Raw genomic sequence first — 55,827 nt, forward strand, 5'->3', positions numbered from 1 at the left:
GTATCGACGGCGACCGCATCGTGGTTGACGCCGCGCTTCAGCGGTTCGAGCTGCAGAAGCGGCTGGAGCATGAAGGCATATTGCTCCTCCAGCTCGACGCGCGGAACGGTGGCGCCCGCCTCCAGCGTCGCGACCCAGTCGAGGCCGATGCGCAGCGCATCGACATCCGTCAGGCGGCGGATATCGGAGGCGAACTGCTCCGGCGTCATGTCGAACTCGGCGGCAAGCTGCTCGAAGTTCAGCTCGTCCTCGTACTTGTCGGCGAAGTAGGTGAATATCTCCGCCCCGCCGGGCGCCTTGAGGCTGGTCTTGCCGCCGCCGGCCGTCGCCTCGGTGATGCCGAGACGGTCGAGCGCCGAGACGAAGCGATCGGTATCGCGCTTGTAGACCTCGTTCAGCTCCTCCTGCGGCACATAAAGGGCGAGCAGCTCGTCCTGCTGGTCCTTGGAGAACAGCGTGGAGGTCTCGATATGCTCGCGCAACTGATCGCGCTTCGACAGGATGCCGTCGAAATGGCAATCGAAGCACGAGCGGGCATTGACGATCTCGACGCCCTTGCCGATCGGCCGCTTGCGGAAGGACACGATCTTCGTCGGGCCGACATCGAGCTGGTCGCCCTTGTTGGTCGACAGGTAATATCCCTGCATGCCGTTCGGCAGCGAGAAGATCATTTCACCGCCATCGTGCTCGAAGGGCAGCAGGCCGGCTTTCAGGCGGATACCGTCCGGACCGGCCGGGAAACGCTTGAGCACCTGCCGGCCGACGTCGCCGGCAAAATCGTAGGATTTCCAGTAATAGCCGCCGAAGGGCATGTCGTGCCGCTCCAGCATGCGATTGTGGTCGGAAACCCCGGAGGAACCGTCGGCGAAGCCGGCGCGGACGACGCGGCGGCGCTCGATGTTCTGCGCGACATTGACGCCGAAGCGATGCTCCAGCTCGATGATGTTGGTCGGCAGCTTCATGAGGCGGTTATAGACCTTCGGCCGGGCGCCGTTGCTCATGAACCAGTCGATCCGCATGATGGGAAGCTGCGTCTCCGTCGCCTTTGCCAGCGCATGCAACGAGGCGTTGCTGGCCGGATCGACGCCGTAGAAATATTCGTTGACCAGGAAATCGTAATCTTCCTGGCTCCATTCGAGATCGCGCAGGTCGATGCGCACCAGAAGGCCGTCGGAGCCTTCCACCTCCTCGGGAACGACGAGTTCCGGCCCGTAGGACAGCGAATTGAGAAGCTTCTTGAAGCCGCCGGCGAGCACCTTCATGCGCTTGAGGAAGGTCTCGTGCGTTTCGCAGCTCATCATGCCGTTATACTGGTCGCGATAGCTGAAATAACGCATGAACGGCTGGTCGTGCGCATCGACCTTGGAAATGTCGCGCAGCGCCAGGTCGACGAAATCGAGATATTTCAGCATCGGCCGTGAGCGCTCGGTCTTCGTCGCTGAAACCGCGGTGGGGATCGCCGACTTGTTCAGCGAATTGATCCAGTCGGCAAGGCCCTGCACCTCGGCATCCGAGGGGCGCTTGCCGAGCGGCATGCGGCCGCTGGTGACGCTGGTATAAAGCAGGGACTTGGAGGCGTCACCGGGCGTGACGAAGGCCGGGTTCGCGGCAATCGAGCCCAGCTCGCCCGAGGGGAACGAGCCCTGCGAGCTTTCGCCCGGCCCATGGCAGTTGCGGCAATATTTGCCGATGAAGGCATCGGCCGCCGATGCGAATTCCGTGCTGCCCCCGCCGGCGCCGAGCGCGCTTTCCGCCGTCGCCTCGCTGCAGACCGGTGTCGGGCTCGTCTCGACCGGCGTCACCTTGACCTCGCGGTCGGCGAGGAAGGCGTACATCGCCTGCCTGTCTTCATCGGAAAGGGTGGAAAGGCCCTCAGCGATGCGGCGCATGACCGGGTCGGAAAGCGGCGAGCCCGAGAGCTTCTTGCCCTCCTCGATCAGCCCCTTGGTGAAGACCTCGTGCGAGGCAAGGCCGGCCATGCGCGCCTTGGTGATGTCCGGCGCAACGGCGCCGGTCAGGCCTTTCTCGCCCTCATAGGCGCGGGCGAGATCGAGGCCATAGGTGGTCGTGCGCGGCGTATGGCAATCGCCGCAGCCGCCGACATTCTCGACGAGGTAGCGGCCGCGCTCCATCTGCGTCTCTTCGCGCTTCTGGTAGGCCTGCACGACGAAGTGGCTGCGCTTCCAGAGCGTGATCGTCGTCTGGCGGCTGAAGGGGAAGGCGATCTCGTGCTCCTTCGAGGCGGCGTCCGACTGCGGCAGCGTCTCGATATAGGCCTTGATGTCCAGAACGTCCTCGGGCTTCATGCCGCCATAGGAAGTGTAGGGCATGACCGGATAGAGGTTGTCGCCGTCCTTCTTGAGGCCGACCATCACGGCGTTGAGGAAGTCCGCATTCGACCAGCCGCCGATGCCGTTCGGATGGGCGGAGATGTTCGGCGCAAAGAACTTGCCGATCGCCGTCTGCATCTCCATGCCGCCGGAAAGCAGCCCGGTATTGTCGCCGGAGCCGTGGCAGGCGCCGCAGCCGGCGGCGCTGAACATGATCTTGCCGTTCTCGACATTCGCCTGGTGGCTGCCGTAGGCGTCCGGCGCGAACTGGTCGATGGCAAAGGCCCCGGCCGGACAGAGAACCGCCACGGCAAGGCCGAGCGCCGCGGCAAGCCGCGCGCCGGGCCTGATGAATGACTTGCTGAACACGCGCATGGCTTGTTCCCTTCGCTCCAGAAAGCCGGCTCGCCGGCTGGAAATCCTCAACGGAATTCGAAACGTTCGAACTCGACGCGGCGCGGCGGCTTGCCGAGTTCCCTCAATCCCTTCTCGATGGCCATGCGCAGGGGCGGCGGGCCGCAGAACCAGAGGTCCGCCTCCGCCGGGTCCATGCTGGTGCCGGCGACGAGCTTGGAAGCGTCGAAGCGGCCGTCGGTCGTCGAGTTGTGCAGCACGAAGCTGAAATTGCCGAGCTTTTCCGCCTGCGCCTTGAAGGTCTCGACGCCGATGGCTTCGGCGCCGTCGCGCACGCAGTAGACCATGTGAATGTCCTGCCCCTCGTCGCCCTTCAGCCGGCTCGCCATGGCGAGGAACGGTGTGACGCCGATGCCGCCGGCAAGCCAGATCTGCTTCTTGCCGCCGCGCCTGTGGTTGAAATGGCCGTATCCGCCCTCCAGCGTCAGCGGATCCCCCACCGCCACCGCCTCCCGCAGCGCCTTGGTATAATCGCCGAGCGGCTTGATGGCGAAGCGGACGGTACCGTCGTCCTCGATGCCGGCGATGGTGAAGGGATGCGGCTCGCGAAGGCCGGACTTGTTGACCCGGAAGAAGCCGAACTGACCGGGCAAGGCCCGAAGCTTGCCGCCGGTCGGCCGCGCCGTGATGATCGTCGCGCCGTCGTGACGGTCGACGTCGACCACCTCGTATTTGCGCGTGCGGAGCCAGGGCAGCAGTTGCGTATAGGCATAGCTGACCACGCCGAGAACGGCGAAGAGGTTGAGATAGGTCGCCAGCAGCGCCGTGCCGTCATAGGGGCGCTTGATGAACATCTGGTGGAAGGCGACCAGCACGAAGAGCAGGCCGATGAACCGGTGCGTGAAGCGCCAGTACTGGTAGGGAATCTGGAAGCGCGTCTTCGGAACGACCTTTACGATGGAGAGGACGAGCAGGAAGACGAAACCGTAGAAGGCCCACTCGCCCGCCGTCTTGGCGAGCTTGTTGAGATCGCCAGTCAGCGAGAGCCCCTGGAAATCCGGCGCCACGAAATAGTGCACGAGGATAAGACAGAGCACCGCGATGCCGATCTTGCGGTGGAACTGGTAGATGCGGTCGAGGCCGCCGAAGAGCCGCTCGATGAAGGGCGGACGCGTCGCCATGAACTGCGCGATGCCCATGGCGACGAAGGCCATGGAGGAAGCCATCAGGGAGAAGGTGGTGCCCGCATTGGTGTGGCTGACGGCCGGCACGGCGAGAAGGCCGGCGAGAACGATCAGGATCGTCGCGATGATGGAACCCGCAGTCAACCTATGCCCCCACAATGCAACTGGACGGTCCGAGTGGCGGGCATGCTGGCAAGGCCCATGACATTCGTCAACCGCAATCCTCCTATCGACGGGCGGGCCGGCGGCTTTATTCGGGGGCTTTTGGGCTGGTCCGCGAAACGGCTGGGGAAAACCTAATATGACAACGGAACAAGGCACATAGAAATGGACTTGGCCGGTTTTCCTTTAAGCCGGCGGGCAAGCCATTTCGTACCCGGAGAGGTCTGGACGACAGGCGAATCCCGCCTCTACCCGGATCCTTCCGGACCTCGCGCCAACCCATCCCCTCAACGTTCGTGATATATCAGCCGCCTTGCCATTCATTTTGCGACATGCCACCATGTGATATATCAACCGGGACAACGGAATGACGGAAACCGCGACGTCGCAAGCCCACCTCGCCTATCTCGCCCTCGAAGGGCTCGTCGTCACGCTCAAGCTGAAGCCCGGCTCGCTCGTCACGGAAAGAGAGCTCATCGAGCTTGCCGGCCACGGCCGCACACCGGTGCGCGAGGCGATCCAGAAGCTGGAATGGCAGGGGCTGATCGCCGTGCGCCCCCGCGCCGGCCTGCAGATCACCGCGATCCGCCCCGAGGACCATGCGGAAGTGATGACGACGCGCCGGCAGCTAGAACCCCTTGCCGCCGACCTCGTAGCGCGCCATGCCGGCGAAGAGCACCGCGAGCAACTCGTCGCCTGCGCGCAGGAGATGACCGCCTGCTCCATCCGCTCCGACATGGAAGGCTTCCTGGCGGCAGACAAGGCGTTCGACGAGATCATGGAGGCGGCCTGCCCCAACCGCTTCCTGACGTCCGCCCTCGCCCCGCTCCAGACCCATTCGCGCCGCCTGTGGTTCGCCCGCGCCGATCATCGGCACATGGACCGGTCGGTAGATCTGCACGTCAAGGTCATCCGCGCCATCCGCAACGGCGACGGCCCGGCCGCGGCGTCCGCGATGACGGATTTGCTGGATCACCTGTCCGACTGACGGAAAACGTCCACAAAAAAGGCGTCCGAAGGCGCCTTTTCCGAAGAACCAGTCCTTCGCTCAGTCGACGAAGGCGCGCTCGATGACGAACTCGGCGGGCTTGCTGTTGGCGCCCTCGGTAAGGCCGGCCTGCTCCAGCAGCGCCTTGGTTTCCTTCAGCATCGCGGCGGAGCCGCAGATCATGCCGCGATCGATCGCCGGATCGAAACGCGGCACGCCGAGATCGGCGAACATCTTGCCGTTGGAAATGAGGTCCGTGATGCGGCCCTGGAACGGATAGTTCTCGCGCGTAACCGTCGCATAGTGGCGCAGCTTATCGCCAACGACTTCGGCGAGGAATTCGTGGTTGCGGATTTCCTCGACGAGGTCGAAGCCATATTTCAGCTCGGCGACCTCGCGGCAGGTATGCGTCAGGATGACCTCGTCGAACTTCTCGTAGGTTTCCGGATCGCGGATAAGGCTCGCGAAGGGCGCGATGCCGGTGCCGGTGGAGAACATGTAGAGCCGCTTGCCGGGCGTCAGCGCGTCGAGCACGAGCGTGCCCGTCGGCTTCTTGCGCATCAGCACGGTGTCGCCAAGCTTGATCTGCTGGAGATGCGAGGTCAACGGACCGTCCGGCACCTTGATCGAGAAGAATTCCAGCTCCTCGTCCCAGGCGGGGCTTGCAATGGAATAGGCGCGGTAGACCGGCTTGTCGCCGACCATCAGGCCGATCATCGCGAATTCGCCAGAGCGGAAGCGGAAGCTTTCCGGGCGCGTCATGCGGAAGCGGAACAGGCGATCCGTATAGTGCTGCACGCTCGTCACCGTCTCGGCGAATACGCCGGCGGGAATGGCGGGCACGAAATCTTCGGTCTTGGCAGGTGCGTTCATTTCGGGATCGATCCTGGCTTGCGTCGAAAAAAATTGACGATAGGCAGATATTACATCTTGAGCGGCAAAGGAAGGTATTCCGTTCCAATGCGCCGATTGGCCGCGCAATAGTTTGCCGCCTGCCTCTTTTCGCGCGGCGCGCGGCCGTTGTCCTTGATCTTGCTCAAGACTATACCACGATTGCGGCCATTCGCCGGCCCGGATGTCAGGCCCGGCGGCGCCAGCTATAGGAACCGACGTCCTGCGAGGGGCGCGCGGCCGGCTGATAATGGTTGTCGATGCCCGGCAGGCGGTTTTCCGCAAGCCGCTTCAGCGCCGTCGCGTTGCTGACGGCAAAGCTGTCGATGCCGCAGCGAAGCATCAGCGGGATCTGGTCGATCAGCACGTCGCCGACCGCCCTCACCTCGCCCGTGAAGCCGAGCCGCGAGCGCAGCAGCGAGGCATGGCTGAAGGCGCGCCCGTCGCTGAAGGCCGGGAATGCGACCGCGACCAGCGCCAGCCGGTCGAGATGCCCTTCTAGCCTGCGCACATCGTCGGCCGGATTGATCAGCACGCCGAGGCCCGTCTCGTCGCTCTCCGCGACCTTCGCGAGGAAGGCGTCGAGGCCGAGGATCGCCTTCTCGTTCGAACCGGCCTTGGTCTCCTCCGTTTCGACGATCCAGGGATCATCCGCCAGGAAACCGGCTTCGTTCCAGATTTTCGTCATGACCGTCCTCCTCAGGCCGCTTCGGCCGTCTTGCCGCCGTAGAGCGCATCCTTGAAAGGCTGCGGCCCGACGCGGCGATAGGCGGTCAGGAAAGTCTCGGACGGATCGAGGCGGAGGCCGAGATAGGTATCGACGATCACCTCGATGGCATCCGTCACCTTCTCCGGCTCGAAGCCGCGGCCGATGATCTCGCCGATCGACGTGTTCTCGTCACCCGAGCCGCCGAGCGTGATCTGATAGAGCTCCTCGCCCTTCTTTTCCACGCCCAGAAGGCCGATATGGCCGACATGGTGGTGGCCGCAGGCATTGATGCAGCCGGAGATCTTGATCTTCAGCTCGCCGATCTCGGCCTGCCGCTCCGGCGCACCGAAGCGGGTTGAAATCTCCTGCGCGACCGGGATCGAGCGGGCATTGGCCAGCGCGCAGTAGTCCAGCCCCGGACAGGCGATGATATCGGTGATAAGGCCCGCATTGGCGGTCGCAAGGCCCGCCGCGAAGAGGCCGCGATAGACCGCTTCGAGATCAGCCAGCGCCACATGCGGCAGGATGAGGTTCTGCTCGTGGCTGACGCGGATCTCGTCGAAGGCATATTCCGCGGCGATGTCGGCGACGGCCTCCATCTGCGCATCGGTCGCATCGCCCGGAATGCCGCCGATGGGCTTCAGCGAGATCGTCACCATGCCGTAGTCGGGATGCTTGTGCGGCTGCACGTTCTGATGCACCCAGCGGGCGAAGTCCGGGTCGGCCTTCTTCCACTGGGCAAGGCTTGCCCAGCCTTCGGCGCGGGGCGCAAGCTCCGGCGGCGCGAAATAGGCGGAAATGGCGGCAACGTCCTGCTCGGGCAGCTTCAGCTCGGTGTCCTTGAGCTCGGCGAACTCGACTTCCACCTGCCGCGCCAGTTCTTCCGCGCCGGTCTCGTGCACGAGGATCTTGATGCGCGCCTTGTACTTGTTGTCGCGCCGGCCGTGGAGGTTGTAAACGCGCATGATCGCGGTCGTATAGGACAGAAGGTCCTCTTCCGGCAGGAAGTCGCGGATCTTCTTGGCGACCAGCGGCGTGCGGCCCTGCCCGCCGCCGACATAGACGGCAAAGCCGATCTCGCCCTTCTCGTTCTTCTTCAGGTGCAGGCCGATGTCATGCACCTGGATGGCCGCGCGGTCGCGCTCGGCGCCGGTGACGGCGATCTTGAATTTGCGCGGCAGGAAGGAGAATTCCGGATGGACGGAGGACCACTGGCGCAGGATCTCCGCATAGGGTCGCGGATCGGCGACCTCGTCGGCCGCAGCGCCCGCGAAATGGTCTGCCGTGACGTTGCGGATGCAGTTGCCCGAGGTCTGGAGCGCATGCATCTCGACCATCGCGAGCTCGGCCAGCGCATCGGGCAGCTCGGAGAGCTTCGGCCAGTTGTACTGAATGTTCTGGCGCGTGGTGAAATGGCCGTAGCCGCGGTCGTATTTGCGGGCGATATGGGCCAGCATGCGCATCTGGCGCGAATTCAGCGTGCCGTAGGGAATGGCGACGCGCAGCATGTAGGCGTGAAGCTGGAGGTAGACGCCGTTCATCAGGCGCAGCGGCTTGAACGCGTCCTCGGCCAGTTCGCCGGAAAGACGGCGCGCGACCTGGTCGCGGAACTGTTCCACGCGGCCGGAGACAAAGGCGTGATCGAATTCGTCGTAACGGTACATGCAATATCCTCAGGCGGCCGTGGCGGCGAGGCCGACATAGCCGGCGGCATAGGCGATGGTCGGGCCCTGCGCGCGGATGCGCTCGCGCATGCGCAGCGGGCGCAGCACGCCGTCGACCTCCTCGACGTCGACCACGTTCACGTCGACCACCTTGTTGTCGGCGAAAGCCTGCTTGCCGGTGGCTTCCAGCGCCTCGACGGCCTCCTTGTGACGCGCGACGAAGGCGGCCTGGAGGTGTTCGTTCCAGGTGCCGGCGGCGTCGAGCCAGACGGAGATGCCGTCGGAAAGGCGATTGGCTGTCAGAACCTTGTCGGCCATGTCATGCTCCCAATGCTGCTGTGGCGCGAACCGGGTCGCGGGCGGCGAGCGGTTCGGAATGTTCGAAATTGGCGCCGGCGACGGCTTCGCCGATAATCACCATGACCGGGCCGGAAAGCTCGTCGCGGTGTTCCAGGCCCGGAAGATCCTTCAGCGTGCCGTGCAGCAGCCGCTTCTCGCGGCGGCTGGCATTCTCCACGACGGCGACGGTCGTGTCGGCCGGAAGGCCCGCATCCATCAGCCGCGCGGCGACGGAAGCGGCGACCGTGCGGCCCATATAGACGGCGACGGTGGCGCCGGAAATGGCAAGCCGTGCCCAGTCCGGCAGCACGGCGCCCGTCAGGTCGTGGCCGGTGGTGAAGACGAGCGAGGAGGCAACGCCGCGCAGCGTCAGCGGCAGCTCGAAATCGGCGGCGGCGGCGAAGGCCGAGGTGATGCCCGGCACGACCTCGTAAGTGACGCCAGCCTGGCGGAGCGCGGCCATTTCCTCGCCGGCGCGGCCATAGACGAGCGGATCGCCGGACTTCAGGCGCACGACGCGCTTGCCCGCCTTGCCGAGCTCGACCAGGAGGTCGTTGATCTCTTCCTGCGACTTGGAATGGCAGCCCTTGCGCTTGCCGACTGACAGGCGCTCGGCATCGCGACGGCCCATGTCGACGATGGCCTGCGGCACGAGCGCATCGAAGACGATGACATCGGCATTCATCATCACGCGCTGGGCGCGCAGCGTCAGCAGGTCTTCCGCGCCCGGGCCGGCGCCGACGAGCCAGATATGGCCGGCGGCCCTGTCCTGCGAATTCAGCAGCGCGTTTGCGGAACGGCGGGCGAGCTCGATATCGCCATTGTCGACGGCATCGGCGACGGCGCCCTGGAAGAAGCGGCGCCAGAAGACGCGGCGAGTAACGCCGCGCGGCAGCACGCGGTCGACGGCCTCGCGGTAGCTGTTGGCAAGGTTGGCAAGGCGGCCGAGCGAGGGCGAAAGGATCTGGTCGACCTGCGCGCGGATCATCTGCGCGAGGACGGGACCAGCGCCCTCCGTGCCGATGGCGACGGCGACGGGCGCGCGGTTGACGAGCGCCGGCGTGAAGAAATCGCAATAGTCGGGCTGGTCCACGGCATTGACCGGGATGCGCAGTTCGCGGGCGGCCGTGGCGATAACACGGTCGGCGCCCGCATCGCCGGTCGCGGCGAAGACGAGCGTCGCATCCGCGATGGCGTCCTTCGAGAAGGGAGCACGGACGAGATCGAGGCCCTTCTCGGCGATGAAGCGGGTGAAATCGGCCTCCGGCGCCTCGGCCAGAACGAAGATCCGGGCATCCGTGTTGAAAAGCAGGCGGGTCTTGGCGAAAGCCTCGTCGCCCTCGCCCACGACGACGACCGTCCTGCCGCTGACGCGGAAGAACGCCGGGAATGTCGAGAGCTTGGCCTGTGCTTCGGTCATGGTCGGGTCCGGTTGAAGTGTGCGCAATATCGCGAAATTCCGCCAGCAACAAAAGAAACAGAAATTCCAATGGCCTTGGAGGGGCGTATTGTTTTGCTCAGAGGCCCCGCATTTTGAGCATAAGTCACCGGCCCCCCTTGCCTGCCCGCGCTCGCGGCCGCTAAGGATGCCGGGAAAAGCCAATCGGGATTCCCATCATGGATCAGGCTACGCTCGTAAAGCGCCTCCTCGACGTCATCGAATTCGACATCCTGCCGCTGACGCGCGAGGGCGTTCGCGCCGGCAACAAGGTGTTCGGCGCGGCGATCCTGCGCAAATCCGATCTCTCGCTGGTCATCGCCGAAACGAACAACGAGACGGAAAATCCTCTCTGGCACGGCGAGGTGCACACGCTGAAGCGCCTCTACGAGCGCGTCGAGAAGCCGGATACGAAGGACTACGTCTTCCTTTCGACGCACGAGCCCTGCTCCATGTGCCTTTCGGCCATCACCTGGGCCGGCTTCGACAATTTCTACTATTTCTTCAGCCACGAGGATTCGCGCGACAGCTTCGCGATCCCGCATGACCTGCGCATCCTCAAGGAGGTCTTCCGGCTCGATGCCGGCGGCTATGCGAAGACCAACGCCTTCTGGCATTCCGCCGCCATCGCCGACCTAGTCGCCACGTCCGACCAAGCGGCAAAAGCCGATCTCAAGAGGCAGGTCGGCGAGATCCGCGCCGCCTATGACGCGCTTTCCGAGAGCTACCAGTCCGGCAAGGCCGGCAACACCATTCCGCTGAACTGAGGGCCGCCATGCAGCCGAGCCGCGACATCGAACGCCTGATCGAAATCATGGCCGCCCTGCGCCAGCCGGAGACCGGTTGCCCCTGGGACGTCGTGCAGACCTTCGAGACGATCAAGCCCTATACGATCGAGGAGGCCTACGAGGTCGCCGACGCCATCGAGCGGAACGACATGGACGACCTCTGCGAGGAGCTGGGCGACCTCCTGCTACAGGTCGTCTTCCATGCGCGCATGGCCGAGGAGCGCGGCGAATTCGATTTCGGCAGCGTGGTCGAGGCCGTGACCCGCAAGATGATCCGCCGCCATCCGCATGTCTTCGCCCGCTCGGATGCCGGCACGCCCGAAGCGGTGAAGCTGCAATGGGACGAGATCAAGCAGGCGGAGAAGCGCGAGCGCAAGGAGCGCCGCGCCAAGCGTGGCCTGCCGGAGGATCCGCTGCGCGGCCATCTCGGCTCGGTGCAGCGCTCGTTCCCGGCGCTCGTCGAGGCGCTGAAGCTCCAGGAGCTCGCGGCAAAGGTCGGCTTCGACTGGTCGGAGCCCGCGCCGATCCTCGACAAGATCGAGGAGGAGATCGGCGAATTGCGCGAGGCCCTTCACGACGACGACAAGAAAGCCGTTGCCGACGAACTCGGCGACCTGATCTTCGCCCTGGTCAATATCGGCCGCCATGTCGGCGCCGACCCGGAAATGGCGCTGCGTGGCACCAACACCAAGTTCCGCAACCGGTTCTCGCATATCGAGGACAGCCTTGCGGCCAATGGCGAAAACCTCGAAGAAGCGACGCTGGAGCGGATGGAAGAGCTGTGGCAGGCGGCGAAGGGGATCGAGCGGCAGTTGGCGAAGTAGGCCTGGGCTATTTCACGACCGGACGCGCCGGCGTCAGCGCTCCCAATCCTCTCGCACTGGCTTGCCGCCGATACCGAGCCGGCGGTCGAGCTCCGCGGCTTCCGTTTCCGTCAGCCGCAGTTCCAGCCGCACATTGCCGTCCTCAAGGTCCTCGCGGGCATCGACGATCGAATGGTCGTAGATCCACGGCAGAAGCTGCAACTGCATCACGGGTACGACGACATCGCGGTCGACCAGCACGCCGGAAAGGCGCTGGTTGATCTCGGCCAGCAGCCTGTCGACGCCCTCGCCGGAAATCGCCGAAACGGCGATGATATTGGACTGGCTTTCCGCCTTCTGCACCAGCGCCTCGCGCGCCTCCGGCTCCAGCCGGTCGATCTTGTTCCAGACTTCGAGGATGCGCTCGGCGCCGTCCTTCTCGTCGATGCCGAGATCGGCGAGGATGCGCAGCACGTCCGACGACTGCGCGCCGTTGTCCGGATCGGACATGTCGCGCACATGCAGGATCAGGTCCGCCTCCAGTACCTCTTCCAGCGTCGCGCGGAAGGCGGCGACGAGGTGGGTCGGCAGGTCGGAGATGAAGCCCACCGTATCGGAGAGGATGACGGTGCGGCCCTGCGGCAGCTTCATGCGGCGCAAGGTCGGGTCGAGCGTGGCGAAGAGCATGTCCTCGGCCAGCACCCCTGCCCCGGTGATGCGGTTGAACAGCGTCGACTTGCCGGCATTGGTATAGCCGACGAGCGCGACGATGGGATGCGGCACCTTCTTGCGCTTGGAGCGGTGAAGCTGGCGGGTGCGGCGCACCTGCTCCAGCTCGCGCTCCAGCTTGACGATCTTGTCCTGCAAGAGGCGGCGGTCGGCCTCGATCTGCGTTTCGCCGGGGCCACCCATGAAGCCCGCGCCGCCGCGCTGGCGCTCGAGGTGGGTCCAGCTGCGCACGAGGCGGCCGCGCTGGTAGTTGAGATGGGCAAGCTCGACCTGAAGCGTGCCTTCCTTGGTGGAAGCCCGGCGACCGAAGATTTCGAGAATGAGGCCGGTTCGGTCGATGACCTTGGCGTTCCATTCCTTCTCGAGATTGCGCTGCTGCACGGGCGTCAGGGGATGGTCGACGATGACGAGGCCGGCATCGTGCTCGTCGAGCGCCGCCTTGATCTCCTCGATCTTGCCGCTGCCGAGCAGCGTGCCGGGCTTCGGCTGGCTGACGGGCACGATGGCCGAGAAGGCGACGGTGAGGTCGATGGCGCGGGCAAGGCCGATCGCCTCTTCCAGACGCGCCTCGTCGGACCGCGGCGCGGGGGCTGCCGGATCGGGCTTGGCGCGCGCGGCCTTCAGCACCGGCACGATGACCACGGCACGCATGTCGTCCCGGTGCTTTTCGGCTTCCGGGACGATGGAGTCCTTGCTTGTATCGGATTTGCTAATGTTCTTGGGTCCTGTCAGGAGCCGCTTTCCTCGGTCTCGAACATCTGCAGCGGCTGGCCGGGCATGATGGTGGAGATCGCGTGCTTGTAGACGAGCTGCGAGTGGCCGTCGCGACGAAGCAGCACACAGAAGTTGTCGAAGGAGGTGACAACCCCGGTCAGCTTGACCCCGTTGATGAGGAAGATCGTCAGGGAAATCTTTTGCTTGCGAACGGTGTTAAGGAAAAGATCCTGAAGGTTCTGAGAACGTTCCGCCATGGCGCCGCTTCTTTCTGATTGCCGGCCCTCAAGACCGGATTGACTGAAAATAAATGTCCCCAGGCCCGGAAGAAACTCCCGGACCGTCGGGTTTGGTATCAAATCGCGGTCTTCTCCGCAACGGCGAAAAAAGCGTCCCGAAGTTTCTGCGCGGTCAGGCCGGGATGGCCGTTGGCGATCGCGTGTCCGTCGATAGCGACGACCGGCAGGCAGATCGTCGTCGCGCCGGTGACGAAGACTTCCCGCGCTTCCAGCATTTCCACGACGGAAAAGCGCCGCTCCTCCACCGCAATGCCGAGCTTTCCGGCGACGTCCATCAGCGTCGTGCGGGTGATGCCGCGCAGGATCGCGCGGTCGGCCGGGCGTGTCACGAGCCTGCCCGCCTTGTCGACGATCCACAGGTTCGTCGCGCCGCCCTCCGTCACATTGCCCTCGGCATCGACGAAGATCGCCTCCTGCGCGCCCGCCTCCTTCGCCTGCTGGCGGGCAAGCACGTTCGGCAGCAGGCCGACCGTCTTGATGTCCACCCGCTCCCAGCGATTGTCCGGAACGGTCACCGCCTTGATGCCGGCCGCATATTTCTCGGCGCCTGCCGCTGCGCTCAGGGCTTTCGCGGTGACAACGAGCGAGGCCCGCACCTCCGGCGACGGGAAGACATGGTCACGGCGGGCCGTGCCGCGCGTCACCTGGAGATAGACCATGCCGTCGGTCACGCGGTTGCGGCGAAGCACTTCCTTCATGATTCCGACCAGCGCGGCGCGGGGCATCGGCGGGCGGATGCGGATTTCACCCAGCGAGCGGTCGAGCCGGTCGAGATGGCGCGTCAGGTCCACGATGAAGCCATGCCGTATCTGGCAGACCTCGTAGACGGCATCGGCGAAGAGGAAGCCACGGTCGTCGATATGCACGGCGGCATCGGCATGGCGAACGTAGCGGCCGTTGACATAGGCGAAACGGGGCATGGGAAATCCTAGAAATACTGGATGCTGACGCGGAAGAGCTGCTCGACATGGCGCACGGCCGCCGCCGCGGCGAAGAGCACGACCCGGTCCTTCGCCTTGATCTTCGTGTTGCCGTCCGGACGGATTACCGTCTGGTCGCGATAGACCGCGCCGATGCGGATGCCGGGCGGCAGCTCGATCTCGCGCAGCGGGCGGCCGACCAGCGGCGAGGTCTCCAGCGCCTCGGCCTCGATCACCTCGGCGGAGCCCTTCTGCACGGCGTAGACGGCGCGGATGCGGCCCTTGCGGACATGTTGCAGGATGCCGGAGATCGTGACCGCGCGCGGGTTGATATGGGCGTCGATTCCGAGGGTCTTGGTGAAATCCTCATAGGCCGGATCGTTGATCAGGACGAGGTTCTGCTTGCAGCCGAGGCGCTTGGCCATGACGCTGCCGAGAATGTTGATCTGGTCGTTGTTGGTGAGCGCGACGATCAGGTCCGCATCCTGGATATCGGCCTGCAGCAGCATCCGCTGGTCGAGCGCAGAACCATGCAACACGACGGCATTGCGCAGCTTGTCGGCGACCGCCACGGCGCGCTCGCGGTCGCTCTCGATGATCTTGAGCCGCGTCTTCGGCTGGTAGTCCTCGATGGCCTTGGCGACGAAATAGCCGATATTGCCGCCGCCTGCGATGACGATGCGGGCCGCCTCCTGCTCCTCGTGGCCGAAGAGCGCGAGCGTGCGCCGCACATGCCCCTTGTCGCAGACGACATAGGCGAGATCGCCGGAATGGAGCTGGTCGGAGGAATTGGGAACGAAGAGCCTGCCGTTGGAATAGATGCCGGTGACGGTGGCGTTGAGGTCCGGGAAAAGCTCACTGAGCTGTTTCAGCGGCGTCTCGACGACCGGACAATCCTCCATGCACTCGATCGCCACCATGACGATGCGGTCGTCGGCAAAGCGCACGACATCCGTCGCGCCGGGGAAGGAGATGCGCCGCAGCACCATCTTGCCCACCTCCACCTCCGGCGAGATGGTGACGTCGATGGGCATGTTCTCGCGCGAGAAGAGGTCGGAATATTCCGGCGCCAGATAGTTCTGCGAGCGGATGCGGGCAATCTTGGTCGGCACGTTGAAGAGCGAATGCGCCACCTGGCACGCGACCATATTGATCTCGTCGAACAGCGTGACGGCGATGATCATGTCCGCCTGGTCGGCGCCGGCCTTTGCCAGCACCTCGGGATGCGCGCCGTGGCCGACGACGCCGCTGACGTCGAGAGTCTCGGTGATGGCCGCTATCAGCGAGGGCTGATTGTCGATCACCGAGACGTCGTTCCCCTCCTCGGACAAGCGTTCTGCGATACCGTAGCCGACGCGTCCGGCGCCGCAGATGATGACCTTCATGACGTCGAATCCCTCAAATCCCCGAGGGCCTTATACGCCAAGCGACTTCAGTTTGCGATGGAGCGCGGAGCGTTCCATGCCGACGAATTCGGCCGTGCGGGAGATGTTGCCGCCGAAGCGGTTGATCTGGGCGATGAGATAGTCCCGCTCGAACATCTCGCGCGCCTCGCGCAGCGGCAGCGTCATGATGTGCTGGTCGCCCTGGGTCGAGATCTTCGGCAGCATGTCGCCGACTTCCGTCGGCAGCATGTCGGCGGTGATCGGCGTATCGGGACCGTCGCTGCGGGCGAGGATCATCAGCCGCTCGATATTGTTGCGGAGTTGGCGGATGTTGCCCGGCCAGTCGTGCGCCTGGAGCACGGCGAGCGCATCGTCGCCGATCTTGCGTGCCCGGATGCCGGCCTGCTCGCTGACCTGGCGCATGAACATGTCGACGAGGAAGGGAATGTCCTCGCGCCGCTCGGCAAGCGGCGGCACGCGCACCGGCACCACCGCGAGGCGATGGTAGAGGTCTTCCCGGAAGCCGCCCTCGGCGATCAGGCTTTCGAGATTGTAGGCCGTGGAGGAGATGATGCGCACGTCCACCTTCACCCGCTTGGAGCCGCCGACGCGCTCGAATTGCTGGTCGACGAGCACGCGCAGGATCTTGTTCTGCGTCTCGCGCGGCATCTCGCCGATCTCGTCGAGATAGAGGATGCCGCCATGGGCCTCCTCTAGCGCGCCGGTGCGGCGCGGCTGGCCGGGCGTGCCCTCCGTGCCGAAGAGGGCAATCTCCATGCGCTCCGGCGTGATGGCCGCGGCATTCAGCACGACGAAGGGGCCGTTCGCGCGGCTCGACTTGCGGTGGATCATGCGCGCCACCAGTTCCTTGCCGGAGCCGGAGGGGCCGAGGATCATGATGCGGCTGTTGGTCGGGGAAACCTTCTCGATGTTCTGGCGAAGCTGCGAGACGGCGACGGACGTGCCGATCAGCTCGGCCGGATCGCCGGAGCGCTTCTTCAGCTCCGTCACCTCGCGGCGCAGCTTGGAATTTTCCAGCGCCCGCTCGGCGATCAGGATCAGCCGGTCAGCCTTGAAGGGTTTTTCGATGAAATCGTAGGCGCCGCGGCGGATCGCCGAGACGGCGGTCTCGATATTGCCGTGGCCGGAGATCATCACCACCGGCAGGTCCGGGTGGCGGCTCTTGATCTCGTCGAGCAGCGCGAGGCCGTCGAGCTTGCTGCCCTGCATCCAGATATCGAGGAAGACGAGGCGCGGCACGCGGTCGCTGATGGCGGCAAGCGCGCTGTCGCTGTCGAAGGCAGTGCGCGTCTCGTGCCCCTCGTCCGAAAGAATGCCGGAGACGATCTCGCGGATGTCCTCTTCGTCGTCCACTACGAGAATATCAGACGCCATGGCTCATTTCCTTGCTCTTATTATCCGCATCGGCGGCCACCGTTTCCTCGTAGGGCAGGATCACGCGGATCATTGCCCCGTGGCCGTGGTCGAAGTCCGCAGGCGCATCGTGCAGCTCGAGCTGCCCGCCATGGTCTTCGATGATCTTCTTGACGATTGCGAGGCCGAGCCCCGTGCCCTTGTCGCGCATCGTCATGTAGGGTTCGAGAATGCGGTGCCGGTTCTCGGTCGGAAGGCCCTTGCCGTTGTCGACGACGTCCACGACGAAGCGGCGGCCCGCATCGTCCGGCCGGGCGCGCACGAGGATCTTGCGCTCGTCGCGCGAGGCATCCGGCGGCAGCGCCTCGATGGCCTCCACCGCGTTCTTAATGAGATTGCCGAAGGCCTGGCCGAGCATGCGTGCGTCGAAGAGCCCCGTCAGCGGCACCTCGCCGAGGTCCTTGTGGAAGGCGACGTGGTTGTTGCCCATCTCGCGCAGGAACACCGCATCCTTGAGGATGCCGCGCAGGTCCGAGCGTTCCTTCGTCGGCTTCGGCATGCGCGCGAAGGCGGAGAACTCGTCCACCATGCGGCCGATGTCCTCGACCTGCCGCACGATGGTATCCGTACACTGGTCGAAGACCGCGCGATCCTCCTGGTCGATCTGCTTGCCGTAGCGGCGGCGGATGCGTTCGGCGGAAAGCTGGATCGGCGTCAGCGGGTTCTTGATCTCGTGGGCGATGCGGCGCGCGACGTCCGCCCAGGCGGTCGAGCGCTGGGCGATGACGAGGTCCGTGATGTCGTCGATAGTGACGACGTAGGATTCCTGCGCGTCCTTGGCCTCCTCGCGCGTCACCTGCACGTTCAGCGTCCGCTCCTTGCCGCCATGCATGATGTTGACCTGCCGACGGTAATCGTTGCGGTGGCGGTGCGACCCTTCCGCCAGCACGGCGGCGATCTCCGGCGCCACCTCGGCAAGCGGCTGGCCGATCAGGTCGTTCACCTGCCGGCCGAGCAGGATTTCCGCGGAAAGATTGGCGATGTTCACGCGGCCGTCGCCCTCGACGCCGATGACGGCGGCCGTCACACCCGACAGCACCGCCTCGATGAAGCGGCGGCGATGGTCGACCTCGTCCTTCGCGTCGAGGATCTGGTCCTGCTGCGCGCGGATTTCCGCGATCATCTTGTTGAAGGTGCGCGAGAGGTTGCCGACGTCGCCATCGGCGATGCGCACGGGCACGCTGACGTCGAGATTGCCCGACGCCACGCTGTCGGCCGCGCCGATCAACTGGCGGATCGGCCGCACGATGCGGTCGGCCACCGCGATGGCGGTCCAGATAGCGGCGAGAAGCACGATCAGCGCGAAGCCGATATAGAGCACGCCGAAGGCGATCTGCAGCGTCGTGCGCCCGGCTTCGAGCGCGCGGTACTCGGCCGTATTCTCCTCCATCAGCCGCATCGAGCGCATGACCTCGGGATCGACCGTGCGGACCGTATAGAGGAAGGCGTCCGGTATGTTTTCCAGCTTGATGATCGCGCCGACGAGATTCGTCGCACCCGGCGGGATGAGCGTCGGCTGGCCTGCGGCGGAGGCCCTCAGCGCGTCCTCGGGGATCGGCGGCAAAGGATTCTCGGTCGGGATATTGGCCTGCAGGATGGTCGATCCGTCGGCGCGCATCAGGAAGGCACCGAGCATCCCGCGTCCGCGCGCCTGCCGCGTCATCAGCTCGATGAAGCCGGTGCGGTCGAGGCTGTAGAGCTGGCGGTTGCGGTCGAGGTCGTTGGCCATGGAGACCGTCTGGCCCTGCAGATAGCTGGCATTTTCCAGCACATAGGCCTGCGCCACGTTCAGCGACGAGCTGACGATCGACTGGGTGCGGATGGAGAACCAGCGGTCGAGGCCGACATCGAGCGTGATGGACGCGAAGATGGCGACGAGCACGGCGGGCGTGATCGCCACGATCGAGAACAGCGCGACGATGCGCACGTGAAGCCGCGCGGCGGCGCGGCCGCGGCTGCGGGCGCGCAGCAGCCGCAGGATCTCGCGGCCGATCAGGAACATCAGGCCGACGACGAAGAGCGCATTGATCGACGCCGAGGCGATGACAACGTTGGCTTCCGGCTTGATCGGCGTCAGGCCGAGCAGGATGAACAGCGAGATGGTCGCGGCGACGAGCGCGCCGCCGGCCAGCAGAAGGCCCGGCAAGGCAAAGGAGGCGCGCCGGTCGGCAACCGCCGCCACGTTGTCCTGTCCATCCGAAAGCAGGCTCACGCCTTCCGTCATCTGCCGCATCGCTCCCCGGCCGTGCACTTTTGGGGCGCCGGCGTTCTATCTTGTTTTCCGGGATGGCGCCGGCCGCGTGGAACTGGGTGCCACGCGCCCATGTTTCCTACGGCCGGGCATGCGGACCTATTCGGCCGCAACCCCCTCTGTTACCCTCAAGCAACAGATTGTGGCCAAAATGCAACGCCCCCTGCCGGCAAGTCAAGCGGAACGGGAACTTCTATACACAGATACACCCAGTTCGCGAATTTTCTTGCGCAGCGTGTTGCGGTTGAGGCCGAGGAGGTCGGCGGCCTTGATCTGGTTGCCGCGCGTGGCGGTGAGCGCGGCGAGGATCAGCGGATATTCCATTTCGGCCAGCACGCGCTCATAGAGGCCCGAAGGCGGCAGGCTGTCGCCGAAGCTTGCGAAATACTGCCGCATGTTCTCTTCCACGGCCTGCGAGATCGACAGCGATCCGCTGCGCGGAACGGCCTTTTCGATGGGGCTGTCGGGAATGTCGGCGCGCAGCTCCGCCTCGATGATCTCGCGGGTGATGATGTCCTGCGGATAGAGCGCGGTCAGCCGGCGCACGACGTTTTCCAGTTCGCGCACGTTGCCCGGCCAGGGATGCGCCTTCATCAGCTCCAGCGCCTCCTGGTCGAAGCGCTTGGCATCCAGTCCCTCCTTCTCCGCCTGCTGCACGAAATGGCGAACGAGATCGGGAATGTCCTCCGCCCGGTCGCGCAGCGGCGGCAGGCGCAGCGGCACGACGTTGAGGCGATAGTAGAGGTCCTCGCGGAAGAGGCCCTGATTGATTGACTGCTTCAGGTCCTTGTTGGTCGCGGCGACGATGCGGACATCGGTGCGGATCGGTGTGCGCCCGCCGACGGTGGTGTATTCTCCCTGCTGGAGCACGCGCAGAAGCCGGGTCTGCGCGTCCATCGGCATGTCGCCGATCTCGTCGAGGAAGAGCGTGCCGCCTTCGGCCTGTTCGAAACGGCCGGTGGAGCGGGTCTGCGCGCCGGTGAAGGCACCCTTCTCGTGGCCGAAGAGTTCCGATTCGATGAGGTCGCGCGGGATCGCCGCCATGTTGATGGCGACGAAGGGGCCGTTGCGGCGCTTGCCGTAGTCGTGCAGCGCGCGGGCGACGAGCTCCTTGCCGGTGCCCGATTCGCCGGTGATCATCAGCGTCAGGTCCGTCTGCATCAGGCGGGCGAGCACGCGGTAGATTTCCTGCATGGCCGCCGAGCGGCCGACGAGCGGCATGCCGTCCTGCGCGTCGTCGTCGAGGCGGGCCGGCTTGCGCTTCGGCTCGGAGAGCGCCCGGCCGATGATGGCGATCAGTTCGGTGAGGTCGAAGGGTTTCGGCAGGTAGTCGTAGGCGCCCTTCTCCGAGGCCTTGATCGCCGTCATGAAGGTGTTCTGCGCGCTCATGACGAGCACCGGCAGGTCGGGCCGCGCCTTCTTGATGCGCGGCAGCAGGTCGAAGGCGTTCTCGTCCGGCATGACGACGTCGGTCACGACGATGTCGCCCTCGCCGGCGGCGATCCAGCGCCACAGGGTCGCTGCATTGGAGGTGATCCTCACGTCATAACCCGCGCGGCTCAAGGCCTGGTTGAGCACGGTGCGGATCGCGGCATCGTCATCGGCAACGAGGACTGTGGCGCCTGTCATCAATCATGTCCTTTGGTCTTGGGATAGTCGTCGTCTTCACTGACGCCGCGGGAGGCCGGCATCAGCACGCGGAAAGTGGTTCGGGTGCCCTGGCTGTCGCATTCGACGATGCCGCCATGGCCGCCGATGATCTTGGCGACCAGCGCAAGGCCGAGGCCGGAGCCGTTGGTCTTGGTGGTGATGAAGGGATCGAAGAGATGCGGCAGCAGGTCCGCCGGCACGCCAGGCCCGTTGTCGTGCACGCAGAACTCCAGCGGCAATGAGATCTTCTCCCGCGTGCCGGCGACGGAGAGCCGGATGCCCGGCCGGTAGGCGGTGGTGAGCAGTATCTCCCCGTCCGGCCGGTCGCCGACGGCTTCCGAAGCGTTCTTGATGAGGTTCAGGAAGACCTGCACGAGCTGGTCGCGATTGGCATAGACCGGCGGCAGCGAGGGGTCGTAAAGCTCGCTGATCTTGATATTGCGCGCAAAGCCGGCCTTCGCGACGGCCTTCACATGGTCGAGCACGGAATGGATGTTGACGGGCACGCGGTCGACCGGGCGCTCGTCGGAGAAGACCTCCATGCGGTCGACCAGCGAGACGATGCGGTCGGTCTCGTCGCAGATGAGCCGCGTCAGCGCCCGGTCCTCGTCGATGACGGAGGTTTCCAGAAGCTGCGCCGCGCCGCGAATGCCCGAGAGCGGGTTCTTGATCTCGTGCGCCAGCATGGAGGCAAGGCCCGTCACGGAGCGGGCGGCGGCGCGGTGGGTGAGCTGGCGGTCGATCTTGTCCGCCATTGAGCGCTCCTGGATCACCACGACCACGGAGCCCGGATCGGTGGTGACGGGCGCCACGTAGATATCGACCAGCTTTTCCGCGCCGAGACGCGGGGAGCTGAGGTCCACCCGGTATTCGCTGACCGGCGCCTTGCGCTCGCGCACCTGGTCGATCAGCGTCAGGAGCGGACTGCCGAAGGGGATGAAGGCCGAGATGTCGTGGCGCGCGAGATGGCTCGCGCTCGCCCCGAAGAAGGATTCGGCCTCCCAGTTGGCGAAGGCGATCAGCCCGCCTGCATCGACGAGGATCACCGGGTTCTGGATGGCGTTGAGCACGGCGAGCGCAAGCTCGGGCGCGCGTGCCGCATTGGGATCTGCCGGCTTGCCGGTCATGCGGCCTCTCCGAGCTTCGCTGTCCCGGCCGAAAGCAGGGCATCGCCCAGCCGTCCGGCGACGAGATCGCTGTCGCGCGCCGTCATGATCACGGCCTTCGCCGCGCCGGGCAGGCCGGGCGCGAAGCGCTCCAGATACCAGCCGACATGTTTTCGCGCATGGCGCAGGCCCGCCTCGACGCCGTAGAAATCGAGCATCATGCGGTAGTGCTCGACCGCGATCGCCGAAACCTCCTCCGCGGAGGGGTGACCGCATGCCCCCGCCAGCACCGCCGGATGCCAGGGCCGGCCCTGCGCGGAGCGGCCGACCATCACGGCATCCGCCCCCGAGCGGCGGAGGATTTCCAGCGCGTCCTCGGCCGTATCGACATCGCCATTGGCAATGAGCGGAATGGAGAGGACATCGCGCACCGCGCGGATCGCATCCCAGTCGGCCCTGCCTTCATAGAACTGCATGCGCGTGCGCCCGTGCACGGTGATCATCGCCGCGCCCGCCGCCTCGGCGCGCGCGGCAATATGCGGGGCATTCAGCGAATCATGGTCCCAGCCGAGCCGCATCTTCACCGTCACCGGCACCTTCACGGCATTGACGGTCGCCTCGATCAGGCCGAGCGCATGGTCGGGATCGCGCATCAGCGCGGAGCCGGAATAGCCGCCGATCACCTTCTTGGCCGGGCAGCCCATATTGATGTCGATAATGTCGGCGCCCTCGCCTTCCGCGATGCGCGCCGCCTCCGCCATCCAGTGCGCCTCGCGCCCGGCGAGCTGCACCATATGCGGGCGGATGCCGCAATTGCGGATGCGCGACCAGCTTTCCCGCGCGTTCAGCGCCAGCTCGCGGCTCGCCACCATCTCCGTAACCACCAGCCCCGCGCCAAAACGCCAGGCGAGATCGCGGAACGGCAGGTCCGTGACGCCGGACATCGGCGCCAGCACCACACGGTTGCGCAGGGTCTGCGGACCGATCGCCAGCGGTGCGGAAAGTTGGGGGATCGCCAATTGCTCATCTTTCAAGCAGGTCATGTCTTTGCACTATTTTTAGCCACTGTTCTCGTTCTTGCCAAGCCGCAATCACGCCCGGGCGCAATTTTCCGCACGGCGCTGGCATTGCCGCATCCTTCCGGCTAAACCACCCCGAACGCTTTGAAACGGAGGTGTGGAACCGAGATGCTGGCGGAAAATGCGCTATCCTGCGGTGTTGTGATCGTTGCCGCCGGGCGCGGCGAGCGGGCGGGCAGCCATGCCGAAGGCCCCAAGCAATACCGCCGCATCGGCGGAAGGCCGGTCATCTCCCATACGCTCGATCTCTTTGTCAATTGGCCGCATGCCAAGCGTATCGTCGTCGTGATTCATCCCGATGACGAGGCGCTGTTCGAAACCGCCCGCGCCGCCACCCTGCCCGCCGGCGAGCGCCTGACGGTCGTCCATGGTGGCCAGACACGCCAGCAATCGGTGCTTGCCGGTCTCGAAGTGCTGGCCGCGGACGAGGTCAGCCATGTGCTCATCCAGGATGCCGTGCGCCCCTTCGTCGAGCCGGCCATCCTGGAGCGCACGCTCACCGCCTTCCATCATGGCGCGCGCGCCGTCCTGCCCGCCGTCGCCGTCGCGGACACGCTGAAGCGCGCGGACGCCAACGGCAATGTCGCCGAAACGGTCTCCCGCTCCGGCCTTTTCGCGGCGCAGACGCCGCAGTCCTTCCACTTCCAGACCATCCTCGAAGCCCATCGCCGAGCGAGCGCCTCCGGCCGCACGGATTTCACCGACGATGCCTCGATTGCTGAATGGGCCGGAGTGCGCGTGCATCTCGTCGAGGGCAGCGCCGGTAACGTCAAGCTCACCCTGCAGAAGGATATCGCCATGGCCGACCAGCGCCTTTCCCACGGGCTACCGGATGTGCGCACCGGCAACGGCTATGACGTGCACCAGCTCGTCGAAGGCGACGGCGTGACGCTCTGCGGCCTCTTCATCCCGCACGACCAGAGGCTTTCCGGCCATTCCGACGCGGATGTCGCCCTGCACGCCCTGACGGACGCCCTGCTCGCCACCTGCGGCGCCGGCGATATCGGCGACCATTTCCCGCCGTCCGATCCGCAATGGAAGGGCGCCGCCTCGCGCATCTTCCTCGAACATGCGGCGGCCATCGTGCGCGCCAACGGCGGCACGATCATGAATGCCGACGTCTCGCTGATCGCCGAGGCGCCGAAGGTCGGCCCGCACCGCGAGGCGATGCGGCGGAACCTTGCGGAATTCCTCGGCATTTCGCAGGATCGCTGCTCGGTGAAGGCGACGACGAACGAGAAGATCGGTTTCGTCGGGCGGCGCGAGGGCATCGCCGCGATCGCCACGGCCACCGTGGTCTACAGGGGGAGCGAGGCATGAGCATCTGGCCGGAGGATATCGAGGAGACCGCGCGGCGCATCGTCACCGATTTTTCCACGCGCGGGCTGATGATCGCGACCGCCGAATCCTGCACGGCAGGCCTTATCGCCGGCGCGCTCACCGAGATCGCCGGCTCGTCCAACGCCTTCGACCGCGGCTTCGTCACCTATTCCAACGAGGCGAAGCAGCAGATGATCGGCGTGTCGGCCGAAACGCTGAAGGCGCACGGCGCCGTCTCGCGCCCCACGGCGCTGGAGATGGCGGAAGGCGCCATCCGGCATTCGAACGCGGATATCTCGGTCGCCGTCACCGGCATTGCCGGCCCCGGCGGCGGCACGGACGAAAAGCCGGTCGGCCTCGTCCATCTCGCCGCGGCGCGCAAGGGCCGCGAAACGCTGCACCGGGAAATGCGCTACGGCGATATCGGCCGCAGCGCTGTGCGGCTTGCGACGGTCCGCACCGCCCTTGAAATGCTGGTCGAACTTTCAGCCGATTGACGGGCCGCCATAGATCGCCGCCGCGCGCTTCTCGAAGGCGTCGGTGAACATGCGGAAGGCGCGGTCGAACATCGAGCCCATCAGCGCGCCGAGGATGCGGCTCTTGAACTCGTAGTCGATGAAGAAATGCACCGAGCAGCCGCCGTCCGGCGTCGCCTCGAAACGCCAGCGATTGTCGAGATAGCGGAACGGTCCGTCGATATATTTCACGTCGATGGCCCGCTCGGCCCGGTTCAGCAGCACCTGCGTCGTGAAGGTCTCGCGGATTGCCTTGTAGCCGACCGTCATGTCCGCGATCAGCAGCTCCTTGCCGTCCCGCTCCTTGCGCGAACGCACCGCCAGCCCCTCGCAGAGCGGCAGGAATTCCGGATAGCGTTCGACATCGGCGACGAGGTCGTACATCTGCTCGGGCGTATGGGGAACGGGTCTGCGGGTTTCGAACTGGGGCATGGCCGAGAGCTAATGAACCGCGGCAAGTCTTGCAAGTAGCCGGTTGTTCTCGCGCCGCGATTTCAACACGCAAACCGGCACTTCGGGTCCAAATGCCGCAAGATTCTCCTCGATCTCGGGGCTTTCCCTCTTCTCGAAATTCCAGACATAGGCGAGGAATTCGCGGTCGATCTTCTCCGGGCAATCGTCGGCCATTTCCGGCCGCGAGCGCCCGCGATAGCGCAGCCAGCGCGAAATCACGCCGTAAAGCGACATCAGGCGCGGTGGGCGAAGCCAGAGCACCAGATGGGTGCGTGGCAGGCGCAGCGGCAAGGTGCCCGGGCTGGTGCCGTCGATGATCCAGCGCTCGCCTGCGACGATCCCCTGAAGACGCGCCAGCGCCTCGGCGCGCGGCCGCGTCTGCCAGCCCGGCAGCCAGAAGATCTCCCGGTCCATCGAGACGTAAGGCAGACCGATCAGGCCGGCGAGGCTGCGCGCCAGCGTGCTCTTGCCGCTGCCCGAGCAGCCGATCACCAGCACGCGCTCCGCGGTTTTCAAACGCTCCGCCGCTTCCTCGATTGTGATCGTCATCGCCGCCTCCGAAATGAAAAGCCCCGCCGTCTGGCAGGACGGCGGGGCTTAAAGGAGGCCGGCGGAAAAGTCTATTCCGCGGCGGCGAGAAGCTTCTTCTCGCGCGCGGCGCGCAGGCGGGCGAAGTCGTCGCCGGCATGGTGCGAGGAGCGCGTGAGCGGGCTGGAGGAGACCATCAGGAAACCCTTGGTATAGGCAACGGTCTCGTAGGACTTGAATTCTTCCGGCGTCACGAAGCGGTCCACCTTGTGGTGCTTGCGCGTCGGCTGGAGATACTGGCCGATGGTCAGGAAGTCGACGTCGGCAGTGCGCAGGTCGTCCATCAGCTGGAGCACTTCGTTGCGCTCCTCGCCGAGGCCCACCATGATGCCCGACTTGGTGAACATGGTCGGGTCCAGTTCCTTCACGCGCTGCAGGAGGCGGACGGAATGGAAGTAGCGTGCGCCGGGGCGAACCGTGAGATAATTGCCCGGCACGGTCTCCATATTGTGGTTGAAGACATCCGGCTTGGCGGCGACGACGCGTTCCAGCGCGCCCGGCTTCTTCAGGAAGTCCGGCGTCAGGATCTCGATGGTCGTCGAGGGGGAAGCCGCGCGGATCGCCCAGATAACCTTCTCGAAGTGCTCGGCACCGCCATCCGCAAGGTCGTCGCGGTCGACGGAGGTGATGACTACGTGCGACAGGCCCATCTGCTTGACGGCCTTGGCGACATTCTCCGGCTCCGCCATGTCGAGCGCGTTCGGCTTGCCCGTCGCCACGTTGCAGAAGGCGCAGGCGCGGGTACAGATCTCGCCCATGATCATGAAGGTGGCGTGCTTCTTGTCCCAGCACTCGCCGATATTCGGGCAGCCCGCTTCCTCGCACACCGTCACCAGCTTGTGGGAGCGCACCAGATCGCGCGTCTCCTGGTAGCCCTTGGAGACCGGCGCCTTGACGCGGATCCATTCCGGCTTGCGCAGCACTTCCGTGTCCGGCCGGTGGGCTTTTTCCGGGTGGCGCACGCGCGGGGCGTTGGGGTCGAGATTGGTGCGGTCGAGAATGGTGACCATGTCTATCCACTTTCCTGCGGACGCTGTCGCCCGTCTTGCGGACCCGAATTTCGAAACGTCCGCCTCATCTGGAGGCAGGGCCCCGCTTTTGTCAAACCGCCCTTGCCTGTCGCTGACGCTTATGGATGGTCGGGTCCGGCCCGACCATGACGAAAGAGAAGTTTGCGGCAATTCTCCCGGCAAGCCGGGCCCGCCTCATGTGGAGGCGGGCTTTAGCACGTTCAAGCGTTCAGTGCACGTCCGTAGGCATCGAGCACGCTTTCCTTCATCGTCTCCGAGATGGTCGGATGCGGGAAGATCGTATGCATCAGCTCTTCCTCGGTCGTCTCCAGGTTCATGGCGACGACGAAGCCCTGGATCATCTCGGTCACTTCCGCGCCCACCATATGCGCGCCGAGAAGCTCGCCGGTCTTCTTGTCGAAGACCGTCTTGACCATGCCCTGGTCCTCGCCGAGCGCCACGGCCTTGCCGTTGCCGGCGAAGGTGAAGCGGCCGACGCGGATATCGCGGCCCTGTTCCTTGGCTTTCGCTTCCGTGAGGCCGACGGAGGCGACCTGCGGGTGGCAATAGGTGCAGCCCGGGATCTTGGACTTGTCCATCGGATGGACGTTCGGCAGGCCGGCGATCTTCTCGATGCAGATGACGGCCTCGTGCTCGGCCTTGTGGGCGAGCATCGGGGGACCTGCGACGTCGCCGATGGCATAGATGCCCGGAACGTTGGTCTTGCCGTAGCCGTCGATGGCGATGAAGCCGCGGTCGGTCTTCACGCCCAGCGCCTCAAGTCCGATATTCTCAATATTGGCCCGCACGCCCACGGCGGAGATCATGCGGTCGGCGGTGATCTTCTCGATCTTGCCGTCCTTCATCTCGACATGGGCGGTGATGGAGTTGGCGCCCTTCTCCACCTTGGCGACCTTGGCCTCCAGATGGATCTTCATGCCCTGCTTCTCGAACTGCTTCTTGGCGAGCGCCGAGATCTCGACGTCCTCGACCGGCATGACGCTCTTCATAACCTCGACCACCGTCACGTCGACGCCGAGCGTGCGGTAGAAGGAGGCGAATTCGATGCCGATGGCGCCCGAGCCCATGACGAGCAGCGACTTCGGCATCTCTTCCGGCTTCATCGCCTCGAAATAGGTCCAGATCAGCTTGCCGTCCGGCTCGATGCCCGGCAGGGCGCGCGGGCGCGCGCCGGTGGCGATGACGATGTGCTTGGCGGTGTAGGTGCCTTCGGGAAGGACGTTCTTCGGAACCGGCGCCTGGGGCTGCTGGATCGCCTTCGTCGTCTTGGAAACGACGATCTCACCCGGCTTGGTCAGCTTGGCCTCGCCCCAGATGACGTCGACCTTGTTCTTCTTCATCAGGAAGCCGACGCCGCCGTTCATGCGCTGGGCGATGCCGCGCGAGCGGGCGACGATGGCCTTGAGGTCCGGCGTCACCGAACCTTCGATCTTCACGCCGTAATCGCCCGGATGCTGGGCGTAGTGGAAGATTTCGGCCGAGCGCAGCAGCGCCTTGGTGGGAATGCAGCCCCAGTTGGAGCAGATGCCGGCGAGGTGCTCGCGCTCCACGATGGCCGTCTTCAGGCCCAATTGCGCGGCGCGGATCGCGGCGATGTAGCCGCCCGGACCCGAACCGATAACGATGACGTCGTAGGCATTCGACATGAGCGCTTCCACTCCTCTGTTGTTCGCATGCGCCGCGGCCGGAGGGTTGCCCCGGCGCGGCATGACGAGGAGCGGGAAGCCCGTTCCTCAGGGAATGTCCTCGACCTTCTCCGGCCGGATGAGCATCCCGTAGATTTCGTCCTTGAGCCGCATCCGCACCTTCCGCATGTCCGCCATGTGGAAGTCGTCAACCGGCTCGATGTCAGTCTCGGCGCGGTGAATGGCCAGATTCACCGTCTGGTATTCCTCGCAGATCCGGTGGAAGTGGCCGTCGATCTCGCGAAGATGGCGGATCGCAGCGACGTGCTCCGGAAATTCCTCTGCCAGTTGGTGCGGGGTGTTCGGCATGTCCATCTCCTTAACCGAGGTTGATGGTGACAGCCTAGCTCTCCCGCGCCTTCACTCCTTGATCCCGGTCAAATCCCGAGCATCATTCGCACGATCGGCTCGAGGCCCTTGCCGATCGCCCGCGTGTTCCGCGCATCGAGATGCACGCCGTCGAGCGGCGTCGTCCCGGCCACCGAACCCGCGTCGAAGAAGCCGCAGCCGAGCTCGTCCGCAAGGTCCGAATAGAGCGTCGCCAGCATGGCCGATTGCTCCACGCCGCCGGCGAACATCGCCGCGAAGGCGGTGTTCGCGGTCTCGCAGAGAGGCGGCGGCGAGACGATCAGCACTTCCGGCCCCTCCTCCGCATCGAACGACCAGGCATGGTGGCGCACCAGCGACACCAGCCGCTCCATGCCCTGCACCGCGCCGAACGCCGTTCCGCAGATGGTCGGCTTCATGTCGTTGGCGCCGAGCAGGATGATGACGAGGTCGATGGGATCGTGGCTGTGCAGGATCGTCGGCAGGATGCGCGCGCCGTTTCGGTCGCAATCCGCCAGATGGTCGTCATAGGCGGTGGTGCGGCCGTTGAGGCCTTCCGCGATCACGGTGACCTCGGACCCCAGGGCCTTGGCGAGCACGCTCGGCCAGCGATCCTCGAAGGAATGCCGGTCGAGCGTTTCAGCGTTGTAACCCCAGGTCAGGCTATCGCCGTAGCAGAGAACCGTCTTCATGGCCGCACCCCACTATCAGACGAGCATCCCCATCGGGTTCTCGATATAGCGCTTGAAGGCGCCGAGAAGTTCGGCCCCGAGCGCGCCGTCGACGCAGCGATGGTCGGTGGAGAGCGTGACGGTCATCGCGTTGACGATCACCATTTCGCCCTTCTTGACCACGACCCGCTCCTCGCCCGCGCCGACCGCCAGAATCGTCGCATGCGGCGGGTTCACGACGGCGGCGAAGTTCTTCACGCCCATCATGCCCATGTTGGAGACCGCGGTCGTGCCGCCCTGGTATTCCTCTGGCTTCAGCTTGCGTTCCTTGGCGCGCTTGCCGAGGTCCTTCATCTCGTTGGAGATGGCGGAGAGCGTCTTCAGCTCGGCGCTGCGGATGATCGGGGTGATCAGGCCGCCCGGGATGGAGACGGCGACGCCGACATCCGCATGCTTGTGCTTGACCATGTTCGTATCGGTCCAGGAGACGTTGGCGTCCGGCACGTCGCGCAGCGCGAGCGCCATGGCCTTGATCACCATGTCGTTGACCGAGAGCTTGTAGGCCGGCTTGTCTTCCTTGCGCGGGGCGCTGTCGTTGAGCTGGGCGCGCAGCGCGAGCAGCGCGTCGAGCTCCACGTCGACCGACACGTAGAAGTGCGGGATCGTCTGCTTGGATTCCTGCAGGCGCTTGGCGATGGTCTTGCGCATGCCGTCATGCGGCACGAGCTCGTAGGAGCCCGGCTCGAAGAGCTTGAGCACGGCATCCTCGGACATGCCCTTCGGCGCGGCGGCAGGGGCCGTGGAAGCGGCGGCGGCCGGAGCTGCTGCGGCAGCAGGCCTTGCGCCACCGGAAGCGACGGCCTTCTCGACGTCGCTCTTGACCACCCGGCCATGCGGGCCGGAGCCGGTGATCGCCTTGATGTCGATGCCGGAATCCTTGGCGATACGACGAGCGAGCGGCGAGGAGAACAAGCCGTTACCGACGCGTTCGCCATTGTCGCCAGCCGATGCGGGCTTGGATACCGAGGCGGCAGCGGCAGGAGCAGCAGCAGCAGCCGGCTTTTCCGCTTCCTTCGGCGTCTCGGCCTTGGCCTCGGCCTTCGGGGCGGAGCCGCCGCCGCTGGCTGCGGCCGCCACGTCCTCGCCGTCGGCGGCGAGGATGGCGATCAGGCTGTTGACCTTCACGCCTTCCGTGCCGGCCGGCACGACGATCTTGGCGACCGTGCCCTCGTCGACGGCTTCGACTTCCATCGTCGCCTTGTCGGTCTCGATCTCGGCGATGACGTCACCGGATTTCACGGTGTCGCCTTCCTTGACGAGCCACTTGGCGAGATTGCCCTCTTCCATGGTGGGCGAAAGGGCCGGCATCGTGATGTTGATCGGCATATCCCAGCCCTCCCCTTACTTGTAGCAGACGGCCTTCACCGCCTGGACGACTTCATCGACGTTTGGCAGCGCCAGCTTCTCGAGGTTCGCGGCATAGGGCATCGGGACGTCCTTGCCGGCGATCGTCAGGATCGGCGCGTCGAGATAGTCGAAGGCCTGCTGCATGACGCGGGTCGCGATCTCGGTGCCGACGGAAGACTGCGGATAGCCCTCTTCCACGGTGACGAGGCGGCCCGTCTTCTTGACCGATTCGATGACGGTCGGCAGGTCCATCGGGCGGATGGTGCGAAGGTCGATCAGCTCGACGTCGATGCCGTCCTTCTCAAGCTCGGCAATCGCCTTCAGCGCATAGGTCATGCCGATGCCGAAGGAGACGACGGTGACGTCACTGCCCTTCTTGTGGACGCGGGCCTTGCCGATCGGCAGCACGAAATCGTCCATCTTCGGCACTTCGAAGCTCTGGCCGTAGAGGATTTCGTTCTCAAGGAAGATGACCGGGTTCGGATCGCGGATGGCGGCCTTGAGCAGGCCCTTGGCGTCGGCTGCCGTGTAAGGCATGACGACCTTGAGGCCCGGGATGTGGCTGTACCAGGCCGCATAGCACTGCGAGTGCTGGGCGGCGACGCGGGCCGCCGCGCCGTTCGGGCCGCGAAAGACCATCGGCGCGCCCATCTGGCCGCCCGACATGTAGAGCGTCTTGGCCGCGGAGTTGATGATCTGGTCGATCGCCTGCATGGCGAAGTTGAAGGTCATGAACTCGACGACGGGCTTGAGGCCCGTCATGGCCGCGCCGACGCCGACGCCGGCAAAGCCGTGCTCGGTGATCGGCGTATCGATGACGCGGCGGGCGCCGAATTCCTGGAGCAGGCCCTGCGTGATCTTGTAGGCGCCCTGGTATTCGGCGACTTCCTCGCCCATGACGAAGACGTTCTCGTCGCGGCGCATTTCTTCCGCCATGGCGTCGCGCAGCGCTTCGCGCACCGTCGTCATCACCATCTCGGTGCCGGCCAGGATATCCGGATCGGCGGCGACCTCGCCCTTCGGCGCGGCCGGAACCGGCGCTGCGGCAGCGGAAGCAGCCGGCGCGGGTGCGGGCGCTTCGGCAGGCTTTTCGGCGGCGGCAGCCTTCGGCGCGGCAACGGCATCGGCGCTTTCGCCGTCCTGCAGCAGCACGGCAATGGCCGTATTGACCTTGACGCCCTCGGTGCCGGCGGCGATCAGGATCTTGCCGATCACGCCTTCGTCGACGGCCTCGACTTCCATCGTCGCCTTGTCGGTTTCGATCTCGGCGATGACGTCACCGGACTTGACGGTGTCGCCCTCGTTCTTGACCCACTTGGACAGCGTTCCCTCTTCCATCGTCGGAGACAGGGCGGGCATGAGAATTTCGATTGGCATAGGTATCCCTCCCCGGATTACAGCAGGATGTCGGTGTAGAGTTCGGATACATCCGGCTCCGGATCGGACTGCGCGAAATCGGCGCTGTCGGCGACGATGTCACGGACCTCCTTGTCGATCTGCTTGAGGTCGTCTTCGCTGGCCCAGCCCTTTTCGAGAAGACGCGCGCGCACCTGCTCGATCGGGTCGTGCTCCGAGCGCATCTTCTGCACCTCGTCCTTCGAGCGGTACTTCGCCGGGTCGGACATGGAGTGGCCGCGATAGCGGTAGGTCTGCATTTCGAGGATGACCGGGCCCTTGCCGGCGCGGCAATACTCGACCGCCTCGTCGGCGGCGGCCTTCACGGCGCGCACGTCCATGCCGTCCACCTGGAAGCCGGGAATGTTGAAGGAAGCGCCGCGATGCGAGAAGTCGGTCTGGGCGGAGGCGCGCGAAACGGCCGTGCCCATGGCGTAGCGGTTGTTCTCGATCACGTAGATCACCGGCAGCTTCCAGAGCGCCGCCATGTTGAAGCTTTCGTAGACCTGGCCCTGGTTGGCCGCGCCGTCACCGAAATAGGCGAGCGAGACATTGTCGTTGCCGCGGTAACGGTTGGCGAACGCAAGGCCCGTGCCGAGCGAGACCTGGGCGCCGACGATGCCGTGGCCGCCGTAGAAATGCTTCTCCTTGGAGAACATGTGCATGGAGCCGCCCTTGCCCTTGGAAAGGCCGCCGCGGCGTCCGGTCAGTTCCGCCATCACGCCGCGCGCACTCATGCCGCAGGCCAGCATGTGGCCATGGTCGCGATAGCCGGTGATGACCTGGTCGCCTTCCTTCAGCGCGAGCTGCATGCCGACGACGACGGCTTCCTGGCCGATATAAAGGTGACAGAAGCCGCCGATGAAGCCCATGCCGTAGAGCTGGCCGGCCTTTTCCTCAAAACGCCGGATCAGCAGCATCTCGCGGTAGGCCTTGAGGTCGTCTTCCTTGGAGAAGTCGGCGATGGTGCCGCCGATGAAATCTTTCTTCGCAGGCTTTGCCGCAGGCTTGCGGCTGGACGTGGACGCGTTTTTGCGCGGAGCCATTCGTTCCTCCCTATGTTTGCCTTCTTGGCGAAAACCATAGGGGAGAAATCCGGTCGCAGCAATGCCATAATTGCATGGCTTATATTCTGAACAAGCCCCTGAATAATAAGGCTGATTTACGATTAACCAGATTTCGGTTAATCGACACTTTCAGTGGAAAATCACGATTTCGTCCGCGCGCGACATGTTCAGGTACGAGCGCGCCTTTTCGTCGAGCATGTCCCGCTCGAGCGAGCCGTCGCTCATGAGGGCGACCTCTTTTTCCAGGATCTGGCGCTGGCGCACGAGCACGTCGAGACGCGCCTGGCGCTCCACTCTCTGCCGCTCAAACTCCTCCATTCCCCTGAGGCCGAGATCGCCATGGACGGAATGGTAACCGAAATAGGAAAGGAATGCGACCGTAATTACCGGCAGGGTAAGCCGGCCGAACTTCCGCTTCTTGTGATGTTTGGTCCACATGCAAGTGCCCCGATACGCAGTACGGATTGTACACTAGCACCAAGGGGTTAACCGATCATTGACCATGACGGGCGCGGCGGCGGGGAAGCATGTGACGGGTGCGCGCTCCCTCGCGGTGCCGTGATGAGGCATGGCTGGGCGCCGTGTGATCCCCGGCCGAGCCCGAGGATGACGACAGAAGAAAAGCCGCCGGCTGAAGCAGCGGCACGCCATGCCGCACCACCCGACGCGACATCATACATCGACTGATGGACCGGGGGCCCAATCCTTCGCCGCAGCCTCGCCCTTTGCCGCCGTCATTCTCGGGGCTCGACCCAAGGACAATGCCACACGCCACAGCCGGACAGGTCAAAGAAAGAAGGCTGACCGGAGAGAAAACCGCACGCCTCCCAGGCCCTTAAAAAACAAAACCCGCGTCTCGCGACGCGGGTTTCATCATTTCGGATAAACTGTTTTTCCAATCAGCCGCGCAGGATGCCGCGGCCTGCGAACCGTGCCTGCGCGCCAAGCTGCTCCTCGATGCGGATGAGCTGGTTATACTTGGCGGTACGGTCGGAGCGGGCGAGCGAGCCGGTCTTGATCTGGCCGCAGTTGGTGGCGACGGCGAGGTCGGCGATGGTGGAGTCTTCCGTCTCGCCCGAGCGGTGCGACATGACGGCGGTGTAGCTCGCCTTGTGCGCGGTCTCGACGGCGTCGAGCGTTTCGGAGAGCGAACCGATCTGGTTGACCTTGACGAGGATCGAGTTGGCGACGCCCATCTTGATGCCGTCGCGAAGGCGCGCGGAGTTGGTGACGAAGAGGTCATCGCCGACGAGCTGCACCTTCTTGCCGATCTTGTTGGTCAGGAGCTTCCAGCCGTCCCAGTCGTCTTCCGCCATGCCGTCCTCGACCGAGAAGATCGGGTACTTCTCGGTGAGTTCGGCAAGGTAGTCGGCCATGGCGCCCGGCTCCAGCGTGCGGCCTTCGCCTTCCAGGACATACTTGCCGTCCTTGAAGAACTCGGTCGAAGCGCAGTCGAGCGCGATGAACATGTCCTCGCCCGGACGGTAGCCGGCCTTCTCGATGGACTTCATGATGAAGTCGAGCGCGGCGGGCGCAGAAGCGAGACCCGGCGCGAAGCCGCCTTCGTCGCCGACATTGGTGTTGTGACCGTCGGCAGCGAGCTGCTTCTTCAGCGTGTGGAAGACTTCCGAGCCCATGCGCACGGCGTCACGGATCGTTTCGGCACCGACTGGCACGATCATGAATTCCTGGAAGTCGATCGGGTTGTCGGCATGGGCGCCGCCGTTGATGATGTTCATCATCGGCACCGGCAGGACACGGGCGTTCGGGCCGCCGACATAGCGGTAGAGCGGCAGGTTGGCGGCTTCGGCGGCGGCCTTGGCGACGGCGAGCGAGACGCCGAGGATGGCGTTGGCGCCGAGGCGCGCCTTGTTCGGCGTGCCGTCGAGCTCGATCATCGTCTGGTCGATCTGGATCTGGTCTTCCGCATCGAGGCCGCCGATAGCTTCGAAGATCTCGCCGTTGACGGCGGCGACGGCGTTCTCGACGCCCTTGCCGAGGTAGCGCTTGCCGCCGTCGCGCAGTTCGACGGCCTCATGCGCGCCCGTCGAGGCGCCCGAGGGAACGGCCGCGCGGCCGAAGCTGCCATCTTCGAGGTGCACGTCCACTTCGACGGTGGGATTGCCGCGGCTGTCGAGAATCTCGCGGCCGATGATGTCGATGATAGCAGTCATGGATATCGTCCTGGTTCGGGGTTCATAAATCGATTAAAATCCACTTTTAATCGACAACTCGGAAATTACAATGGCACGATGGCGCCGAAAACGGATGGCACGTCTTCGTGTCATCCGTTTGAAATCTCAGGCCTTGGCGATGGCGTCGAAGGCGAGCAGCTTTTCGAGCAGCCGCGGCATGTCCTTGAGGTGCACCATGTTCGGCCCGTCGGAGGGCGCATTGTCCGGGTCCTCGTGCGTCTCGACGAAGAGGCCGGCAATGCCGACGGCGACGGCAGCGCGCGCCAGCGTCTCGACGAATTCGCGCTGGCCGCCGGTCGAACCACCCTGCCCTCCCGGCTGCTGCACCGAATGGGTGGCATCGAACACGACGGGCGCGCCGAGCGCGGCCATGATCGGCAGCGAACGCATGTCGGAGACGAGCGTGTTATAGCCGAAGGACGCGCCGCGCTCGCACAGCAGCACGTTCGGATTGCCGCTCTCGGTGAACTTCGCCAGTACGTTCTTCATGTCCCAGGGCGCGAGGAACTGGCCCTTCTTGACGTTGATCGTGCGGCCCGTCCTGGCGGCGGCGACGAGAAGGTCCGTCTGGCGCGACAGGAAGGCGGGGATTTGCAGGATATCGACCGTTTTGGCGACGACGGCGCATTGCTCTTCCGTGTGGATATCGGTCAGGACCGGGAAGCCGAAATCCTTCTTGAGGTCGGCGAAGATTTCCATGGCCTTTTCAAGCCCGATGCCGCGCTTGCCGGAGAGCGAGGTGCGGTTCGCCTTGTCGAAGGACGACTTGTAGACGAGGCCGATGCCGAGCTTGTCGCAGAGTTCGACGAGCGTGCCGGCGATCATGTAGGCATGGTCGCGGCTTTCCATCTGGCAGGGGCCGGCGATCAGCGAGAAGCGCTTGTCCTGCGCGAAGGTGACCTTCCTGGCCCCTTCGCCGACGATGACGGTGGAATTGGTTTTCATCTCATTCTCCAAAGACGAAGAGGACGCCCTGACCCGGCGCCGGCGGCACCAGAACGCGGTTGTCCCGCTCGCGGAAGGCGACGCCGCGCTGCGCCAGCAGGCAGCGACAATCGGACAGGCTGGAAACCCTGAAGACGACCGCCTGCCCCTTGAGGCCACGGTCCGCGCCGGCGACCGGCGCAATGCCGTAGAAGCCTTCGAGGCCGGCATCGTTCAGCACGGTGATGCGGCCGCGCGGCGTCTCGACCGACATGCCGAAGGACATGGCCTCGATCTCGCGCTCATCGGCGGCTTCCTGCACGAGATACTGGAAGTCCGTCGGGTTCTGTTCGGACAGCACGACCTCGGCGAGCGCCACGACGCCGTTCCCGTGCGTCTCCAGCGCCTTGCGGTCGGAAGGCAGCGGCAGGATGCGCTGAGAGGCGAAGAAGAAGAAATCGGGGCTGCGCAGGTCGGCGGCGAAGGCAAGGCGGAAGCTGCCGGTCGCGGACGTGCCGTCCGGCAGCAGCATGTCGCGGGAAAACTCCAGGATCTCGCCGCCGGAAATCCCCGCCGACCGGTAGCGTCGGTCGTCGTCCCAGGCATCGCCTGTCGCCATGGCGATGCCGGAAAAGCCCTCCTGCCCGCGGCGGAAGCGGAAAGCCTGGTCGCGGGCGATGAACGTATTGCCGCTGCGCGCCGCTTCCTCGCATTCCTCGCGGTTGGCGATGCCGAGCGGCTCCAGATAGCTGCCGTCGGAAAGGAAGACGCAACAGTTTTCCGTGCCGAACGGATGGCGCGCGTCCTTGGCGACGGTGAAGCCGAGCTGCGTCAGGCGCTCGCGGGCAACTCCAAGCTCGGACACCGGCAGCACCAGATGGTCGATCGGGCGGGGCGTTCTCGAACTCACGGTCATGGCAAAATCCGGTCGTGTTTCAGGCGCCCCGTGCTTTGCATGCTTTCGGCCCGCAATGCAAGCACCACCACCTTGCGCTGCGGCCGGCCGGAACTTTTCCGCGCCTTGCCCGTTTGGGAAGACTTTTCGCATGGAGGGGCACCATTCCGAAATCCCGCGACATCACGCGCCAGCGCGACCTGCATGAATCCCATCCCCTCTGGGCCGACTCGCCGCGCATTACCCTGCGCGTGCGCGAAAGGCCGTCGCGGACGGACTACGACTGCATCGTCGTCGGCGCCGGCATTTCGGGCGCGCTCGCAGCCCATGCGCTCGCCGACGGCAAGCGGTCCGTGCTCGTCGTCGACCGCCGGCAGCCCGTCCATGGCAGCACGCTCGCCAGCACGGCGATGATCCAGCACGAGATCGACGTCCCCCTGCACAGGCTCGCCGGCATGATCGGCGAGGAAAAGGCCCGGCGCGCCTGGCGGCGCTCCGCCCGCGCCGTGGAACAGTTGACGCGGATCGTTGCGGACACAGGCATATCCTGCGGCTTCGAGCGCAAGAAGACACTCTTCCTTGCCGGCGATGCCTATGGCCGGCGGGCCTTGCAAAACGAACTGGACACCCGCAGCGCGGCAGGCATCGCAGCGGACTTCCTCGATGCCGCCACCCTCGCCGAGCGCTTCTCCATCCAGCGCACCGGCGCGCTTCTCAGCGATATCTCGGCCTCCGCCAATCCGGCGCAGATGGCGGCCGGCATCCTGCGGGCCGCCGCCGCGCGCGGCGTGGAGATCGTCAGCCCGCTGGAGATCACCGACATGCGCGCGACAATGGACGGCGTGTTCCTTGCCACGGAAGAGGGCAGGATCCTCTCAGCGCGGAACGCCGTCTTCTGCTCCGGTTACGAATTCCTCGAAGCGGTCGCCGACCGGGACCATGCCATCGTCTCCACCTGGGCACTCTCGACACCACCCGGCACGGCATTGCCCGACTGGCTGAAGGACTGCATCGTCTGGGAGGGCGCCGATCCGTATCTCTACCTGCGCAGCTCCCGCGACGGCCGGCTGATCGCGGGCGGCGAGGACGAGGAGAGCGAGAACGCCTATGCCTCGCCGCAAAAGCTTCGGCAGAAGGCGAAGACCATCCACCGCAAGGTCGAGGCGCTGCTCGGCCTTTCCCTGCCGCAGCCGGACCATGTCTGGGCCGCCCCCTTCGGCACCACCCGCACCGGCCTGCCGCTCATCGGCCGCGTTCCCGGCCTGCCGAACGTCTTCGCCGTGATGGGTTTCGGCGGCAACGGCATCACCTTCAGCCAGATCGCGGCCGAGATCGTCGCCGCCGATATTGCCGGCCATGGCGATGCGGATGCCGATCTTTTCGCCTTCCGCGCCCGCGATTCCTGACGAACGCCAGTCCGCGCGGGCGATATTCCCCTTCCGTCGAATGGTTGCGGCCGGCAAGGCGCGTTATGCTCGTCATCGACCTTGAAAGACCGGACCGCCATGCTGCTCGCCATCCTTTCCGATATCCACGCCAACCGCGAGGCCTTCGAGGCCGTGCTGGCGGCTGCTGAAGCGGCCGGGGCGGAGCGCTTCGTGCTGCTCGGCGATATCGTCGGCTATGGCGCGGATCCCGAATGGTGCGCGGAACAGGCGATGCGACTTGCCGCGGGCGGCGCCATCGTGCTGCGCGGCAACCACGACGACGCGGTCGGCAATCCTTCCGTCTCGATGAATGCCACGGCGACGCTGGCGCTCGAATGGACGCGCCGCCAGCTTGGCGGCGCCACCCGCGCCTTTCTCGCCGCCCTGCCCTTCAAGGCACGCGAGGGCGACTGTCTCTTCGTCCATGCCGATGCCAGCGCGCCGGCCGACTGGAACTATGTGCTCGACGCCAGCGATGCCGGCCAGCATCTCGCCGCCTGCGAGGCGCGCGTCAGCTTCTGCGGCCATGTTCACAAGCCGGCGCTCTACTGCACCGCGCCGGGCGGCAAGGTCACGCATTTTGCCCCCGTCGCCGCGACGCCGGTGCCGCTCCTGCCGCAGCGCCGCTGGCTTGCCGTCATGGGCTCGGTCGGCCAGCCGCGCGACGGCAACCCGGCCGCCGCCTTCGCACTCTACGATACCGAGAGCGCGGAGCTCAGCTTCATGCGCGCCGCCTACGACATGGAGAAGGCGGCCGACAAGATCCGCGCGGCGGGCCTTCCGGCCTCGCTCGCCGACCGCCTGCTGCGGGGACGCTAGATGGTCAAGGCAAGGCTGAAACCCGGCGACGTGATCGACGGCTTCGTCATCGAGGACATCGCCCATAATGGCGGCATGGCGCGCATCTGGAAGGTCAGCCGGCCGGATATCGACTTCCCGATCCTGATGAAGGTGCCGGTCATCGGCGAGGGTGACGATCCGGCGGCGATCGTCGGCTTCGAGATGGAGCAGATGATCCTGCCGCGCCTTTCCGGCCCGCATGTGCCGCGCTTCGTCGCCAACGGCGATTTCGCGACGCTCCCCTATATCGTCATGGAGCGCCTGCCCGGCACCTCGCTCTATCCGCTGCTCGAGCGCCTGCCGCTGCCGCCGGAAGAGGTGGCCGCCATCGGCGCCAAGGTGGCGGTGGCGCTCGATTCGCTGCATCGCCAGCATGTCGTCCATCTCGACCTGAAGCCCTCCAACGTCATGTTCCGCGAGACCGGCGAGGCCGTGCTCATCGACTACGGCCTCGCCCGCCACATCCACCTGCCGGACCTGATGGACGAGCAGTTCCGCCTGCCCTACGGCACGGCGCCCTACATGGCGCCCGAGCAGGTGCTCGGCACGCGCAGCGATTTCCGCAGCGATCTCTTCGCGCTCGGCGTCATGCTCTATTTCTTCGCGACCGGCGAGCGCCCCTTCGGCGATCCGCAGCGCCTGAAGGGCCTGAAGCGCCGGCTCTGGCGCGATCCGCTGCCGCCGCGCGCCCGCAACGCCGCGATCCCGCCCGCCTTGCAGGAAATCATCCTGCGATGCCTGGAGGTGAACCCCGCCTGGCGCTATCCGAGCGCCGCCCAGCTCGCTCTCGACCTTCAGGATCTTCCCGCCGTCAAGCTGACGGCGCGGGCGGCGAAGATGAAGCGCGACCCGCTCGGCATGGTGCTGCGCCGCCGCTTCAATCCCGTGCCCATCGAGGCCGCGAGGCCCCGGACGGCGGAGGCCCAGCTTGCGGGCGCCCCCATCGTCGCCGTCGCCATCGACCTTGCAGGCGAGACACCGGACCTTGCCGAAGCCATCCGCAAGACCGTCGCCCGCATCATCGAGAACACGCCGGATGCCCGCATCGCCTGCATCAACGTGCTGAAGATCAACCGCATCGCCATAGACACCTCGCTGGACGAGGAAGGCCGAAACAAGCATGTCCTGCGCCTCGTGCAGCTTCGCAACTGGTCGACCGGCCTGCCGGCCCCCGGCGGGGGAATCACCTTCCATGTGCTGGAGGCCGTCTCGCCCGCCGACGCCATCCTGGAATATGCCCGCGAAAACTATGTCGACCATATCGTCATGGGCGCGCGCGCCGAATCGGCCATGCGCTCCATGCTCGGCAGCGTTTCCGGCGGCGTCGCCGCCCATGCGCCCTGCACGGTGACCGTCGTGCGCAACCGCCTGCCGCCGGAATAGACGGGGCCGGACGCCCCGTCATTCGCCTGTCATGTGACAGTGCTGTCTCTTCCCGCGTGAATGCACCCCGGCAGCCGCCCGTTGAGGGCCGGCGCCCATCGGAGTTTGCGTGAATGGACATGGCTCAGGCCCTCGCCCTTGCCTCGGGCGCCCTCGTTGCGACCAACCTTGCGAGCATCCTCGTCGCCGGAAGACGGCTTGAACCGGCCGGCGCGCCGCCGCCCGAGGTTCGCAAGAAGCCCCCGGTCTCCATCGTCGTTCCCGTGCGCGGCATCGAGAATTTCTCGGCGGAGACGCTGGACCGCGCCTTCCGCCTCACCTGGCCGAAATACGAGCTTCTCTTCTGCGTCGCCCACGGCAACGATCCCATCGTTCCAGAAATCGAACGGACCGCAGCCGCCCACACGCATGTCGAGGCCCGCATCCTCATCGGCGACGACCGCATCGGCGCCAATCCCAAGCTCAACAATTGCGTCAAGGGCTGGCAGGCCGCGCGTCACGACTGGGTCATCCTTGCCGATTCGAACGTGCTGATGCCGCCGGACTATATCCAGCACCTCATGGCCGCCTGGCGCAGCGACACGGGCGTCGTCTGCTCCACGCCGCTCGGCTCACGCCCGGACGGCTTCTGGGCCGAGGTGGAATGCATGTTCCTCAACACCCAGCAGGCGCGCTGGCAATATGCCGGCGAGGCGCTCGGCTTCGGCTTCGCCCAGGGAAAAAGCATGCTCTGGTACAAGCCGATGCTGGACGAGAACGGCGGCATCCACGCGCTGAATGCCGAGATCGCAGAGGATGCCGCCTCGACGAAGCTGGTGAACCGGCTCGGCTTCAAGGTGCACCTCGTCTCCTCGCCCTTCGAGCAGCCGCTGGGGCACCGCACCGGCCGCGAGATTTGGTCGCGCCAGAGCCGCTGGTCGCGCCTTCGCCGCGTCACCTTCCCCGGCTTCTTCGCACCGGAGATCCTGCTCGGCATCCTGCCGCCGCTCCTTCTCGCACTCGCCGCCGCCCTCCTTGCCGGAGCCCCGCTGACGCCTGCCCTTCTGCTGGTACTCGCCGGCATCTACCTGCCGGAAGCCGGCCTCGCGCTCGCCAAGGGCTGGCGCCTCTCGCCCTGGTCGCTTCCCGCGATGATGCTGCGCGACATCATGATGCCCGCCATCTGGCTGCGCGCCTGGCTCGGCGGCAACGTCGACTGGCGCGGCAACACGATGACGATCGGCACCGCCGCCTGCGAACTCAAGGAAGCGCCGGCAGGACCATGAGTGCTGCCGGAATATACATTTGCCGGAAGGACCTTTCCGGGATGTCTTCCACAAGCGCTTGGGAACATCCATTTCCTGTTGCGACAGGAACAGGATACGTGTATCTCCCCATCGCCGGGACGGACGGAGTGTAGCGCAGTCTGGTAGCGCATCTGGTTTGGGACCAGAGGGTCGGGAGTTCGAATCTCTCCACTCCGACCATGTCCGGCGGGCGTTTCGATGCCAAATGCTCTCTCCAGTCATTTCCCCTTTATGGAATCTGGGTTATGCATTCTCGGACGCGCGCCGGCGGAACGGCGTGCCTATATGCGAGAATTCTGGAGCCGCTTCGATGACCGCGAAGATCTATCGCCCCGCCAAGACCGCCATGCAGTCCGGCAAAGCCAAGACTCACCTCTGGGTTTTGGAGTTCGATGCTGAAAAGCCGCGGACGATCGATCCGATCATGGGCTATACGAGCTCGGGCGACATGTACCAGCAGGTGAAGCTGACCTTCGAGACCAGCGAGGAAGCAATTGCCTATGCGGAGCGCAACGGCATCCAGTACCGGCTGATCGAACCCAAGGAATCGACCCGCAAGCGCGTCGCCTACCCGGATAATTTCCGCTTCAACCGCATGCAGCCCTGGACTCACTGAAGTCCTACAGGCCCCTTAGCTCAGCTGGATAGAGCATCTGCCTTCTAAGCAGAATGTCGCAGGTTCGAGTCCTGCAGGGGTCGCCAACCGTCTCTGACGATCGGCCAGCCATCTTCGTTGTTTGTATCGATTTCACCCGCTACTGCTTGCGCAGCTTTTCCATCAGCGCGTTCTGCACGCGGTTGCCGGTGCGGATGCCGAGGCGTTTGACGGTGCCGCCGTTCAGTTCCAGCACATAGTCGATCGGCCCCTTCGAATCGATGATCGACTCGTCGAGCGGCCTGGCGTTCTCCTTGATGGAGCGGATCTTGCCGTCCTTGCCGATGAACAGCATGTCGAGCGGCAGGTAGGTGTTCTTCATCCACATGAAGACCTGACGCGTCTCGCCGAAAGCGAAGAGCATTCCATGGTCCGGCGCCATTTCGCGGCGGTTCATCAGGCCCTGCTCGCGCTGGCGGGGCGTCACGGCCAGTTCCACCGTGAACGCATGGCTCTTGCCGTTCTTCGTGACGATGGTCAGCGGCTGGGTATCGAATTTCTCGCCCGCGCCCGCGACGGATGCCAGGCAAAGAAAAAGCGCCATGAAGGCGCTTGCCAGACGTGTGACGCCCAAAATCCGTGAAAAGACAGCCATCAATGTGCCCTGTTGCCCGGAACCGGAATGTCGGGATGGATCTCCGCGGCCATCAGGCCCTTCTCGCCGTCGCCGAAACGCACCAGCACGACCTGGCCGGGGCGCAGCTCGGTGAGGCCGAAGCGCCGCAGGGTCTCCATGTGGATGAAGATGTCTTCCGTGCCTTCGCCGCGCGTCAGGAAGCCGAAGCCCTTGGTGCGGTTGAACCACTTGACCAGCACGCGCTCCAGCCCGCTCGAAGGCGTAACCTGGACATGGGTCTTCACCGGCGGCAGCTGCGAGGGGTGCACGGCGGTGGTCTGGTCCATGGAAAGGATGCGGAAGGCCTGGTAGCCGCGGTCGCGCTTGTGGATGAGCGCCACGACGCGCGTGCCTTCGAGAACCGTCTGGTAGCCGTCGCGGCGCAGGCACGTGACGTGCAGCAGCACGTCCTGCGTGCCGTTGTCCGGCACGATGAAGCCGAAGCCCTTGGCGACGTCGAACCACTTGATGACGCCGGTGATCTCGATCAGCTCGACGGCGTCGCTGCCCTGGTCATCACGCATCGTGATTTCCTTTGAAGACACCCTGTCCGCCATGACCTGCCAGCCCCTCGTTTACGCGTCACATGAGTTACGGTTAACTGATTCTTGAGAACCAGAATAACATTGTCCCGATGCGAATGCGCAAGCCCCTTTGAAAGTTTTGCCGGCTCCCTTGATAGGCCGCAAGGCTTGCCCGAGGCTGACAAAAGCCTAACCTTTCAGCGATTCCAATTTGAAGGACATTGCAATGCGTTATCTTCACACGATGGTCCGCGTCAAAGATGTCGACAAGTCCCTGCACTTCTACTGCACGCTCTTCGGCCTTGAGGAAGTGCGCCGGATCGAGAACGAGAAGGGCCGCTTCACGCTGATCTTCCTGGCGGCGTCCGGCGATCTCGCCACGGCACGCGAGAACGCCGCGCCCTGCCTGGAGCTGACCTATAACTGGGACAGCGAGGATTATACGGGCGGCCGCAATTTCGGCCACCTCGCCTACGAGGTCGACGATATCTACGCCCTCTGCCAGAAACTTATGGACAACGGCGTCACCATCAACCGCCCGCCCCGCGACGGCCACATGGCCTTCGTGCGCTCGCCGGACGGCATTTCCATCGAGATCCTGCAGAAGGGCGCAAGCCTCGCCCCGGCAGAGCCCTGGGCCTCGATGGGCAATACCGGCGCCTGGTAATTCGTCCCGGACGCAAGCTCCGGGCAAAGCTTGCGTCCTAGACCTTCAGCGACGAACCATCGTTTTGCCGTATTTGACCGGAAGATTCTTGCCGTTCCGGTCGATCGCCAGCGTGAGGGGGCGTGTGGCCGTTTTCGGGCCGGATTGCTCCCGTTCTGCTTTCACGGCTTCATCGTTTCGGTCTTTCCTGCAATGGCCGGGCGATACATCGCGGCAGCCGCAGCGTGGCCCCCTGGCCTTTTCGATTGCGGTTGCGACTGTCTGAAGAAATGGCCCCACCGTCGGCAAGACCGGGGCATGAACGTCGAAAGCGGGGGAAAGCCTTTGCAGATCGTGCAAGGAAAGTGGCCGAGCCTGAAGACGCTGCGGTATGGATTGCTGCTGGCCGTCTCGGTTGCCACGCTCTCGGGCTGCGTTTCCGCAGTCTCCACCGATCTGCGCGCCGACAGCACGGCCGCGCAGGACAAGGAAGAAACAGCCGCCGCAGGCGGAGAAGAGACCACCACGCCGGTCATCGCCGCCGAAGGCGCGGCACAGGGGTCCCAGGCCACCACGGATGCCGCCGCTGCCCTCGATCAGCAGGGCCAGGGCGAAGCCGGCCGCGACATGGCGGGCGCCGTCATGCAGCCGGCCAATCTGGATGCGGGCAAGGCCAGCATCTATTCCAGTGGCGGCCAGGCGCCGGTCGGCACGGCCTATGCGGCGCAGGCCACGAACACCTCCAACGGCGGCCTCTTTGCAAGCTCCGGCGCGGCGCAGGGCGCCGGCAAGACAGGGCGCCTGCCCGTCGAGGACATGCCGCAGCTCGACAATGCCGGCGGCGAGGAAGTCGCCATGCTCGGCGAAAGCGACGCCATGCCGGAGAACATCCCGATCCCGACTTCGGCCCGCGCCGCACTCGTCGAGGAGCCGGCAAGGGCAAATGCCGCCGAAAAAGCGCTCGCCGCGCTGCCGGATGACGCCCAGAACGGCCAGAACAAGCGGGTGACGGTCGCCTCCCTCTTTGCCGACAAGGCAACGGCGAACGACGGCGGCGACGGCCTTGCAACGCAGCAGCGCCGCGTGCTCAACCGCGACAGTGCGGGCGCCACCCAGAAGGCGTCCCTCGGCGTCCTGCCCGGCGTCGCCACGGCAAATTCCATGTTCTCGACGGATCACTCCGAATCGGACGAGGGCGACGACGACGCGCCGCAGTTCAAGGAAGTGGCCTCCATCGCCGGCCTTGCGCGCCTTGCGCCGAACGGCCTGTGGCTGCAGACCGAGAAGGTGAAGACCGGCTGCTTCAAGCCGGAACTGCTGCAGGTGCTGAAGACGATCGAAAAGCATTACGACAAGCCGATCATCGTCACCTCCGGCCTTCGCGACGTGAAGCCCAATCGGGAGAAGCAGTCGCTGCACACGCGCTGCGAGGCGGCCGACATCCAGATTTCGGGCGTCAGCAAGTGGGAGCTTGCGGAATATCTCCGCAGCATGCCCGGCCGCGGCGGCGTCGGCACCTATTGCCACACCGAATCCGTGCATATCGACATCGGCCCCGAGCGCGACTGGAACTGGCGCTGCCGCGCCCGGAAATAGTACATGGGGCTAAGTCCCCGGGATCAAAGCTCTTTTTCCTCCGCAAAGCCGCCTTCCGGGCGGCTTTTCATTTTTTTGTCACGAGTGCTTTTTCCCGCTTGCGGAATAAAAAACGCCCTTCTATAAGACGCCCACCGCACGCGCCCTTCGTCTATCGGTTAGGACGCCAGATTTTCATTCTGGAAAGAGGGGTTCGACTCCCCTAGGGCGTGCCACGGTCCCTCCCCTTGAAATCGCCTGTTTTTCGCGCGCTGGAGCCCTTCGCTGGCTGTTGAAAAAGTTGCGCCGAACGCGATTTTTCGTCTTGCGCATCCGCCGCGTCCCGACTAGAAGACGCCCACCGCACGCGCCCTTCGTCTATCGGTTAGGACGCCAGATTTTCATTCTGGAAAGAGGGGTTCGACTCCCCTAGGGCGTGCCACGGGTCCCTCTCCCATCATCGTTGAAATCATGCCTTCGAGCGTTCCCGCGCGCCTGCTTTCACGACTGGGAAAAAACTGAAATTTCCTGCATTTAGGGCTTGCGCGAATCCGCACCCCCGACTAGAAGACGCCCACCGCACGCGCCCTTCGTCTATCGGTTAGGACGCCAGATTTTCATTCTGGAAAGAGGGGTTCGACTCCCCTAGGGCGTGCCACGGTCCTCCCCGACACCGCCAAGAAAAGAGAGCTGTCAGAAGGCCTTTGCCGCGTCGATCACGCGGAACTGGATGCGCCGGCTGCCCTGCCAGCTATCGGCGGAAAGCGTGCCGGCGAAATGCACCGCCTGCCCGCGCTCCTTCATCAGGAAAAGCCCGAGATCGGCTTCCGCCGCACGGAAGGCCATGGCATCCAGCCTACCGCCGTCGGGGCCTTCCAGGCTGACGCGCAGGTGGTTGACGCCGACGGGGCGCACGTCGCGCACGCGATGCGCCGGCAGCGCGAAGATCGGCTGCGGATGGCCGGAGCCGTAGGGGCCGGCCTGTTCCAGCTGGTCGGCCAGCGCCAGCGTGGCGCCGCTGGCGCTGAGCGCGCCGTCGATCTTCAGCGTCTCCACGGCGACGAGGTCGCGCACGGTGCGTTCCGCGCGCTCCTCGAAGAAGCTGCGCAGCCGGCCGAGTTTTTCCCGCTCCACCGTCAGGCCCGCCGCCATGGCATGGCCGCCGCCCTTGACGAGGATGCCCTCCTCCACAGCCGCGCGCACCATGCGGCCGAGATCGAAGCCGCTGATCGAGCGGCCGGAGCCGGTGCCCTTGCCCGAAGGGTCGAAGGCGATGGCGAAGGCCGGGCGGCGGAAGTGGTCCTTCAGCCGCGAGGCGAGCAGGCCGACGACGCCGGGATGCCAGCCCTCGCGGGCCGTCAGAATCACCGAGGCGTTTTCGCCCGTGCCGTATTCCGCCTGCGCTTCGGCTTCCGCCTCGGCCAACATGGCGGCTTCCATGGCCTGGCGCTCGCGGTTGAGCTCGTCGAGCTGCTTTGCGATGCGCTCGGCCTCGCCCGGCTCGTCGATGGTCAGGAGGCGGCTGCCAAGGGCGGCATCGCCGATGCGCCCGCCGGCATTGATGCGCGGGCCGACAAGGAAGCCGAGATGATAGGGCGTCACCGGCCCGCCGATGCCCGCCTGCTTGAGCAGCGCGGTCAGGCCGGCATTGCCGAGATGGCGCGCGGCGACGAGGCCCTTGACCACATAGGCGCGGTTCAGCCCCTTCAGCGGAACGACGTCGCAGACCGTGGAAAGCGCCACCAGATCGAGCATGGAGAGAAGGTCGAAGCTCCCCGCCCGCACATCGCCGCGTTGGCGCAGCAGCCGCTGCAGGGCCACCAGCACGAGGAAGACGACGCCGGCGGCGGAAAGATGCCCCTGCCCGGACAGATCGTCCTCGCGGTTCGGATTGACGAGCGCCAGGGCCGGCGGCAGCGTTTCGCCGACCTGATGGTGGTCGATGACGACGACGTCGATGCCGCGTTCCCGCGCGACGGCGAGCGATTCGTGGCTCGTCGAGCCGCAGTCGACCGTGACGATCAACTGTGCGCCCCGGTCGATGAGCTGGCCGATGGCGTTCGGGTTCGGACCGTAGCCCTCGAAGATGCGGTCGGGAATGTAGATTTCCGCCGGCACGCCGAAATGCGTCAGGAAGCGGTAGAGCAATGCCGAGGAGGAGGCCCCGTCGACATCGTAGTCGCCGAAGATCGCGACGCGCTCGCCGCGCTCGATGGCGCGCGCCAGCCGCTCCGTCGCGGCCTCGCAGTCCATCAGGCTATAGGGCTCGGGCATCAGCCGGCGCAGCGTCGGGTCGAGGAATTCCAGCGCATTCTCGAAGGGAATGCCCCGTCCGGACAGGACGCGGGAGATGAGGTCCGGCAAGCCGTGCGTCTGGCTCATCGCCAGCGCGCGGTTCTCCCCCGCCTGGTCGAGCCGCGCCACCCAGCGCTGCCCGGTCGCCGAGCGCTCGACGCCGAGAAAGGCCCGGCTGACGGGATCTGCGTTTTCCAACATGCTCATGGCGGCTCCGGTCGTGTTACCCCTCCTGCATCGGAAGGCCGGCCCCTCATCCGGCCTGCCGGCCACCTTCTCCTTGGCTGCGGGGAGAAGGAAAAGTGCCGCACCGTTTTCCTCAACTTTCCAACGTTGCGTGGGGCAAGTCCCCTCTCCCCGCTTGCGGGGAGAGTGTTAGGGTGCATGGCTGATCCGCACCGAAATGCGGGCAGCGAAAATCAGGCCGCCTTCGGCCGCTCGATGCGGATCACCTGCGGCTCGCCGACAAGATAGCCCTCGCTCTTGATGGAAGCGACGGCCTTGCGGACGGAATCCTCCATCGTCGCGTGGGTGACGAGGATGATCGTCTTCGGATCGGTCGATTCGGCCGTCGACTGCGCGCGCTGGACGATGGATTCCAGCGAGATGCCGTTCTCCGCCATGTGCCGCGCGATGCTGGCGAAAACGCCCGTGCGGTCCTCCACCGAGAGGCGGATGAAGTAGCCGCCGTGGTGCTTGCGGATCTGCGCGCGCTTGTAGGGGGCGAGCGCCGCCGCCGGGCGGCCGAGTGCCGGCACGGTCTGCGCGCCGGGGCGGCTCTTGGCGATGTCGGCGATGTCGCCTAGCACGGCCGAGGCCGTGGCATTGCCGCCCGCGCCGGGGCCGACCATCAGCAGCTCGCCGAGAATGTCCGATTCGATGGCGACGGCGTTCGTCACGCCGTCGACCTGCGCGATGACGCTGTCGAGCGGCACCATGGTCGGGTGCACGCGCTGTTCGACGCCCGTATCGGTCTTCTGCGCGACGCCGAGCAGCTTGATGCGGTAGCCGAGATCGGCGGCGGCGCGGATATCGTCGATGGAGATGTTGGTGATGCCTTCGAGATAGATGTCGTCGGCCGAAATCCTCGTGCCGAAGGCGAGCGTCGTCAGGATCGACAGCTTGTGCGCCGTGTCGTTGCCCTCGATGTCGAAGGCGGGGTCGGCTTCGGCATAGCCGAGGCGCTGGGCTTCCTTGAGGCACGCCTCGAAGGACAGGCCCTCCTTCTCCATCTTGGTCAGGATGTAGTTGCAGGTGCCGTTCATGATGCCGTAGACGCGGGAAATCGTGTTGCCCGTCAGGGATTCGCGCAGCGCCTTGATGACCGGGATGCCGCCAGCGACCGCCGCCTCGTAATTGAGCAGCGAACCGTGCTTCTCGGCGATGCCGGCAAGCTCGACGCCATGCGCGGCGAGCAGCGCCTTGTTGGCCGTCACGACATGGACACCGCGCGACAGCGCCGCCTTGACGGCGGCAAGGGCCGGATCGCCCGCCCCGCCCATCAGTTCCACGAAGACGTCGATCTTCGCCTCGCGGGCAAGCGCCACCGGATCGTCGAACCATTCGGCAGCGGAGAGATCGACGCCGCGATCGCGGCCCTTGCTGCGTGCCGTGACGGCGACGATCTCGATCGGCCGGCCGCACGTCGTCTCAAGCATGTCCCTGCGTTCGACGAGAATCTTCGCGAGCGAGGCACCAACGGTCCCCAAGCCCGCAATGCCGATCTTCAGGGCATCAGCCATGGTCATGTCCTATGAGTTCTGGAAAAGCCCTCCGCGAGAAGCGCGGAGGGCGGATTTCATTAGCGATGGGCGTTCAGCGAGATGACGTTGTGCATCGTCTCGTCGGCCGTGGAAAGGAACTTCTTGATATTGCGCGCAGCCTGGCGGATGCGGTGCTCGTTCTCGACCAGCGCGAGGCGGACGTAATCGTCGCCCAGCTCCCCGAAGCCGACGCCGGGAGCGACGGCGACATCCGCCTTCTCGACGAGCAGCTTGGAGAATTCCAGCGAGCCGAGATGGCGGAACTTTTCCGGGATCTTCGCCCAGGCGAACATGGTCGCCGCCGGCGGCGGCACTTCGAAGCCGGCCTTGCCGAAGGTCTCGACCATCACGTCGCGGCGGCGCTTGTAGACGTTGCGCACTTCCGCGATGTCCGAGCCGTCGCCGTTCAGCGCATGGGTCGCGGCCACCTGGATCGGCGTGAAGGCGCCGTAGTCGAGATAGGACTTCACGCGGGTCAGCGCGGCGATCAGGCGCTCGTTGCCGACGGCAAAGCCCATGCGCCAGCCGGGCATGGAGAAGGTCTTCGACATGGAGGTGAACTCGACGGTGATGTCCATCGCGCCCGGCACTTCCAGCACGGACGGCGGCGGCGTGTCGTCGAAGTAGATTTCCGAATAGGCAAGGTCGGAGAGCACGATGATGTCGTGCTTCTTCGCAAAGGCGATGACGTCCTTGTAGAAATCGAGCGTGGCGACCTGGGCCGTCGGGTTCGACGGATAATTGAGGATCAGCGCGAGCGGCTTCGGGATCGAGTGGCGCACGGCACGCTCGAGCGGCGGGAAGAAGCTCTCGTCCGGCTCGACCGGGATGGAGCGGATGACGCCGCCGGTCATCAGGAAGCCGAAGGCGTGGATCGGATAGGTCGGGTTCGGGCAGAGGATGACGTCGCCCGGCGCGGTGATCGCCTGCGCCATGTTGGCGAAGCCTTCCTTGGAACCGAGGGTCGCGACGACCTGCGTCTCCGGGTTCAGCTTCACGCCGAAGCGCCGGGCGTAATAGGCGGCCTGCGCGCGGCGAAGGCCGGGAATGCCCTTGGAGGAGGAATAGCGGTGCGTGCGCGGGTCCTGGACCACCTCGCAGAGCTTGTCGACGATGGCCTTGGGGGTCGGCAGGTCGGGGTTGCCCATGCCAAGGTCGATGATGTCGGCGCCGCCCGCTCGCGCGCTTGCTTTCAAACGGTTGACCTGTTCGAAAACATATGGCGGCAGACGCCGGACCTTGTGAAACTCTTCCATCTCTAACCCCGTTGAGCGCGGAGCCCCTCCGGGCCCTGCCGGACGACACAAAACTCCGCGCGTTTCAAGTGACCGGATAAGGGCGAAAGCGTTCGAAATGAAGGCGCTCCGCCCGCGCCGGCGGCCAAAAGGCCGTCTTTCGCTTTGCTGCCAAACGGCACGAAAGGCAAGCGCTATTTCGTGCCTTCGATTTCGGCTAGCGTCGCCTTGCCGTGGTTGTCGCGCAGCGCCTGCAATTCGGCGAGCTGCCGACGATATTCGGCTTCCGAGATCGTACCCGCCTTGCGGCGATGCGCAAGCGCCATCAGGCTCGCCTGGTAATTGGCCGCTTCCTCGTCGCTCATCTGCTGCGTCTCGCCGCGCACGATGGCGGTGATGTCGGGATAGACGGCCGCCCGGTTCGCGCCGGCATTCACCGTCGCGGGCGCTTCCGAGGAGGCGCAGGCGGCGAGCGCGGCCGGCATGGCGGCCATGAGAAGGACGGCGCTGAAGCGCCTGAATTCGAACGCCATGAGGCTGTATGCTCCTGTCGAAACGGCCGGTTCCGGATATTGCCGCGAAAGGCTTCGAGGCCCTTGTAATCTGTTTCGCAGAGAATGTAAAAATACAAAAGTAACAATAAAATCGGGAGGGAGCGATGGCCGAGGACAGCAAAGCGGGCGAGCGCGATGCGGCCGGCGACAAGCCCGGCTTCCAGCCTTTCGACCCCGCCGCGATAGAGCCCTATATCGTCAAGGATCCCGAGGCGCTGACGGTCAACTTCGCCCGCACCGTCGAGCAGCTCGGCAAGGCCGCCTCCGCCTGGCTCGCCCCGCGCGAAACCGGTGAGAAGGTCGACGCCGTCGCCGAGCCGATGGTCGACATGGTCAAGACGCTCTCCAAAGTCTCCGAATACTGGCTGGCGGATCCGCGCCGCACGCTCGAAGCCCAGACCATGCTGCTCGGCAGCTATTTCGGCATCTGGTCGCGCACGCTCAGCAAGCTCGGCGGCAACGAGGTCGAGGAAGCGCCCGATCCGCACGCCAAGGACAAGCGCTTTTCCGACGAGGACTGGGTGAAGAACCCGTTCTTCGACTTCCTGCGGCAGGTCTATTTCGTGACCTCCGACTGGGCGGAAAAGCTGGTGGCCGATGCCGATGGGCTCGACGAGCACACCCGCCACAAGGCCGGCTTCTACGTGAAGCAGATCGCCAGCGCGATCTCGCCCTCCAACTTCATCACCACCAATCCGCAGCTCTACCGCGAGACGGTCGCCACCAACGGGGCGAACCTCGTGCGCGGCATGAAGATGCTGGCCGAGGATATCGCCGCCGGCCGGGGCGATCTCAAGCTGCGCCAGACGGATACCAGCAAGTTCGCCATCGGCGAGAACATGGCGCTAACGCCGGGCAAGGTGCTGGCGCAAAGCGACGTCTGCCAAGTCATCCAGTACGACGCGACGACGGACAAGGTGCTGAAGCGCCCGCTCCTCATCTGCCCGCCCTGGATCAACAAGTTCTATATCCTCGACCTCAATCCGGCGAAATCCTTCATCAAATGGGCGGTCGACCAGGGTCATACGGTCTTCGTCATCTCCTGGGTGAACCCGGACGAGCGCCATGCGGACAAAGGCTGGGAAGCCTATGCCCGCGAGGGCATCGGCTTCGCGCTGGACACGATCAAGCAGGCAACCGGCGAGGACGAGGTCAACGCCATCGGCTATTGCGTCGGCGGCACGTTGCTCGCCGCCACGCTGGCGCTGCATGCAAGGGAAGGCGACAGACGCATCCGCACCGCGACGCTCTTCACCACGCAGGTCGATTTCACCTTTGCCGGCGACCTCAAGGTCTTCGCCGACGAGGACCAGATCGACGCCATCGAGCGCGGCATGAAGGCGACGGGCTATCTCGACGGCTCCAAGATGGCGACCGCCTTCAACATGCTGCGCGCCTCCGAGCTGATCTGGCCCTATTTCGTCAACAATTACCTGAAGGGCCAGGAGCCGATGCCCTTCGACCTGCTCTACTGGAATTCAGACTCCACGCGAATGCCCGCCGCCAACCATTCGTTCTACCTGAGGAATTGCTATCTCAATAACACCCTATCCAAGGGCGAGATGGTGCTGGCCGGCGAGAAGGTTTCGCTGAAGGACGTAAAGATCCCGATCTACAACCTCGCCACCAAGGAGGACCATATCGCCCCGGCGAAATCGGTCTTCGTGGGCAGCAAGTATTTCGGCGGCAAGGTCACCTATGTCATGGCCGGCTCCGGCCATATCGCCGGCGTCGTCAATCCGCCCGACAAGATGAAATACCAATTCTGGACCGGCGGCCCGGTCAAGGGCGAATTCGAGGACTGGGTGAAGAAGGCCGAGGAGACCCCCGGCTCCTGGTGGCCGCACTGGCACGAATGGATCAAGGCCGAGGACGACCGCATGGTGCCGGCCCGCAAGACCGGCGGCACCATGAACTCCATCGAGGAGGCTCCCGGCTCCTATGTGCGCGTGCGTGCCTGACGTCCTGTGAAGTACATCCCATGAAGTTCGATCCGCCGCTCGTTTCCGGCACGCTCGTGCAGCGCTACAAGCGCTTCCTCTTCGACGCCATCCTCGACGACGGGATGGCGATCACCGGCTCCTGCCCCAATACCGGCTCGATGCGCGGGCTGACCGCGCCCGGCTCGCGCATCTGGATGTCGGAAAGCGACAGCCCGACGCGCAAGCACCGCCACCGCCTCGAACTGGTGGAAGCGGACGACACCGTCGTCGGCATCAATACGGGCCTGCCGAATCGGCTGGCGGAGGAAGCCATCCTTGCCGGCCTCGTCGCCGATCTCGGCAGCTATCCGGTGCTGGAGCGGGAAAGGAAATACGGCCGCAATTCCCGAATCGACATCCTGCTTTCCGGCGATGCCCGCCCGCCGGCCTATGTCGAGGTGAAGAACGTGCATTTCCGCCGTACGCCCGGCCTTGCCGAGTTTCCCGATACGGTGACGGCGCGCGGCGCAAAGCATCTCGAAGAGCTGGGCGACATGGCCGAGGCCGGCTTCCGCGCCGTCATGCTCTATCTCATCCAGCGCGAGGACTGCGATCTCTTCCGCATCTGCGCCGACCTCGACCCCATCTATGCCGGCGGCTTCCGCCGCGCGCTTTCGCGCGGCGTCGAGGCCTATGCGGTCAAATGTGCCGTTACACCCGGGCAAATCCGGCCTGTGGCATCGATCGCCATGGACGAACCCGGTATCGCTGTTTTATGACGGTACGACAAAGACGAGTGAAAGTTCGACCATGGTGACCTATATCGACGCGACCTCCGCGCCGCTGAAGAACACGGGCGTGATCCGCCTCTACGATGCGGACGCCTTTGCCGGCATGCGCAAGGCCTGCCAGCTCACGGCCCGCTGCCTCGACGAGCTCTATCCGCTGGTCAAGCCGGGTGTCGCCACCGACGTCATCGATCGCTTCGTCTTCGAATTCGGCATGGATCACGGCGCCCTGCCCGCGACGCTCAACTACCGCGGCTATACAAGGTCCACCTGCACCTCGATCAACCACGTCGTCTGCCACGGCATCCCGAACGACAAGCCGCTGCGCGAGGGCGACATCGTCAATATCGACGTCACCTACATCCTCGACGGCTGGCACGGCGATTCGAGCCGCATGTATCCGGTCGGCGAGATCAAGCGCGCCGCCGAACGGCTGCTCGAAGTCACCCATGAATGCCTGATGCGCGGCATCGCCGCCGTCCGGCCGGGCGCGCGCACCGGCGCCATCGGCGAGGCGATCCAGGCCTATGCGGAAGCCGAGCGCTGCTCCGTCGTGCGCGACTTCTGCGGCCACGGCGTCGGCAGGCTCTTCCACGACGCCCCGAACATCCTGCATTACGGCCGCGCC

Annotated in this window: 50 protein-coding genes and 5 tRNA genes (2 of these 55 running past the window's edge); 20 read left to right on the forward strand and 35 right to left on the reverse strand. The window is 65.2% G+C overall.

Features of this window, described 5'->3' with window-relative positions:
* Positions 1–2,705, reverse strand: the 5' portion of a protein-coding gene (locus ACZ1A1_RS06550) for a c-type cytochrome (RefSeq protein ID WP_463619246.1). It extends 538 nt beyond the left edge of the window; the window shows 2,705 of its 3,243 coding nt (coding positions 1–2,705); its start codon is at positions 2,703–2,705; the stop codon falls past the left edge of the window.
* Between the two features lie 47 nt (positions 2,706–2,752).
* Positions 2,753–4,012 carry a ferredoxin reductase family protein gene (locus ACZ1A1_RS06555; protein WP_463619247.1) on the reverse strand — a complete coding sequence of 420 codons (1,260 nt, stop codon included), beginning with the start codon at positions 4,010–4,012 and terminating at the stop codon, positions 2,753–2,755.
* Positions 4,013–4,397: 385 nt separating this feature from the next.
* On the opposite strand from ACZ1A1_RS06555, the gene ACZ1A1_RS06560 reads away from it, so the two are divergent.
* Positions 4,398–5,018, forward strand: coding sequence for a GntR family transcriptional regulator (locus tag ACZ1A1_RS06560; RefSeq protein ID WP_463619248.1), 621 nt, complete (start codon positions 4,398–4,400; stop codon positions 5,016–5,018).
* Between the two features lie 60 nt (positions 5,019–5,078).
* Here ACZ1A1_RS06560 and ACZ1A1_RS06565 read toward each other — a convergent pair whose 3' ends face one another.
* The 5 genes from ACZ1A1_RS06565 to cysG all read right to left on the reverse strand — a co-directional run bounded on the left by ACZ1A1_RS06565 (position 5,079) and on the right by cysG (position 10,041).
* Positions 5,079–5,891: a ferredoxin--NADP reductase gene (locus ACZ1A1_RS06565; protein ID WP_463619249.1), complete on the reverse strand. Its 813-nt coding sequence runs from the start codon at positions 5,889–5,891 to the stop codon at positions 5,079–5,081.
* Between the two features lie 205 nt (positions 5,892–6,096).
* On the reverse strand, positions 6,097–6,597 hold the full coding sequence (locus tag ACZ1A1_RS06570) for a DUF934 domain-containing protein (RefSeq protein WP_463619250.1): 501 nt from the start codon (positions 6,595–6,597) through the stop codon (positions 6,097–6,099).
* A gap of 11 nt (positions 6,598–6,608) precedes the next feature.
* Positions 6,609–8,282 (reverse strand): nitrite/sulfite reductase, encoded by a 1,674-nt coding sequence (locus ACZ1A1_RS06575; RefSeq protein WP_463619251.1) that lies wholly within the window; start codon positions 8,280–8,282, stop codon positions 6,609–6,611.
* Positions 8,283–8,291: 9 nt separating this feature from the next.
* Positions 8,292–8,600: a DUF2849 domain-containing protein gene (locus tag ACZ1A1_RS06580; RefSeq protein WP_313193048.1), complete on the reverse strand. Its 309-nt coding sequence runs from the start codon at positions 8,598–8,600 to the stop codon at positions 8,292–8,294.
* Between the two features lies 1 nt (position 8,601).
* Positions 8,602–10,041, reverse strand: a complete 1,440-nt coding sequence (cysG, locus tag ACZ1A1_RS06585) for a siroheme synthase CysG (RefSeq protein WP_463619252.1) — start codon at positions 10,039–10,041, stop codon at positions 8,602–8,604.
* A gap of 197 nt (positions 10,042–10,238) precedes the next feature.
* On the opposite strand from cysG, the gene ACZ1A1_RS06590 reads away from it, so the two are divergent.
* Positions 10,239–10,826 carry a deaminase gene (locus ACZ1A1_RS06590; RefSeq protein WP_463619253.1) on the forward strand — a complete coding sequence of 196 codons (588 nt, stop codon included), beginning with the start codon at positions 10,239–10,241 and terminating at the stop codon, positions 10,824–10,826.
* An 8-nt stretch (positions 10,827–10,834) separates the two neighbouring features.
* The gene (mazG, locus tag ACZ1A1_RS06595; RefSeq protein ID WP_463619254.1) at positions 10,835–11,671 is read left to right on the forward strand and encodes a nucleoside triphosphate pyrophosphohydrolase; all 837 of its coding nucleotides are present in this window, start codon (positions 10,835–10,837) and stop codon (positions 11,669–11,671) included.
* Between the two features lie 33 nt (positions 11,672–11,704).
* Here mazG and hflX read toward each other — a convergent pair whose 3' ends face one another.
* The 9 genes from hflX to dusB form a co-directional block, all read right to left on the reverse strand.
* Positions 11,705–13,030 (reverse strand): GTPase HflX, encoded by a 1,326-nt coding sequence (gene hflX, locus ACZ1A1_RS06600; RefSeq protein WP_463619255.1) that lies wholly within the window; start codon positions 13,028–13,030, stop codon positions 11,705–11,707.
* A 77-nt stretch (positions 13,031–13,107) separates the two neighbouring features.
* Positions 13,108–13,350, reverse strand: coding sequence for an RNA chaperone Hfq (gene hfq, locus ACZ1A1_RS06605; protein ID WP_023514954.1), 243 nt, complete (start codon positions 13,348–13,350; stop codon positions 13,108–13,110).
* 98 nt (positions 13,351–13,448) lie between these two features.
* Positions 13,449–14,312, reverse strand: a complete 864-nt coding sequence (locus tag ACZ1A1_RS06610) for a D-amino-acid transaminase (protein WP_463619256.1) — start codon at positions 14,310–14,312, stop codon at positions 13,449–13,451.
* 8 nt (positions 14,313–14,320) lie between these two features.
* Complete coding sequence (gene trkA / locus ACZ1A1_RS06615; RefSeq protein ID WP_119256298.1) at positions 14,321–15,697, reverse strand: Trk system potassium transporter TrkA; 1,377 nt, start codon at positions 15,695–15,697, stop codon at positions 14,321–14,323.
* A 30-nt stretch (positions 15,698–15,727) separates the two neighbouring features.
* Positions 15,728–17,092, reverse strand: a complete 1,365-nt coding sequence (ntrX, locus tag ACZ1A1_RS06620; protein ID WP_119256297.1) for a nitrogen assimilation response regulator NtrX — start codon at positions 17,090–17,092, stop codon at positions 15,728–15,730.
* Complete coding sequence (locus ACZ1A1_RS06625; RefSeq protein WP_463619257.1) at positions 17,082–19,355, reverse strand: sensor histidine kinase NtrY-like; 2,274 nt, start codon at positions 19,353–19,355, stop codon at positions 17,082–17,084. The genes ntrX and ACZ1A1_RS06625 overlap by 11 nt, the downstream gene beginning before the upstream one ends.
* A 201-nt stretch (positions 19,356–19,556) precedes the next feature.
* Positions 19,557–21,011 carry a nitrogen regulation protein NR(I) gene (gene ntrC, locus ACZ1A1_RS06630; protein ID WP_119256296.1) on the reverse strand — a complete coding sequence of 485 codons (1,455 nt, stop codon included), beginning with the start codon at positions 21,009–21,011 and terminating at the stop codon, positions 19,557–19,559.
* Positions 21,011–22,159, reverse strand: a complete 1,149-nt coding sequence (locus ACZ1A1_RS06635; protein WP_463619258.1) for a two-component system sensor histidine kinase NtrB — start codon at positions 22,157–22,159, stop codon at positions 21,011–21,013. The genes ntrC and ACZ1A1_RS06635 overlap by 1 nt, the downstream gene beginning before the upstream one ends.
* On the reverse strand, positions 22,156–23,181 hold the full coding sequence (dusB, locus tag ACZ1A1_RS06640; RefSeq protein WP_463619259.1) for a tRNA dihydrouridine synthase DusB: 1,026 nt from the start codon (positions 23,179–23,181) through the stop codon (positions 22,156–22,158). Before dusB ends, ACZ1A1_RS06635 begins: the two co-directional genes overlap by 4 nt.
* A gap of 144 nt (positions 23,182–23,325) precedes the next feature.
* On the opposite strand from dusB, the gene ACZ1A1_RS06645 reads away from it, so the two are divergent.
* Together ACZ1A1_RS06645 and ACZ1A1_RS06650 are read left to right on the forward strand one after the other, a co-directional pair.
* Positions 23,326–24,537, forward strand: a complete 1,212-nt coding sequence (locus tag ACZ1A1_RS06645) for a bifunctional 2-C-methyl-D-erythritol 4-phosphate cytidylyltransferase/2-C-methyl-D-erythritol 2,4-cyclodiphosphate synthase (RefSeq protein ID WP_463619260.1) — start codon at positions 23,326–23,328, stop codon at positions 24,535–24,537.
* On the forward strand, positions 24,534–25,034 hold the full coding sequence (locus ACZ1A1_RS06650; RefSeq protein WP_415212784.1) for a CinA family protein: 501 nt from the start codon (positions 24,534–24,536) through the stop codon (positions 25,032–25,034). Before ACZ1A1_RS06645 ends, ACZ1A1_RS06650 begins: the two co-directional genes overlap by 4 nt.
* Here the strand turns inward: ACZ1A1_RS06650 and ACZ1A1_RS06655 are convergent.
* The 13 genes from ACZ1A1_RS06655 to ACZ1A1_RS06715 form a co-directional block, all read right to left on the reverse strand.
* Entirely contained in the window at positions 25,023–25,484 is a 462-nt protein-coding gene (locus ACZ1A1_RS06655) for a type II toxin-antitoxin system RatA family toxin (RefSeq protein WP_313193035.1), read from the reverse strand. The genes ACZ1A1_RS06650 and ACZ1A1_RS06655 overlap by 12 nt on opposite strands.
* A gap of 9 nt (positions 25,485–25,493) precedes the next feature.
* Positions 25,494–26,054, reverse strand: coding sequence for a P-loop NTPase family protein (locus ACZ1A1_RS06660; RefSeq protein ID WP_463619261.1), 561 nt, complete (start codon positions 26,052–26,054; stop codon positions 25,494–25,496).
* Positions 26,055–26,125: 71 nt separating this feature from the next.
* Positions 26,126–27,103, reverse strand: coding sequence for a lipoyl synthase (gene lipA / locus ACZ1A1_RS06665; protein WP_313193033.1), 978 nt, complete (start codon positions 27,101–27,103; stop codon positions 26,126–26,128).
* A gap of 221 nt (positions 27,104–27,324) precedes the next feature.
* Positions 27,325–28,770 (reverse strand): dihydrolipoyl dehydrogenase, encoded by a 1,446-nt coding sequence (gene lpdA / locus ACZ1A1_RS06670; RefSeq protein WP_463619262.1) that lies wholly within the window; start codon positions 28,768–28,770, stop codon positions 27,325–27,327.
* A gap of 87 nt (positions 28,771–28,857) precedes the next feature.
* On the reverse strand, positions 28,858–29,118 hold the full coding sequence (locus tag ACZ1A1_RS06675; RefSeq protein ID WP_313193031.1) for a YdcH family protein: 261 nt from the start codon (positions 29,116–29,118) through the stop codon (positions 28,858–28,860).
* Between the two features lie 68 nt (positions 29,119–29,186).
* The gene (locus ACZ1A1_RS06680; RefSeq protein WP_463619263.1) at positions 29,187–29,828 is read right to left on the reverse strand and encodes an SGNH/GDSL hydrolase family protein; all 642 of its coding nucleotides are present in this window, start codon (positions 29,826–29,828) and stop codon (positions 29,187–29,189) included.
* A 15-nt stretch (positions 29,829–29,843) separates the two neighbouring features.
* Positions 29,844–31,193, reverse strand: coding sequence for a pyruvate dehydrogenase complex dihydrolipoamide acetyltransferase (locus tag ACZ1A1_RS06685; RefSeq protein ID WP_463619264.1), 1,350 nt, complete (start codon positions 31,191–31,193; stop codon positions 29,844–29,846).
* Positions 31,194–31,208: 15 nt separating this feature from the next.
* A complete protein-coding gene (locus ACZ1A1_RS06690; RefSeq protein WP_463619265.1) occupies positions 31,209–32,591 on the reverse strand; it encodes a pyruvate dehydrogenase complex E1 component subunit beta in 1,383 nt (460 codons plus the stop codon).
* A 17-nt stretch (positions 32,592–32,608) separates the two neighbouring features.
* The gene (gene pdhA, locus ACZ1A1_RS06695) at positions 32,609–33,655 is read right to left on the reverse strand and encodes a pyruvate dehydrogenase (acetyl-transferring) E1 component subunit alpha (protein WP_463619266.1); all 1,047 of its coding nucleotides are present in this window, start codon (positions 33,653–33,655) and stop codon (positions 32,609–32,611) included.
* A gap of 150 nt (positions 33,656–33,805) precedes the next feature.
* Positions 33,806–34,114 (reverse strand): FtsB family cell division protein, encoded by a 309-nt coding sequence (locus tag ACZ1A1_RS06700; protein WP_119256283.1) that lies wholly within the window; start codon positions 34,112–34,114, stop codon positions 33,806–33,808.
* Between the two features lie 461 nt (positions 34,115–34,575).
* The gene (gene eno, locus ACZ1A1_RS06705; protein WP_463619267.1) at positions 34,576–35,850 is read right to left on the reverse strand and encodes a phosphopyruvate hydratase; all 1,275 of its coding nucleotides are present in this window, start codon (positions 35,848–35,850) and stop codon (positions 34,576–34,578) included.
* Positions 35,851–35,976: 126 nt separating this feature from the next.
* Entirely contained in the window at positions 35,977–36,816 is an 840-nt protein-coding gene (kdsA, locus tag ACZ1A1_RS06710; RefSeq protein ID WP_463619268.1) for a 3-deoxy-8-phosphooctulonate synthase, read from the reverse strand.
* Position 36,817: 1 nt separating this feature from the next.
* Positions 36,818–37,711, reverse strand: a complete 894-nt coding sequence (locus ACZ1A1_RS06715; RefSeq protein ID WP_463619269.1) for a VOC family protein — start codon at positions 37,709–37,711, stop codon at positions 36,818–36,820.
* Between the two features lie 143 nt (positions 37,712–37,854).
* Between ACZ1A1_RS06715 and ACZ1A1_RS06720 the strand changes: the two genes are divergently transcribed.
* The 7 genes from ACZ1A1_RS06720 to ACZ1A1_RS06750 all read left to right on the forward strand — a co-directional run bounded on the left by ACZ1A1_RS06720 (position 37,855) and on the right by ACZ1A1_RS06750 (position 43,328).
* Complete coding sequence (locus ACZ1A1_RS06720; RefSeq protein WP_463619535.1) at positions 37,855–39,096, forward strand: NAD(P)/FAD-dependent oxidoreductase; 1,242 nt, start codon at positions 37,855–37,857, stop codon at positions 39,094–39,096.
* Between the two features lie 99 nt (positions 39,097–39,195).
* Positions 39,196–39,936, forward strand: a complete 741-nt coding sequence (locus ACZ1A1_RS06725) for a metallophosphoesterase family protein (protein WP_463619270.1) — start codon at positions 39,196–39,198, stop codon at positions 39,934–39,936.
* Complete coding sequence (locus ACZ1A1_RS06730) at positions 39,937–41,340, forward strand: protein kinase domain-containing protein (RefSeq protein ID WP_463619271.1); 1,404 nt, start codon at positions 39,937–39,939, stop codon at positions 41,338–41,340.
* A 113-nt stretch (positions 41,341–41,453) separates the two neighbouring features.
* On the forward strand, positions 41,454–42,605 hold the full coding sequence (locus ACZ1A1_RS06735; protein WP_463619272.1) for a ceramide glucosyltransferase: 1,152 nt from the start codon (positions 41,454–41,456) through the stop codon (positions 42,603–42,605).
* Positions 42,606–42,729: 124 nt separating this feature from the next.
* Positions 42,730–42,806, forward strand: a tRNA-Pro gene (locus ACZ1A1_RS06740).
* A gap of 130 nt (positions 42,807–42,936) precedes the next feature.
* A complete protein-coding gene (locus ACZ1A1_RS06745; protein WP_313193019.1) occupies positions 42,937–43,242 on the forward strand; it encodes an ETC complex I subunit in 306 nt (101 codons plus the stop codon).
* A 9-nt stretch (positions 43,243–43,251) separates the two neighbouring features.
* Positions 43,252–43,328: transfer RNA gene (locus ACZ1A1_RS06750), tRNA-Arg, on the forward strand.
* Positions 43,329–43,381: 53 nt separating this feature from the next.
* Here ACZ1A1_RS06750 and ACZ1A1_RS06755 read toward each other — a convergent pair.
* Together ACZ1A1_RS06755 and ACZ1A1_RS06760 are read right to left on the reverse strand one after the other, a co-directional pair.
* Positions 43,382–43,825, reverse strand: coding sequence for a DUF192 domain-containing protein (locus ACZ1A1_RS06755; protein ID WP_463619273.1), 444 nt, complete (start codon positions 43,823–43,825; stop codon positions 43,382–43,384).
* A gap of 50 nt (positions 43,826–43,875) precedes the next feature.
* Complete coding sequence (locus ACZ1A1_RS06760) at positions 43,876–44,454, reverse strand: cold-shock protein (protein ID WP_463619274.1); 579 nt, start codon at positions 44,452–44,454, stop codon at positions 43,876–43,878.
* Positions 44,455–44,647: 193 nt separating this feature from the next.
* On the opposite strand from ACZ1A1_RS06760, the gene ACZ1A1_RS06765 reads away from it, so the two are divergent.
* The 5 genes from ACZ1A1_RS06765 (at position 44,648) to ACZ1A1_RS06785 (ending at position 47,300) form a co-directional block, all read left to right on the forward strand.
* A complete protein-coding gene (locus ACZ1A1_RS06765; RefSeq protein ID WP_119256248.1) occupies positions 44,648–45,088 on the forward strand; it encodes a VOC family protein in 441 nt (146 codons plus the stop codon).
* A 297-nt stretch (positions 45,089–45,385) separates the two neighbouring features.
* On the forward strand, positions 45,386–46,663 hold the full coding sequence (locus tag ACZ1A1_RS06770; RefSeq protein ID WP_463619275.1) for a D-Ala-D-Ala carboxypeptidase family metallohydrolase: 1,278 nt from the start codon (positions 45,386–45,388) through the stop codon (positions 46,661–46,663).
* Positions 46,664–46,803: 140 nt separating this feature from the next.
* Positions 46,804–46,878, forward strand: a tRNA-Glu gene (locus ACZ1A1_RS06775).
* A gap of 131 nt (positions 46,879–47,009) precedes the next feature.
* Positions 47,010–47,084 (forward strand) — tRNA-Glu (locus ACZ1A1_RS06780).
* Between the two features lie 141 nt (positions 47,085–47,225).
* Positions 47,226–47,300 (forward strand) — tRNA-Glu (locus tag ACZ1A1_RS06785).
* A 35-nt stretch (positions 47,301–47,335) separates the two neighbouring features.
* Here ACZ1A1_RS06785 and recJ read toward each other — a convergent pair.
* The 4 genes from recJ to ACZ1A1_RS06805 all read right to left on the reverse strand — a co-directional run bounded on the left by recJ (position 47,336) and on the right by ACZ1A1_RS06805 (position 52,468).
* Entirely contained in the window at positions 47,336–49,138 is a 1,803-nt protein-coding gene (gene recJ / locus ACZ1A1_RS06790; RefSeq protein WP_463619536.1) for a single-stranded-DNA-specific exonuclease RecJ, read from the reverse strand.
* Positions 49,139–49,356: 218 nt separating this feature from the next.
* On the reverse strand, positions 49,357–50,679 hold the full coding sequence (locus ACZ1A1_RS06795; RefSeq protein ID WP_203318800.1) for a homoserine dehydrogenase: 1,323 nt from the start codon (positions 50,677–50,679) through the stop codon (positions 49,357–49,359).
* 59 nt (positions 50,680–50,738) lie between these two features.
* The gene (locus tag ACZ1A1_RS06800; protein WP_203318799.1) at positions 50,739–51,956 is read right to left on the reverse strand and encodes an LL-diaminopimelate aminotransferase; all 1,218 of its coding nucleotides are present in this window, start codon (positions 51,954–51,956) and stop codon (positions 50,739–50,741) included.
* A gap of 173 nt (positions 51,957–52,129) precedes the next feature.
* Entirely contained in the window at positions 52,130–52,468 is a 339-nt protein-coding gene (locus ACZ1A1_RS06805; RefSeq protein WP_119256244.1) for an SHOCT domain-containing protein, read from the reverse strand.
* A 125-nt stretch (positions 52,469–52,593) separates the two neighbouring features.
* Here ACZ1A1_RS06805 and ACZ1A1_RS06810 point away from each other — a divergent pair, with 125 nt between their 5' ends.
* The 3 genes in view from ACZ1A1_RS06810 to map are tightly spaced (at most 31 nt apart) and all read left to right on the forward strand, a layout consistent with a single transcriptional unit that may run on beyond the window.
* On the forward strand, positions 52,594–54,450 hold the full coding sequence (locus tag ACZ1A1_RS06810) for a PHA/PHB synthase family protein (RefSeq protein ID WP_463619276.1): 1,857 nt from the start codon (positions 52,594–52,596) through the stop codon (positions 54,448–54,450).
* A 20-nt stretch (positions 54,451–54,470) separates the two neighbouring features.
* Positions 54,471–55,190 carry a DNA/RNA nuclease SfsA gene (gene sfsA / locus ACZ1A1_RS06815; protein ID WP_463619277.1) on the forward strand — a complete coding sequence of 240 codons (720 nt, stop codon included), beginning with the start codon at positions 54,471–54,473 and terminating at the stop codon, positions 55,188–55,190.
* Between the two features lie 31 nt (positions 55,191–55,221).
* Positions 55,222–55,827: the 5' portion of a type I methionyl aminopeptidase gene (gene map, locus ACZ1A1_RS06820; protein WP_203318795.1), read on the forward strand. Its footprint extends 222 nt past the window's final position; the window shows 606 of its 828 coding nt (coding positions 1–606); it begins with the start codon at positions 55,222–55,224; its stop codon lies beyond the right edge, outside the window.

The organism is Shinella sp. R2-11 (genome assembly GCF_055330205.1).

Excerpts from the sequence above, each read along its gene's own strand:
- ACZ1A1_RS06560 (WP_463619248.1), top strand. The coding sequence starts at position 4,398 with ATGACGGAAACCGCGACGTCGCAAGCCCACCTCGCCTATCTCGCCCTC.
- ACZ1A1_RS06565 (WP_463619249.1), bottom strand. The coding sequence starts at position 5,891 with ATGAACGCACCTGCCAAGACCGAAGATTTCGTGCCCGCCATTCCCGCC.
- ACZ1A1_RS06570 (WP_463619250.1), bottom strand. The coding sequence starts at position 6,597 with ATGACGAAAATCTGGAACGAAGCCGGTTTCCTGGCGGATGATCCCTGG.
- ACZ1A1_RS06575 (WP_463619251.1), bottom strand. The coding sequence starts at position 8,282 with ATGTACCGTTACGACGAATTCGATCACGCCTTTGTCTCCGGCCGCGTG.
- ACZ1A1_RS06580 (WP_313193048.1), bottom strand. The coding sequence starts at position 8,600 with ATGGCCGACAAGGTTCTGACAGCCAATCGCCTTTCCGACGGCATCTCC.
- cysG (WP_463619252.1), bottom strand. The coding sequence starts at position 10,041 with ATGACCGAAGCACAGGCCAAGCTCTCGACATTCCCGGCGTTCTTCCGC.
- ACZ1A1_RS06590 (WP_463619253.1), top strand. The coding sequence starts at position 10,239 with ATGGATCAGGCTACGCTCGTAAAGCGCCTCCTCGACGTCATCGAATTC.
- mazG (WP_463619254.1), top strand. The coding sequence starts at position 10,835 with ATGCAGCCGAGCCGCGACATCGAACGCCTGATCGAAATCATGGCCGCC.
- hflX (WP_463619255.1), bottom strand. The coding sequence starts at position 13,030 with ATGCGTGCCGTGGTCATCGTGCCGGTGCTGAAGGCCGCGCGCGCCAAG.
- hfq (WP_023514954.1), bottom strand. The coding sequence starts at position 13,350 with ATGGCGGAACGTTCTCAGAACCTTCAGGATCTTTTCCTTAACACCGTT.
- ACZ1A1_RS06610 (WP_463619256.1), bottom strand. The coding sequence starts at position 14,312 with ATGCCCCGTTTCGCCTATGTCAACGGCCGCTACGTTCGCCATGCCGAT.
- trkA (WP_119256298.1), bottom strand. The coding sequence starts at position 15,697 with ATGAAGGTCATCATCTGCGGCGCCGGACGCGTCGGCTACGGTATCGCA.
- ntrX (WP_119256297.1), bottom strand. The coding sequence starts at position 17,092 with ATGGCGTCTGATATTCTCGTAGTGGACGACGAAGAGGACATCCGCGAG.
- ACZ1A1_RS06625 (WP_463619257.1), bottom strand. The coding sequence starts at position 19,355 with ATGACGGAAGGCGTGAGCCTGCTTTCGGATGGACAGGACAACGTGGCG.
- ntrC (WP_119256296.1), bottom strand. The coding sequence starts at position 21,011 with ATGACAGGCGCCACAGTCCTCGTTGCCGATGACGATGCCGCGATCCGC.
- ACZ1A1_RS06635 (WP_463619258.1), bottom strand. The coding sequence starts at position 22,159 with ATGACCGGCAAGCCGGCAGATCCCAATGCGGCACGCGCGCCCGAGCTT.
- dusB (WP_463619259.1), bottom strand. The coding sequence starts at position 23,181 with ATGACCTGCTTGAAAGATGAGCAATTGGCGATCCCCCAACTTTCCGCA.
- ACZ1A1_RS06645 (WP_463619260.1), top strand. The coding sequence starts at position 23,326 with ATGCTGGCGGAAAATGCGCTATCCTGCGGTGTTGTGATCGTTGCCGCC.
- ACZ1A1_RS06650 (WP_415212784.1), top strand. The coding sequence starts at position 24,534 with ATGAGCATCTGGCCGGAGGATATCGAGGAGACCGCGCGGCGCATCGTC.
- ACZ1A1_RS06655 (WP_313193035.1), bottom strand. The coding sequence starts at position 25,484 with ATGCCCCAGTTCGAAACCCGCAGACCCGTTCCCCATACGCCCGAGCAG.
- ACZ1A1_RS06660 (WP_463619261.1), bottom strand. The coding sequence starts at position 26,054 with ATGACGATCACAATCGAGGAAGCGGCGGAGCGTTTGAAAACCGCGGAG.
- lipA (WP_313193033.1), bottom strand. The coding sequence starts at position 27,103 with ATGGTCACCATTCTCGACCGCACCAATCTCGACCCCAACGCCCCGCGC.
- lpdA (WP_463619262.1), bottom strand. The coding sequence starts at position 28,770 with ATGTCGAATGCCTACGACGTCATCGTTATCGGTTCGGGTCCGGGCGGC.
- ACZ1A1_RS06675 (WP_313193031.1), bottom strand. The coding sequence starts at position 29,118 with ATGCCGAACACCCCGCACCAACTGGCAGAGGAATTTCCGGAGCACGTC.
- ACZ1A1_RS06680 (WP_463619263.1), bottom strand. The coding sequence starts at position 29,828 with ATGAAGACGGTTCTCTGCTACGGCGATAGCCTGACCTGGGGTTACAAC.
- ACZ1A1_RS06685 (WP_463619264.1), bottom strand. The coding sequence starts at position 31,193 with ATGCCGATCAACATCACGATGCCGGCCCTTTCGCCCACCATGGAAGAG.
- ACZ1A1_RS06690 (WP_463619265.1), bottom strand. The coding sequence starts at position 32,591 with ATGCCAATCGAAATTCTCATGCCCGCCCTGTCTCCGACGATGGAAGAG.
- pdhA (WP_463619266.1), bottom strand. The coding sequence starts at position 33,655 with ATGGCTCCGCGCAAAAACGCGTCCACGTCCAGCCGCAAGCCTGCGGCA.
- ACZ1A1_RS06700 (WP_119256283.1), bottom strand. The coding sequence starts at position 34,114 with ATGTGGACCAAACATCACAAGAAGCGGAAGTTCGGCCGGCTTACCCTG.
- eno (WP_463619267.1), bottom strand. The coding sequence starts at position 35,850 with ATGACTGCTATCATCGACATCATCGGCCGCGAGATTCTCGACAGCCGC.
- kdsA (WP_463619268.1), bottom strand. The coding sequence starts at position 36,816 with ATGAAAACCAATTCCACCGTCATCGTCGGCGAAGGGGCCAGGAAGGTC.
- ACZ1A1_RS06715 (WP_463619269.1), bottom strand. The coding sequence starts at position 37,711 with ATGACCGTGAGTTCGAGAACGCCCCGCCCGATCGACCATCTGGTGCTG.
- ACZ1A1_RS06725 (WP_463619270.1), top strand. The coding sequence starts at position 39,196 with ATGCTGCTCGCCATCCTTTCCGATATCCACGCCAACCGCGAGGCCTTC.
- ACZ1A1_RS06730 (WP_463619271.1), top strand. The coding sequence starts at position 39,937 with ATGGTCAAGGCAAGGCTGAAACCCGGCGACGTGATCGACGGCTTCGTC.
- ACZ1A1_RS06735 (WP_463619272.1), top strand. The coding sequence starts at position 41,454 with ATGGACATGGCTCAGGCCCTCGCCCTTGCCTCGGGCGCCCTCGTTGCG.
- ACZ1A1_RS06745 (WP_313193019.1), top strand. The coding sequence starts at position 42,937 with ATGACCGCGAAGATCTATCGCCCCGCCAAGACCGCCATGCAGTCCGGC.
- ACZ1A1_RS06755 (WP_463619273.1), bottom strand. The coding sequence starts at position 43,825 with ATGGCGCTTTTTCTTTGCCTGGCATCCGTCGCGGGCGCGGGCGAGAAA.
- ACZ1A1_RS06760 (WP_463619274.1), bottom strand. The coding sequence starts at position 44,454 with ATGGCGGACAGGGTGTCTTCAAAGGAAATCACGATGCGTGATGACCAG.
- ACZ1A1_RS06765 (WP_119256248.1), top strand. The coding sequence starts at position 44,648 with ATGCGTTATCTTCACACGATGGTCCGCGTCAAAGATGTCGACAAGTCC.
- ACZ1A1_RS06770 (WP_463619275.1), top strand. The coding sequence starts at position 45,386 with ATGAACGTCGAAAGCGGGGGAAAGCCTTTGCAGATCGTGCAAGGAAAG.
- recJ (WP_463619536.1), bottom strand. The coding sequence starts at position 49,138 with ATGTTGGAAAACGCAGATCCCGTCAGCCGGGCCTTTCTCGGCGTCGAG.
- ACZ1A1_RS06795 (WP_203318800.1), bottom strand. The coding sequence starts at position 50,679 with ATGGCTGATGCCCTGAAGATCGGCATTGCGGGCTTGGGGACCGTTGGT.
- ACZ1A1_RS06800 (WP_203318799.1), bottom strand. The coding sequence starts at position 51,956 with ATGGAAGAGTTTCACAAGGTCCGGCGTCTGCCGCCATATGTTTTCGAA.
- ACZ1A1_RS06805 (WP_119256244.1), bottom strand. The coding sequence starts at position 52,468 with ATGGCGTTCGAATTCAGGCGCTTCAGCGCCGTCCTTCTCATGGCCGCC.
- ACZ1A1_RS06810 (WP_463619276.1), top strand. The coding sequence starts at position 52,594 with ATGGCCGAGGACAGCAAAGCGGGCGAGCGCGATGCGGCCGGCGACAAG.
- sfsA (WP_463619277.1), top strand. The coding sequence starts at position 54,471 with ATGAAGTTCGATCCGCCGCTCGTTTCCGGCACGCTCGTGCAGCGCTAC.